This is a genomic window from Novosphingobium anseongense (assembly GCF_037482895.1).
Taxonomy (GTDB): Bacteria; Pseudomonadota; Alphaproteobacteria; order Sphingomonadales; family Sphingomonadaceae; genus Novosphingobium; species Novosphingobium anseongense.
The window spans coordinates 168858-224443 of sequence record NZ_JBBHJZ010000003.1 but is presented as its reverse complement, the minus strand read 5'-3'; the positions used below and the strand labels follow the sequence as shown (position 1 = coordinate 224443).

At 67.0% G+C, this 55586-nt stretch carries 54 protein-coding genes (2 of these 54 cut by a window edge); 22 read left to right on the top strand and 32 right to left on the bottom strand.

The window, feature by feature from the left end:
- Positions 1–37, bottom strand: partial view of an efflux transporter outer membrane subunit gene (locus tag WG901_RS15075; protein WP_339587918.1) — the start only. It extends 1457 nt beyond the left edge of the window; the window shows 37 of its 1494 coding nt (coding positions 1–37); it begins with the start codon at positions 35–37; its stop codon lies beyond the left edge, outside the window.
- A gap of 615 nt (positions 38–652) precedes the next feature.
- Here WG901_RS15075 and WG901_RS15070 point away from each other — a divergent pair.
- From WG901_RS15070 to WG901_RS15035, 8 genes are all read left to right on the top strand, one after another.
- Positions 653–1618, top strand: a complete 966-nt coding sequence (locus WG901_RS15070) for a TauD/TfdA dioxygenase family protein (protein ID WP_339587917.1) — start codon at positions 653–655, stop codon at positions 1616–1618.
- Between the two features lie 70 nt (positions 1619–1688).
- Positions 1689–3083 (top strand): MFS transporter, encoded by a 1395-nt coding sequence (locus WG901_RS15065; RefSeq protein ID WP_339587916.1) that lies wholly within the window; start codon positions 1689–1691, stop codon positions 3081–3083.
- 31 nt (positions 3084–3114) lie between these two features.
- Positions 3115–3987 (top strand): TauD/TfdA dioxygenase family protein, encoded by an 873-nt coding sequence (locus WG901_RS15060; RefSeq protein WP_339587915.1) that lies wholly within the window; start codon positions 3115–3117, stop codon positions 3985–3987.
- 14 nt (positions 3988–4001) lie between these two features.
- On the top strand, positions 4002–4643 hold the full coding sequence (locus WG901_RS15055) for a peroxiredoxin (RefSeq protein ID WP_339587914.1): 642 nt from the start codon (positions 4002–4004) through the stop codon (positions 4641–4643).
- Positions 4644–5049: 406 nt separating this feature from the next.
- Positions 5050–7464 (top strand): TonB-dependent receptor, encoded by a 2415-nt coding sequence (locus WG901_RS15050; protein ID WP_339587913.1) that lies wholly within the window; start codon positions 5050–5052, stop codon positions 7462–7464.
- A 126-nt stretch (positions 7465–7590) separates the two neighbouring features.
- The gene (locus tag WG901_RS15045; protein ID WP_339587912.1) at positions 7591–9255 is read left to right on the top strand and encodes an arylsulfatase; all 1665 of its coding nucleotides are present in this window, start codon (positions 7591–7593) and stop codon (positions 9253–9255) included.
- A 1-nt stretch (position 9256) separates the two neighbouring features.
- The gene (locus WG901_RS15040) at positions 9257–10930 is read left to right on the top strand and encodes an arylsulfatase (protein ID WP_339587911.1); all 1674 of its coding nucleotides are present in this window, start codon (positions 9257–9259) and stop codon (positions 10928–10930) included.
- A gap of 202 nt (positions 10931–11132) precedes the next feature.
- Positions 11133–11939 (top strand): sterol desaturase family protein, encoded by an 807-nt coding sequence (locus WG901_RS15035; protein ID WP_339587910.1) that lies wholly within the window; start codon positions 11133–11135, stop codon positions 11937–11939.
- A 44-nt stretch (positions 11940–11983) separates the two neighbouring features.
- Here the strand turns inward: WG901_RS15035 and WG901_RS15030 are convergent, their stop codons facing one another.
- The gene (locus tag WG901_RS15030) at positions 11984–13090 is read right to left on the bottom strand and encodes a helix-turn-helix transcriptional regulator (RefSeq protein WP_339587909.1); all 1107 of its coding nucleotides are present in this window, start codon (positions 13088–13090) and stop codon (positions 11984–11986) included.
- A gap of 113 nt (positions 13091–13203) precedes the next feature.
- On the opposite strand from WG901_RS15030, the gene WG901_RS15025 reads away from it, so the two are divergent.
- The 4 genes from WG901_RS15025 to WG901_RS15010 all read left to right on the top strand — a co-directional run bounded on the left by WG901_RS15025 (position 13204) and on the right by WG901_RS15010 (position 17687).
- Complete coding sequence (locus WG901_RS15025) at positions 13204–14328, top strand: LLM class flavin-dependent oxidoreductase (protein WP_339587908.1); 1125 nt, start codon at positions 13204–13206, stop codon at positions 14326–14328.
- Positions 14325–15491, top strand: coding sequence for a sulfotransferase family protein (locus WG901_RS15020; protein WP_339587907.1), 1167 nt, complete (start codon positions 14325–14327; stop codon positions 15489–15491). Before WG901_RS15025 ends, WG901_RS15020 begins: the two co-directional genes overlap by 4 nt.
- A 149-nt stretch (positions 15492–15640) precedes the next feature.
- Positions 15641–16450 (top strand): sugar phosphate isomerase/epimerase family protein, encoded by an 810-nt coding sequence (locus WG901_RS15015; RefSeq protein WP_339587906.1) that lies wholly within the window; start codon positions 15641–15643, stop codon positions 16448–16450.
- A 1-nt stretch (position 16451) separates the two neighbouring features.
- Positions 16452–17687 (top strand): hypothetical protein, encoded by a 1236-nt coding sequence (locus WG901_RS15010; protein ID WP_339587905.1) that lies wholly within the window; start codon positions 16452–16454, stop codon positions 17685–17687.
- Positions 17688–17822: 135 nt separating this feature from the next.
- Here the strand turns inward: WG901_RS15010 and WG901_RS15005 are convergent, their stop codons facing one another.
- Together WG901_RS15005 and WG901_RS15000 are read right to left on the bottom strand one after the other, a co-directional pair.
- Positions 17823–18314, bottom strand: coding sequence for a methylated-DNA--[protein]-cysteine S-methyltransferase (locus tag WG901_RS15005; protein WP_339587904.1), 492 nt, complete (start codon positions 18312–18314; stop codon positions 17823–17825).
- A gap of 159 nt (positions 18315–18473) precedes the next feature.
- Positions 18474–18794 carry a UrcA family protein gene (locus WG901_RS15000; RefSeq protein ID WP_339587903.1) on the bottom strand — a complete coding sequence of 107 codons (321 nt, stop codon included), beginning with the start codon at positions 18792–18794 and terminating at the stop codon, positions 18474–18476.
- A gap of 102 nt (positions 18795–18896) precedes the next feature.
- Between WG901_RS15000 and WG901_RS14995 the strand changes: the two genes are divergently transcribed.
- Positions 18897–19817: a LysR substrate-binding domain-containing protein gene (locus WG901_RS14995; protein ID WP_339587902.1), complete on the top strand. Its 921-nt coding sequence runs from the start codon at positions 18897–18899 to the stop codon at positions 19815–19817.
- Between the two features lie 3 nt (positions 19818–19820).
- On the opposite strand, the gene WG901_RS14990 is transcribed toward WG901_RS14995, so the two are convergent.
- The 6 genes from WG901_RS14990 to WG901_RS14965 form a co-directional block, all read right to left on the bottom strand.
- The gene (locus WG901_RS14990; protein ID WP_339587901.1) at positions 19821–20621 is read right to left on the bottom strand and encodes an enoyl-CoA hydratase/isomerase family protein; all 801 of its coding nucleotides are present in this window, start codon (positions 20619–20621) and stop codon (positions 19821–19823) included.
- A gap of 10 nt (positions 20622–20631) precedes the next feature.
- Complete coding sequence (locus WG901_RS14985; RefSeq protein WP_339587900.1) at positions 20632–21441, bottom strand: SDR family NAD(P)-dependent oxidoreductase; 810 nt, start codon at positions 21439–21441, stop codon at positions 20632–20634.
- Between the two features lie 4 nt (positions 21442–21445).
- On the bottom strand, positions 21446–21922 hold the full coding sequence (locus WG901_RS14980) for a nuclear transport factor 2 family protein (RefSeq protein WP_339587899.1): 477 nt from the start codon (positions 21920–21922) through the stop codon (positions 21446–21448).
- A gap of 4 nt (positions 21923–21926) precedes the next feature.
- The gene (locus WG901_RS14975; protein ID WP_339587898.1) at positions 21927–22565 is read right to left on the bottom strand and encodes a carboxymuconolactone decarboxylase family protein; all 639 of its coding nucleotides are present in this window, start codon (positions 22563–22565) and stop codon (positions 21927–21929) included.
- An 80-nt stretch (positions 22566–22645) separates the two neighbouring features.
- Positions 22646–23197, bottom strand: coding sequence for a DoxX family protein (locus WG901_RS14970; protein WP_339587897.1), 552 nt, complete (start codon positions 23195–23197; stop codon positions 22646–22648).
- Between the two features lie 60 nt (positions 23198–23257).
- Positions 23258–23662, bottom strand: a complete 405-nt coding sequence (locus WG901_RS14965; protein ID WP_339587896.1) for an RrF2 family transcriptional regulator — start codon at positions 23660–23662, stop codon at positions 23258–23260.
- Positions 23663–23747: 85 nt separating this feature from the next.
- On the opposite strand from WG901_RS14965, the gene WG901_RS14960 reads away from it, so the two are divergent.
- A complete protein-coding gene (locus WG901_RS14960) occupies positions 23748–24191 on the top strand; it encodes a globin domain-containing protein (RefSeq protein WP_339587895.1) in 444 nt (147 codons plus the stop codon).
- A gap of 49 nt (positions 24192–24240) precedes the next feature.
- Entirely contained in the window at positions 24241–25245 is a 1005-nt protein-coding gene (locus WG901_RS14955) for a pyridoxamine 5'-phosphate oxidase family protein (protein WP_339587894.1), read from the top strand.
- A gap of 10 nt (positions 25246–25255) precedes the next feature.
- Here the strand turns inward: WG901_RS14955 and WG901_RS14950 are convergent, their stop codons facing one another.
- The 7 genes from WG901_RS14950 to WG901_RS14920 all read right to left on the bottom strand — a co-directional run bounded on the left by WG901_RS14950 (position 25256) and on the right by WG901_RS14920 (position 36890).
- Positions 25256–27508, bottom strand: coding sequence for a TonB-dependent receptor (locus WG901_RS14950; protein WP_339587893.1), 2253 nt, complete (start codon positions 27506–27508; stop codon positions 25256–25258).
- Between the two features lie 99 nt (positions 27509–27607).
- On the bottom strand, positions 27608–27814 hold the full coding sequence (locus WG901_RS14945; RefSeq protein ID WP_339587892.1) for a hypervirulence associated TUDOR domain-containing protein: 207 nt from the start codon (positions 27812–27814) through the stop codon (positions 27608–27610).
- Positions 27815–27879: 65 nt separating this feature from the next.
- Positions 27880–28971 carry an aminoglycoside phosphotransferase/choline kinase family protein gene (locus WG901_RS14940; RefSeq protein ID WP_339587891.1) on the bottom strand — a complete coding sequence of 364 codons (1092 nt, stop codon included), beginning with the start codon at positions 28969–28971 and terminating at the stop codon, positions 27880–27882.
- Positions 28968–29981 carry a zinc-dependent alcohol dehydrogenase gene (locus WG901_RS14935; protein ID WP_339587890.1) on the bottom strand — a complete coding sequence of 338 codons (1014 nt, stop codon included), beginning with the start codon at positions 29979–29981 and terminating at the stop codon, positions 28968–28970. The genes WG901_RS14940 and WG901_RS14935 overlap by 4 nt, the downstream gene beginning before the upstream one ends.
- Positions 29982–30043: 62 nt before the next feature.
- Positions 30044–31003 carry a 2OG-Fe(II) oxygenase gene (locus tag WG901_RS14930; protein ID WP_339587889.1) on the bottom strand — a complete coding sequence of 320 codons (960 nt, stop codon included), beginning with the start codon at positions 31001–31003 and terminating at the stop codon, positions 30044–30046.
- A 101-nt stretch (positions 31004–31104) separates the two neighbouring features.
- On the bottom strand, positions 31105–34290 hold the full coding sequence (locus WG901_RS14925; protein WP_339587888.1) for a TonB-dependent receptor domain-containing protein: 3186 nt from the start codon (positions 34288–34290) through the stop codon (positions 31105–31107).
- Between the two features lie 404 nt (positions 34291–34694).
- A complete protein-coding gene (locus WG901_RS14920; RefSeq protein ID WP_339587887.1) occupies positions 34695–36890 on the bottom strand; it encodes a TonB-dependent receptor in 2196 nt (731 codons plus the stop codon).
- A gap of 160 nt (positions 36891–37050) precedes the next feature.
- Here WG901_RS14920 and WG901_RS14915 point away from each other — a divergent pair, with 160 nt between their 5' ends.
- Positions 37051–38856, top strand: coding sequence for a flavin-containing monooxygenase (locus WG901_RS14915; RefSeq protein ID WP_339587886.1), 1806 nt, complete (start codon positions 37051–37053; stop codon positions 38854–38856).
- Positions 38853–39596, top strand: coding sequence for a GntR family transcriptional regulator (locus WG901_RS14910; protein WP_339587885.1), 744 nt, complete (start codon positions 38853–38855; stop codon positions 39594–39596). The genes WG901_RS14915 and WG901_RS14910 overlap by 4 nt, the downstream gene beginning before the upstream one ends.
- On the opposite strand, the gene folK is transcribed toward WG901_RS14910, so the two are convergent.
- Genes folK through WG901_RS14895 form a run of 3 tightly spaced genes read right to left on the bottom strand, consistent with a single transcriptional unit; the run spans position 39593 to position 41806 of the window.
- On the bottom strand, positions 39593–40081 hold the full coding sequence (folK, locus tag WG901_RS14905; RefSeq protein WP_339587884.1) for a 2-amino-4-hydroxy-6-hydroxymethyldihydropteridine diphosphokinase: 489 nt from the start codon (positions 40079–40081) through the stop codon (positions 39593–39595). The genes WG901_RS14910 and folK overlap by 4 nt on opposite strands.
- Before the next feature lie 5 nt (positions 40082–40086).
- Positions 40087–40953, bottom strand: coding sequence for an N-carbamoylputrescine amidase (gene aguB / locus WG901_RS14900; protein WP_339587883.1), 867 nt, complete (start codon positions 40951–40953; stop codon positions 40087–40089).
- A 4-nt stretch (positions 40954–40957) separates the two neighbouring features.
- The gene (locus tag WG901_RS14895) at positions 40958–41806 is read right to left on the bottom strand and encodes a class I SAM-dependent methyltransferase (protein WP_339587882.1); all 849 of its coding nucleotides are present in this window, start codon (positions 41804–41806) and stop codon (positions 40958–40960) included.
- Positions 41807–41932: 126 nt separating this feature from the next.
- On the opposite strand from WG901_RS14895, the gene msrA reads away from it, so the two are divergent.
- On the top strand, positions 41933–42469 hold the full coding sequence (msrA, locus tag WG901_RS14890; protein ID WP_339587881.1) for a peptide-methionine (S)-S-oxide reductase MsrA: 537 nt from the start codon (positions 41933–41935) through the stop codon (positions 42467–42469).
- Here msrA and WG901_RS14885 read toward each other — a convergent pair.
- The 3 genes from WG901_RS14885 to WG901_RS14875 form a co-directional block, all read right to left on the bottom strand.
- Positions 42466–42891, bottom strand: coding sequence for a response regulator (locus tag WG901_RS14885; RefSeq protein ID WP_339587880.1), 426 nt, complete (start codon positions 42889–42891; stop codon positions 42466–42468). The two genes, msrA and WG901_RS14885, sit on opposite strands and share 4 nt — an antisense overlap.
- Positions 42892–43002: 111 nt before the next feature.
- Positions 43003–43311 (bottom strand): DUF1153 domain-containing protein, encoded by a 309-nt coding sequence (locus WG901_RS14880; protein ID WP_339587879.1) that lies wholly within the window; start codon positions 43309–43311, stop codon positions 43003–43005.
- Between the two features lie 124 nt (positions 43312–43435).
- A complete protein-coding gene (locus WG901_RS14875) occupies positions 43436–43963 on the bottom strand; it encodes a TetR/AcrR family transcriptional regulator (RefSeq protein ID WP_339587878.1) in 528 nt (175 codons plus the stop codon).
- A 175-nt stretch (positions 43964–44138) separates the two neighbouring features.
- Between WG901_RS14875 and WG901_RS14870 the strand changes: the two genes are divergently transcribed.
- Complete coding sequence (locus WG901_RS14870; protein ID WP_339587877.1) at positions 44139–45425, top strand: cytochrome P450; 1287 nt, start codon at positions 44139–44141, stop codon at positions 45423–45425.
- On the opposite strand, the gene WG901_RS14865 is transcribed toward WG901_RS14870, so the two are convergent.
- The 4 genes from WG901_RS14865 to WG901_RS14850 form a co-directional block, all read right to left on the bottom strand.
- Positions 45415–46395, bottom strand: a complete 981-nt coding sequence (locus WG901_RS14865; protein WP_339587876.1) for an alpha/beta hydrolase family protein — start codon at positions 46393–46395, stop codon at positions 45415–45417. The two genes, WG901_RS14870 and WG901_RS14865, sit on opposite strands and share 11 nt — an antisense overlap.
- The gene (locus WG901_RS14860) at positions 46392–47255 is read right to left on the bottom strand and encodes an AraC family transcriptional regulator (protein WP_339587875.1); all 864 of its coding nucleotides are present in this window, start codon (positions 47253–47255) and stop codon (positions 46392–46394) included. The genes WG901_RS14865 and WG901_RS14860 overlap by 4 nt, the downstream gene beginning before the upstream one ends.
- A gap of 70 nt (positions 47256–47325) precedes the next feature.
- A complete protein-coding gene (locus tag WG901_RS14855; RefSeq protein WP_339587874.1) occupies positions 47326–48177 on the bottom strand; it encodes an SDR family NAD(P)-dependent oxidoreductase in 852 nt (283 codons plus the stop codon).
- A gap of 43 nt (positions 48178–48220) precedes the next feature.
- The gene (locus tag WG901_RS14850; RefSeq protein WP_339587873.1) at positions 48221–49432 is read right to left on the bottom strand and encodes an RsmB/NOP family class I SAM-dependent RNA methyltransferase; all 1212 of its coding nucleotides are present in this window, start codon (positions 49430–49432) and stop codon (positions 48221–48223) included.
- A gap of 54 nt (positions 49433–49486) precedes the next feature.
- On the opposite strand from WG901_RS14850, the gene WG901_RS14845 reads away from it, so the two are divergent.
- A complete protein-coding gene (locus tag WG901_RS14845; RefSeq protein ID WP_339587872.1) occupies positions 49487–49654 on the top strand; it encodes a DUF1674 domain-containing protein in 168 nt (55 codons plus the stop codon).
- A gap of 200 nt (positions 49655–49854) precedes the next feature.
- Here the strand turns inward: WG901_RS14845 and WG901_RS14840 are convergent, their stop codons facing one another.
- Together WG901_RS14840 and WG901_RS14835 are read right to left on the bottom strand one after the other, a co-directional pair.
- Positions 49855–50364, bottom strand: a complete 510-nt coding sequence (locus tag WG901_RS14840) for a L,D-transpeptidase family protein (protein ID WP_339587871.1) — start codon at positions 50362–50364, stop codon at positions 49855–49857.
- Positions 50365–50368: 4 nt separating this feature from the next.
- Positions 50369–51658 (bottom strand): adenylosuccinate synthase, encoded by a 1290-nt coding sequence (locus WG901_RS14835; protein ID WP_339587870.1) that lies wholly within the window; start codon positions 51656–51658, stop codon positions 50369–50371.
- Positions 51659–51872: 214 nt separating this feature from the next.
- Between WG901_RS14835 and WG901_RS14830 the strand changes: the two genes are divergently transcribed.
- Positions 51873–52760 (top strand): alpha/beta hydrolase, encoded by an 888-nt coding sequence (locus WG901_RS14830; RefSeq protein WP_339587869.1) that lies wholly within the window; start codon positions 51873–51875, stop codon positions 52758–52760.
- Here the strand turns inward: WG901_RS14830 and WG901_RS14825 are convergent.
- The 3 genes from WG901_RS14825 to WG901_RS14815 all read right to left on the bottom strand — a co-directional run bounded on the left by WG901_RS14825 (position 52738) and on the right by WG901_RS14815 (position 54946).
- Positions 52738–53130, bottom strand: coding sequence for a nuclear transport factor 2 family protein (locus WG901_RS14825; RefSeq protein ID WP_339587868.1), 393 nt, complete (start codon positions 53128–53130; stop codon positions 52738–52740). The genes WG901_RS14830 and WG901_RS14825 overlap by 23 nt on opposite strands.
- The gene (locus WG901_RS14820; protein ID WP_339587867.1) at positions 53127–53723 is read right to left on the bottom strand and encodes a GNAT family N-acetyltransferase; all 597 of its coding nucleotides are present in this window, start codon (positions 53721–53723) and stop codon (positions 53127–53129) included. Before WG901_RS14820 ends, WG901_RS14825 begins: the two co-directional genes overlap by 4 nt.
- Before the next feature lie 98 nt (positions 53724–53821).
- The gene (locus WG901_RS14815) at positions 53822–54946 is read right to left on the bottom strand and encodes an ATP phosphoribosyltransferase regulatory subunit (RefSeq protein WP_339587866.1); all 1125 of its coding nucleotides are present in this window, start codon (positions 54944–54946) and stop codon (positions 53822–53824) included.
- Between the two features lie 233 nt (positions 54947–55179).
- Here WG901_RS14815 and WG901_RS14810 point away from each other — a divergent pair, with 233 nt between their 5' ends.
- A protein-coding gene (locus WG901_RS14810) for a TonB-dependent receptor (protein WP_339587865.1) crosses the window boundary here: on the top strand, positions 55180–55586 show its 5' end (the start). It continues 1945 nt past the right edge of the window; the window shows 407 of its 2352 coding nt (coding positions 1–407); its start codon is at positions 55180–55182; the stop codon falls past the right edge of the window.

The following is a 55586-nucleotide window of genomic DNA, read 5'->3' as shown; positions in this document are numbered from 1 at the left end:
CCGCAGTCGCGAGCAGGATATGTACAATACGCTTCACAGCGCTTTGGATGACTTTGGCATGTTCCCGCGTCCAGTCGCAATTTGTCGCTGTGTGCACCCGCGACGCTAAACTCACGGTCGCGCGATCGGTTGCGCCGTGAGGCCGCGTGTCGGTTCCGGATAGACGGTCGGCCGACAATCCCACCGTCGCAAAACCCGCCCTATCCGTCGCCATAGCAAAGCTTTGCATTGACTTTCGGCGAGTCAACCGAATAAGTAGACATTAATCCGCACGGCAATGGGCTGGTCAGGCTCGCAGTGCATCGAACGGATCCTGACCCGCGGCTTTTGATCGGGAAGCAGCTTGCTCCGCGTTACCAACGGCTAAAGCGCGCGATGCTCAGGCGACAGCGCCAGGCCTCGTGTTCCCCTCAACGATGAGGTGATGCGATGCGCATGTGTTCTACCAACAACTGATCCCCCTCTGACGGGGCGCAGGACGGCCGCAATGGCCAATCCTGGCGCCGGCTGATCCCCAGCCCCCGCGGGCGGACATGCGACGTCCTGCACCCTTTCGTCAGCTCTCGTGACCTCGTCACGCCCCGTGCGGCGCCCTGCGTCCGCCGGAACCTCTTCCCGTGCCCCCTTCCCAAGCCATGACAGGAGCCCCCCTATGGTCACCGCAATCGACCGTTATCCGAATTCCAAGGACCCCGCCTCGCCGCTCGACATCCGCCCCGTGACCGGCCGCATCGGCGCCGAGATCCGTGGCGTCCAGCTCTCGGGCGACCTCGATGGCGCCACGGTGCAGGCCATCGAAGCCGCGCTCGTCCGCCACAAGGTCATCTTTTTCCGCGGCCAGACCCATCTCGACGACGCCGAGCACGAAGCCTTCGCCGGCCTGTTCGGCGATCCCGTCGCGCACCCGACCGTGCCGGTAGCCGAAGGCTCGCGCTACCTGCTCGAACTGGACAGCAAGGAAGGCTACGCCGCCTCGTCCTGGCACACCGACGTGACCTTCGTCGACGCCTATCCCAAGGGCTCGATCCTGCGCTCGATCACCGCGCCCGAAGCCGGCGGCGACACGGTATGGGCCAACACCGAGACCGCCTATGAAGGCCTGCCCGAGCCGCTGCGCCAGCTCGCCAACAACCTCTGGGCCGTGCACACCAACGACTACGACTATGCCGCGCAGTTCGGCCTCAAGCGCGACACGTCGGACCCCGAAGCGGCACAGCAGAAGCGCGCCGAGTTCCAGAAGGCGGTGTTCGCCTCGACGGTCTACGAGACCGAACACCCCGTGGTCCGCGTCCACCCCGTCTCGGGCCAGCGCAGCCTGCTGCTCGGCCACTTCGTGCGCAACTTCGTCGGTCTGAACAAGGCCGACTCGGCGAAGCTCTACGACGTGCTGCAGGAGCACATCACCAAGCCCGAGAACGTCGTGCGCTGGCGCTGGGAGCCCGGCGACGTGGCCTTCTGGGACAACCGCGCCACCCAGCACCGCGCCGTCGCCGATTTCGCGCTCCAGCGCCGCACCTTGCGCCGCGCGACGGTCAACGGCGACGTTCCCGTGAGCATCGACGGCCGCACCAGCCGCACCACGAAGAAAGAAAAGGCGGCGGCCACCGAGGCTGCCTGACAACCGCCGCCTGGGCCGGCGGCGCTAGCGCTGCCGGCCCCTCCCCTGACTTCAAGCTTCGGATACCCCCATGGCCACGAGCTTCGCACCAACCTTCGCCGAAGCGCCACCGCGCGCCAGCAAGACCGCAGGTCTTCCCACCGCGCGGCTCGCCGCCTTCTCCACGCTCGCCGCGCCCGTCGCGGCCGCGCAGGTGCCGATCACCAATTTCCTGCCCGCTTTCTATGCGCAGACCTTCGGGATCTCGCTGGCGGCGCTCGGGATGATCTTCCTGGCCGAGCGGCTCTGGGGGGCCTTCGCCGATCCCTTCGTCGGCGTGCTGAGCGACCGGACGCGCAGCCGTTTCGGCCGGCGCCGTCCGTGGATCGCCGGCGGCGCCGCGATCTACGGCCTTGCCACCGCGGCCCTGTTCTTTCCACCCGCGGGAGTGACCCCGCTTTATCTCGGCCTGGCGCTCTTCGCCTTCTATCTGGGCTGGGCGATGATCCAGATCCCCTATCTCGCCTGGTCGGGCGAGATCTCGGGCGAGTACCACGAGCGCACGCGCATCGCGACTTTCGTGACCGTCGCCAGCTCTGTGTCACTGCTTCTCGTCATGCTGCTGCCGGCACTGATCGACCAGTTCCGCCCCGGCGACGACCGCTTGCGCATGGCGGGTATGGGCGCGGTCATCCTGGCAACGCTGATCCCCGCGGCTTTCCTGACCTTGCGCGCCTTTCCCGAAGCCCCCGCTCCTTCCGCGCTGCGCCAGAAGGGGCCCGGCCTCGTCACGACCTTGCGGCTGATCGCACGCGAAAAGCTGCTGCTGCGCGTGATCTTCTCCGACATGGCCGTCACCTTCGGCCAGGGCGTGCGCGGCGCGCTCTTCATCTTCGTCGTCACGTTCTACATGGAGCTGCCCAAGCTCGGCGCGGCGCTGATGCTCGCACAGTTCATCTTCGGCATTGCCGCCGGGCCGATCTGGATGACGATCGCCAAGCGCTTCGGCAAACACCATACGGCGATAGCCGGCGAACTCGTCCAGGTGGCGATCAATTTCGCTCTCTTGCTGCTCGCCCCAGGGAGCGTCGGCCTGCTGATCGCCCTGACCCTGGCCCAGGGCCTGGCCCAAGGCTCGGGCAACCTCATGCTCCGGGCGATGGTCGCAGACATTGCCGACCGGCACCGGCTCGAGACCGGCGAAGATCGCACCGCACTGTTCTATTCGGCCTTCAGCATCTCGATGAAGGCGGGCATGGCGCTCGCAGTCGGTGTCGCCCTGCCGCTGGTCGGTGCCGCCGGCTTCGATCCCGCCGCCGCGCATAACAGCCCCGCCGCCCTGCAGGTTCTGCTGATCGTCTTCGCGGTCGGTCCGGCACTCGCCCACCTCGCTTCCGCGGCTCTGCTGCGCGGTTTCACGCTCGACCAGGAAACGCACGAAAAGGTCCGCCGCGAACTCGACCGCCGCGCCGCCGCTACCGCCTGAACTTCCTCCCCAGCCCCTCAGGAGAACGCCGATGAACGCCGTCACCACCATCGAGATACCCCGCACGCAAGAGATCGGCGCGGTCGAAGTGATCCGGGTCGAAGCCAATCTTGGCGCCGAAGTGCGCGGGCTCGATCTGACCGCGCCGATCACGTCCGAAGTGACCGACCTTCTGCGTCGGCTGCTGTGGGAACATCAGGTCCTGTTCTTCCGCGACACCGGCATCGACAATGCCCAGCAGGCCGCGATCGGCCGCGTGTTCGGCCCGCCGGTCGCGGACTCGATCGCCAAGCGCCACGGGGTCAAGGACGAAGACATCCTGCCGATGAACACCGGGCCTTATTCGAACGCCTACTACGGCACGCCTTGGCACGCCGACGCGACCTATCTCGAACAGCCCTATCTCGTCTCGGTCCTGCGCAGCGTGATCGCCCCCGAACTCGGCGGCGACACGGTCTGGTCGAGCGGCATTTCCGCCTACGAGGCGCTGTCGCCCGAGGTGAAGGACAAGATCGACGGCCTGACCGCGATCCACCGCCCGAACTCCAAGGCCTACAAGCTGATCGACGACAAGTCCGAGCTCGACACCTATCTGCACCAGTACAGCGGCGTGCAGCACCCGGTGGTCATCACCCATCCGTTCAACGGCAGGAAGGTGCTCTACGTCAACGAGGGCTTCACCGAGGAACTGGTCGGCCTGCCCGAGGACGAAGGCCGCGAATTGCTGGCCCATCTCAAGCAACAGTTCTCGCGGCCCGAGAACCAGGTGCGGTTCAAGTGGCGCCCCGGCTCGCTGGCGATCTGGGACAACCGCGCGACCCAGCACAAGGGCGTCGCCGACTACGGCAACCAGCAGCGCCAGCTCGTGCGCGTCGTCGCCGCCGGCGAACGCCCCAGCCGCTGAAAGGAGATTCGACCATGTCCCTCAAGCTCGGCGACACCGTGCCCGACTTCGCGCAGGACTCCACCGAGGGTCCGCTCCACTTCCACGACTGGGCCGGCGACAGCTGGGTCGTGCTGTTCTCGCATCCCAAGGACTATACGCCGGTCTGCACGACCGAGCTCGGCACGGTCGCGCGGCTCAAGCCCGACTTCGACAAGCGCGGGGTAAAGGTGCTCGGCCTCTCGGTCGATCCCGTCGACAGCCACGAGGGTTGGGCCAGGGACATCGCGGAGACGCAAGGCACGGCGCTCAACTTCCCGCTGATCGCCGATCACGATCGCAAGGTCTCGAACCTGCTCGACCTGATCCATCCCAAGGCCTCGGACACGACCACGGTGCGCACCGTGCTGGTGATCGATCCGACGAAGAAGCTGCGCCTGACCCTGACCTATCCCGCCTCGACCGGACGCAACTTCGCCGAGATCCTGCGCACGATCGACAGCCTGCAACTGACCGACAACCACAAGGTGGCGACGCCGGCCGACTGGCGTCAGGGCGACGACGTGATCATCGTCCCCTCGCTCGACGACGAGGCCGCCGAAGCGCTGTTCCCGCAGGGCTGGACCGCGCAAAAACCCTATCTCCGCCTGGTCCGCCAGCCCGAAGCAGTCCGCTAAAGCTTCGCTTGCGCGTCGCGCAGGAAAGCTACGTTGCGACAATACTCAACCGATTTAGTGGTAATTCATCGGATGGTCCTCCGGCTGGCTTCCAGCGAACGGCCCGCGGCTTTTGACGAGATGCAGCTTGCTCCGCGTAATCAAAGGCTAAAGTGCGCGGTGCCCAGGCGACAACGCCAGGCATCGTGATCTCCCAGGGGACCAGGAGAAAACGATGCGCACTAAACCTTTCGGCCACTGACCGGAACCGCCCTCCGGCGGACCTCAAGGCCAACAGCCCAGCCGGCAACGGCAGGCACTTCACAGATCGAAAGCGGGGCCGGCCAGCGGCCCGCGACCCCATGCGCGCAACGTCCTTGCGAAAGCGACGACGCTTGCCCGCGCGGGAGGCTCAGGGAAAATACATATGAATTCTGCTCGTCTGCGCGCCGCCCGCGGCGCCATCGTCCTTCATTCGACCACGGCCGCGCTGGCGCTGGTCGCCGCCACTCCGGCCTTTGCCGACACGGCCGCCGAGACCGCCGACGTCGCAGCCGCCGAGGCTGCCGATGCCGCCTATGGCGAACCCATCCTGGTCACCGCGCGCCGCCGTGAAGAAAAGTCGCAGGACGTGCCCGTCGCGATCAGCGTCGTCGATGCCGGCACGCTTGACCGCACGGGCAACTTCACGATCAACCAGATCCAGCAGCTCGTGCCGAGCCTGCAGGTCACCTCGACCAATCCGCGCAATTCCAACATCAACATCCGCGGCCTCGGCGCCAATTCGGCGATCGCGGTCGACGGCCTCGAATACGGCGTCGGCTTCTACGTCGACGGCGTCTATTTCGCGCGGCCCGGCCAGTCGCAGTTTGATCTGGTCGACCTCGCCCAGGTCGAAGTCCTGCGCGGGCCGCAGGGCACCTTGTTCGGCAAGAACACCACAGCCGGCGCGCTCAACGTCACCACGCGCCTGCCCAGCTTCGATCCCGACCTGACCGTGGAGGGAACGCTCGGCAATTACGATTACCATCAGATCCGCCTCTCGGCCTCGGCACCGATCGTCGACGACAAGGTGGCGTTCCGCATCAGCGTGGCCGACACCCACCGCGGCGGCTTCCTGCTCAACCTCACCAACCTGACCAAGGCGCAGGACTACGACAACTTCACCGCGCGCGGCCAGCTGCTGATCAAGCCCAATACGGACGTCAGCATCCGCCTGATCGGCGACTATTCGAAGCAGACGCTGCATTCGAACCTGACCCTGATCGACGGCTATTTCACGACCTTCGCCAATGGCGCGCCGATCGCCAACAACATCTTCGACCGCGCCACGCGGTTCAACTACACGCTGCCGACGACCAACGCCTTCGCGCGCGTCGGCGATGCGGACTCGCCCTACCAGGCGAACATGGAGAGCTACGGCGTCTCGGGCGAGCTCAACTGGGACTTCGGCAAGGCGACGCTGACCTCGATCACCGCCTACCGCTGGTGGGACTGGTATCCGGCCAACGACATCGACGGCACCTCGCTGGCGATCAACACCCTGGCGCAGCAGCAGAACTTCCAGCGCCAGTTCACCCAGGAACTCCGCCTCGCCTCGAACGGCCGCAACACGGTCGATTACCAGGTCGGCCTGTTCTACCTCTACCAGATCATCCGCGGCTATGGCCGCACCGGCTACGGCAAGGACTTCGCCGCCTGGAACCTTCCGCCGACCACGCCCGCCGCGACGATCGCCGCGGTGTCGCAGGCGCTGACCGGCTTCGAGGCCGATTCCTACTCGGACCCGCGGACCAAGAGCTACGCGGCCTTCGGCCAGGCCGACTGGCACATCACCGACACGCTGACCCTGACCGCGGGCCTGCGCTTCACCCATGAGGACAAGGAAGGCTCGTTCACCCGCTTCCAGGTTCCCACCAGCGGGCTCAATCTCTCGACCCTGCCCGCGGCCCAGGCCGCCGCGCTTCAGGCCATCCGCGACAGCGCCGCCTATCAGCTCGGCAATCTGACATTCTCGGCCAAGACCAAGTCCGATGCGCTCTCGGGCCTGATCACGCTCGGCTACAAGATCACCCCCGACGTCCTGCTCTACGGCTCCTATTCGCACGGCAGCAAGTCGGGCGGGCTCAACGTCACGGCGGGCGGCGCCGCCCGGCCGGTGGTCGATCCCGAGAAGGTCGACTCGTTCGAGATCGGCCTCAAGTCGCAGTTCCTCGACAACCGCGTGACCTTCAACCTCGCGGCCTTCCTCACCGAGATCCGCGACTACCAGACCACGGTCTCGGAGCTGATCACGGGCACGGTCTATACCCAGTACATCGACAACATCCCCAAGGTGCGGTCGAAGGGCATCGAGGCCGACCTCGCCTATGCGCCGACCGACTGGCTGCGCTTCACCGCCTCGGGCGCCTATACCGACGCCAAGTTCGTCTCTTTCGCGAACTCGCCGCAGGCCCCCGACAAGAGCAACCAGGGCGGCATCCAGGATCTGTCGGGCCAGCGTCTGCCGGGCGTGTCGAAGTTCGCCTATTCGCTGGGCCTCGACGCCTCGCAGCCGCTGACCGAGAACTTCGAGGCCTATGTCCACGCGGACTACCTGCACCGCTCGTCGTTCAACTCGACCGCGACCCTGAGCCAGTACGGCGTGATCCCCGCCTATGGCCTGCTCAACGGCCGCATCGGCCTGCGCACCGCCGACGGCAAGTACGACTTCGCCTTCTGGGCCCGCAACCTGACCAACGAGGATTACTACATCACCCGTGCGCCGGGGACCTTCGGCCTGCTCACCGGATCGGTGGGCGAGCCGCGGACGGTCGGCGCGACGCTCCGTGTGAAATATTAAAGTCACCTCCCGATCGGGCTGCCGTGTGCACCTGATCCCCTAGGGCCGGGCCGCTCCGGCGGCCCGGCCACTTTTTCGCTGCCAGGATTGAAGGGGACGATCGATCCCCGCACCAGGAGAGAGCCAATGCGGAAACTTTTGCGGCCCTGCCTCGCCGTGCTGAGCTTGCTGGCAAGCGCCACGCCGGCTCTGGCAAAGGACGCCCCCAGGCGCCCGAACTTCCTGATCATCCTCGCCGACGATCTCGGCTTCTCGGACATCGGCGCCTTCGGCGGCGAGATCGCGACGCCCAACCTCGATGCCTTGGCCGCGCGCGGGCTCAAGCTGACCGGGCTGCATACCGCGGCGACCTGCTCGCCGACGCGGGCGATGCTGCTCACCGGGCTCGACAACCGCGAAGCCGGGCTGGGCTCGATGGCCGAGGCGCTGACCGCCAACCAGCGCGGCAAGCCCGGCTACGAAGGCCACCTGCGCCCCGACGCCGCCTCGCTGGCCGAACGCCTCGGCGCCTCCGGCTATCGCACGCTGTTCTCGGGCAAGTGGCACCTCGGCCTGACGCCCGCGCAGGATCCGCACGCACGCGGCTTCCAGCACAGCTTCGCGATGCTCCAGGGATCGCACAACCATTTCGGGCGCGACGTCTCGACCGATCCGAGCAAGATCGGCGGCTTCACCTATCGCGACAACGGGCAGACCCTGTCGAGCCTGCCCGCCGATTTCTATTCGTCGGATGCCTTCGCCACGCGGCTGATCGCCGACCTGCGCGCGAGCAAGGCGGGCGTCGACGCGAAGAAGCCGTTCTTCGCCTACCTCGCCTTCACCGCCCCGCACTTCCCGCTGCAGGCGCCGGCCGAGACGATCGCCAAGTACAAGGGGCGTTACGACGCCGGCTACGAAGCCCTGCGCACCGCGCGGCTGAAGCGTCAGGTCGAACTCGGCCTGCTCGACGCCAAGACCATACCGCACGACCTCGACCTCTCCGTCCCCTGGGCCTCGCTGACACGAGACCAGAAGGCACGCGCGGCACGGCGCATGGAAGTCTATGCGGCGATGGTCGACCGGCTCGACTGGAACGTCGGCCGTGTGGTCCAGGCGCTCAAGGACAGCGGCGAATACGATGACACGGTCATCCTGTTCCTCGCCGACAACGGCGCCGAAGGCTCGGCGCTCGACGACCGCTCGATCCCGCGCGTGATGGCGCGCTACGACGCGGCCGACAACCGGCTCGAGAATGTCGGCGCGGCCACGTCCTACGAGTCCATCGGCCCCGGCTGGGCCGAGGCCGCGACCGCGCCCTCGTGGCGGTTCAAGGCCTTCGAGACCGAAGGCGGCACCCGCGTCATATCCTTCCTGGCCGGCCCCGGCGTGAAGCCGGGCATCAGCCATGCCTATGCCAGCGTCGCCGACGTCGCGCCGACCTTCCTGGATCTGGCAAAGGTGCCGGCCACGACGCCGCTGCGCGGGCGAAGCTGGACCGGCCTGCTCGGCGGCAAGGCGCGCACCGTCTACCCGGCGAGCCAGCCGATCGGCGCCGAACTGTTCGGCGGCCGCTCGCTGCGCCAGGGCGACTGGAAGCTGCTCGACACCGGCGACGGCGTCTGGCGCCTGTTCGATCTCGCGCGCGATCCCGGCGAGACGCGCGATCTCGCCGGGCACGAGCCTGCGCGCAAGGCCGCATTGCTCGCCGCCTACCAGGCCTATGCCCGCGAGGTCGGAGTGGTCGAGCCCGACACGCGCCAGCCCTTTCTGAACCAGCCCTCACCCCGACAGCAGCCTCATCAGGGAGAATAACATGAAACGAAACTTCGTCCGCATGGCGACCGCGCTGGTCGCGCTCACCGCCGTGCCCGCCATGGCGCGCGACGCCGCGCCAGCGCCGCAACGCCCGAACTTCCTGATCATCGTCGCCGACGATCTCGGCTTCTCCGACATCGGCGCTTTCGGCGGCGAGATCGCCACACCCAATCTCGACGCCATCGCCGCGCGTGGCCTGAAGCTCGCCAACTTCCACACCGCGCCGACCTGCTCGCCGACGCGCTCGATGCTGCTGACCGGGCTCGACCACCACGAGGCCGGCCTCGGCAACATGTCCGAGATGCTGACCCCCAACCAGGTCGGCAAGCCGAACCACGAAGGCTATCTCAAGGCCAATACCGCCACCTTGGCAGAAATCCTTTCGGCCAGCGGCTATCGCACGCATCTTTCGGGCAAGTGGCACCTCGGCGTCACCGCCGATCAGGACCCCCACGCACGCGGCTTCCAGACCAGCTTTGCGATGCTCCAGGGCGGCCACAACCACTTCGGCCTCAACGTCGCGCAGAACCGCAGCCTCTATGGTGCGACCTATACGGTGAACGGGCAGCAGATCACGACCCTGCCCCAGGGGTTCTATTCGTCGGACGCCTTCGCCGACAAGCTCGTCGATCAGCTCAAGACGGCCAAGACCGGCGCCGACGGCGCCAAGCCGTTCTTTGCCTACCTTGCCTTTACCGCGCCGCACTTCCCGCTGCAGGCGCCGGCCGAGACGATCGCCAAGTACAAGGGCCGCTACGACGCCGGCTGGGACGCCTTGCGCGAAGCCCGGCTCAAGCGCCAGATCGACCTCGGCCTGCTCGACGCCAAGACCGTTGCCCACGACGCCGATCTCGCGCCGCTGTGGAACACCCTGACGCCCGAACAGAAGCTGCGTGAGACGCGCCGCATGGAAGTCTTCGCGGCGATGGTCGATCGCATGGATTCGGCGATCGGCCGGGTGGTCCAGACGCTCAAGGACACGGGCGAATACGACAACACCGTGATCCTGTTCCTCGCCGACAACGGCGCCGAGGGCTCGAACCTCTACGAGAAGTCGATGGGCATGCTCAACCAGGTCTATGCCAAGGCCGACAACCGTGTCGAGAACATCGGCGCGGCGAGTTCCTACGAAGCGATCGGCCCCGGCTGGGCCCTCGCCGCAACCGCGCCGTCGTGGCGGGTGAAGGCCTATTCGACCGAGGGCGGCACGCGCGCGGTCTCGTTCCTCTCGGGCCCCGGCGTGCGCCAGGGCGTGGGCAGCGCATATACCAACGTCGCCGACGTGGTGCCGACCTTCCTCGACCTCGCGCACGTCGCCAAGCCGGGAGCGCAGTTCGCCGGTCGCGCGGTCACGCCGATCCGCGGCAAGTCCTGGGCCGGCTGGCTCCAGGGCAAGGCGACGCAAGTCTACACCGCCCAGGACACGATCGGCGAGGAGCTGTTCGGCGGCCGCGGCCTGCGCCAGGGCGACTGGAAGATCGTCGATAACGGCGAGGGCCAGTGGCACCTGTTCAACGTCGCCGCCGATCCCGGCGAGATCCGCGACCTCTCGACCGCCGAGCCCGCGCGCAAGGCGGCGCTGGTCAAGGCCTGGGACGCCTATGCCCGGCAGGTCGGCGTCGTGCTGCCCGAAGGCCACCAGGCGATCATCGACCGCCCGATCCGCCGCTGACCTACTGAACCGCTCTGCCCGCTTGCGCCGTTACGAGCGCGAGCGGGCAATTCGCGATTGGTTAACGCCCCGCCGCTATGGCCTTTGTGCAACGTGTCCGCGATATAAGAAGAACGCTGTTCTCAAATCGCTTGCATAGTACATAATCTGAAGGAATACCGCTGCCCGTCCTACGCGACGTCCTGACGAAAGATCCTGCCGAATGAACTCCGCGCTGTCCTCGCTTGCCGAAAACTATCAGTGGCTGGCCACGCTCTATGCGATCGGCGGACTGATCTTCACCACGCTCGCGGGGAAGCTGATCACGCAGCTGGTGCCGACCTTGAAGGCGGCGAACAGGCTGAACAAGGACACGCTCGCCAAGAAGATGGAGCGGCCGAGCTACGCCGAGAACCAGGCATGGAACCGCAAGTGGGGCGCGATCTTCATCCTGCCGATCTTCGCGGTGATCGTGCCCTTCACGCTGACGCTGCAGGCGCAGCCGTGGTGGCAGATGCTCGTCGACATCGTCGTGATCCTGTTCTTCTACGACTTCTTCTACTACCTGATGCACCGCTTCCTGTTCCACGATAGCAGCTTCCTGGGCGGGCCGCTGATGTGGGTCCACGCCGTGCACCACCGCCAGCACAACCCCTGCCGCCAGGATTCGAGCTATATCCACCCGCTCGAAGTGGCGATGGGCCTGGGACTGTTCGTGGCGTCGATCTTCGTGCTGTCGCTGCTGATGGGTCCGTTCCATGTCGTGACCTTCGTCGTCACCTGGACCGCCTTCTCGCAGATCAACCTGCACAACCACACGCTGTGGACCAGCGACCGCTTCCCGTTCAAGTACATGAACTACCTGTCGCGGATGCATCACAACCACCACGCCAAGTTCACCGGCGGCAATTTCGCGACGATCACGCTGCTCTACGACTGGATGTTCGGCACGATCGACGACGGCAACGGCTGGCAGAAGCGCGCCGCCGCCCAGCGCAAGGCCGCGACCGAAGCCAACGCGCAGGGGTAATGGGAAGGCTCGGATCCTCCCCCAGAGGGGGAGGATCTGGGAAATCACGCAATCGCCAGAACGCTGCGGTGGATGAACCGCACGAGATCAGCCTGCCCGCGTGCGCCGGTCTTGGCGTAGATCCGCTTCGAATAGGTCCGCGCCGATTCCACCGTCAGCCCGAGTTCGCCCGCGGCCTCGGCGATCGACATGCCGCGGCTGAGCGCAAGCGCGAGCCGCGCCTCGCTGGGGATGAGGTCGAAAAGCTCGCCCAGCTGATCGCAGCGGTCGGCCGATGACCAGTCGTCAGCGTGAATATAGGCGACCACGGTCGGCGCCGGCCGCGTCGTGCCCGCGCCGATGCTCGACGGCACGAGGAGCATGTCGAGCCAGGGGTCCCGGCTGAGCACCACCGCGCGCGGGCGCGCCTGCGGGTCGCCGGCGAGCGCCTGGACCGCCTGGCGGATTTCGCGCGCGACCCCGGGATCGCGCGCGACGAGGTGCCCGTCGCGGCCCTTTCGCAGCATGTCGGAGGCCGCGAGCATGCCCGTGGCGTGGGCGTCGCCGTCGAGCACGCGCCCAGCCGCGTCGAGCGTCAGCCAGCCGAAGTTCAGCCGGCGGATCGCTTCCTCGGCGACCGAGGCGGTGACCCGCTCGCGCTCGAGCGCGACATAGCTGGTCAGCGCCGCGCGCCAGAACGGCGCGATCGCGGCGATCAGGCCGTCGTCCGTGGCGGCGAATTCGTGGTCGGCGCGCGCCACGGTCAGCCAGGCGCTAACACCGCCGGCTTCCTCGATGCGCATCATCCGCATGAAGCGCATGCCGCCCGGCGCGAGCAGTTGCAGGCGGTAGCGATCGTGCTCGGGATCGCCGAAGCGGAGCAACTCGTTGAGCGCATAGACCCGGTCCGCGGTGAGTTCGTGGTAGGACATCGGGTCATTTCCGCCCAGGCTTTCGCGGAAATGGCGGTTGACCTCGTCGGGCCAGGCCTGGCCGGCATAGAGATGGATCAGCCGATTGCGCGGTGCGCCGTCTGGGAGCGGCCGGAAAACGATGGAGACATAGTCGGCCCGCAGCCGCAGACGCAGCCGTGCCAGGAAGGCCGACCACAGCGGATCCTCGACGATCCCCTCGATCAGCGGCGGGATCAGTTCCGCCAGATCCGTATCCATGCCTTCTCCCGAGGCCATATCCCCAAATGGGAATTTATCTCGCCCCGCCTCTAACCGACTAATCCATCACAGACAACGCGCGGCCTGTCGGTACGCCGGGGGAGAGATATCCGATGAAAGTCCAGCCCGCAGCCTTCCTGCGCACGACCCTGCCGCTCGGCATCGACCTGGCCGAGCAGTACGATTCGGGGCGCTACCACTCGATCTGGCTGCCCGATCACATGGTTTCGTTCTGGCCCGATTCGATCTGGACGCCCGAGTTCACCGACCTCGCGCTGTCGTCGCCCAGCCCGCATCGGCACCTCGACGGCATGGCCGTATCGGCCGCGGCTGCGGTGCTGACCAAGAACGTGCCGCTCGCCACCTGCGTGATCGACACCGTGCGGCGCCACCCCTCGCTGCTGGCGCAATCGGCGCTGACGATCAGCCACCTGTCGAAAGGGCGCTTCATCCTCGGCCTCGGCTCGGGCGAGCTCGAGAACACGGTCCCCTACGGCTTCGATTTCGAGAAGCCCGTCAGCCGCTTCGAGGAATCGATCAAGGTCATCAAGCTGCTCTGGCACTCTGACGGCCCGGTCGACTTCGAAGGCCAGTTCTACCGGCTCGAGCACGCGCGGATGGACACCGAGTTCTACGAAGGCAAGGCGCCGCCGATCTGGACCGGCTGCGTCGGCCCGCGCATGCTCGGCATCACCGGGCGCGAGGCCGACGGCTGGTGGCCGGCCGGCGTCTACACCCCCGAGGACTATGCCGCCAAGCTCAAGGTGATCCTCGATCACGGCGATTCCGTCGGCCGCGACATGAGCCACTTCGTCCCCGCTCTGAACCAGATCTGCCTGATCGGCGACGAGGACGAAGTCGCCGAGATGCTGCAGCAGCCGATGGTCAAGTCGATCATCCTGATGCAGACGTCGAAGGACCTCGAACAGTTCGGCTACAAGCACCCGATGGGCGATAGCTGGCGCGGCATCCACGATTTCGATCCGGTGCGCCTCAGCCGCGAGAAGATCATCGAGTTCTGCGACGCGCTCGACACCCAGGCGATCCGCGACATCTTCCCCGTCGGCACGGCCAAGGAGGTCGCCGCCAAGTTCAAGGGCTTCGCGGAGGCCGGCATGCGCGTGTTCAAGGTGATGGACTACGGCGGCATGGCCGGCGCCAAGTTCGCCGCCCGGTCGGCGCAGAAAGTGCGCGAGGTCGAGGACGAAGTGCTGCGCCTCTGCGGCGACATCGCGTGACCGAGCCGCTCGATCCCCAGACGCTGCTCGCCCGAGCAAAGGCCGAGACCGGGCTCAACGACTGGGGCGATCCCAGCTTCGAGGAGCGGCTGGGCCTGGCCGTCGCGCACATCAACACGATCCCGATGGACGCGGCCGGTCGCCAGGCCGCAGCGGACAACATCGACTGGCTGCTGACCGATCGCCTGCGCTTCTTCGAGGACCGCAAGCGCTATCCGCTGGCCGACGAGGTGATCGAACGCCCGATGTTCGCCACGGGCGAGCCACGCTCGGGCACGACCCTGATGCACGCGCTGATGTCGGTCGATCCCGATGCGCGCGCGCTGCGCTTCTGGGAGGTCATGCACCCCTCGCCGCCGCCGGGCACGGTGGCCGGGGTCGATCCGCGGATCGCTCTGGCCGATGCCGAGTGGCAGGAGATCAATGCGAAGATGTGGAAGTGGCTGCACTGCCACCCCTACAACGACATGCTCGGCGATGGTCTGCCCGAGGACGAGCGCACCTGGGCCTTCGACTTCCGCGTGATGACGCCCACGGCCTGGTGGCGCGTGCCGATGCAGAACCTGTCGATGGGCCTGCCGACCGACAGCGCCGCCCAGAACCGGCTGCACAAGATGATGCTCCAGGCGCTGCAGTACCGCCGGCCGAAGAAGCATTGGGTGCTCAAGGGCTTCCACGGCCACCGGCTCAAGGAGTTCTTCGAGACCTACCCCGACGCGACCCTGGTCTGGCTGCATCGCGATCCGGTGCAGGTGGTGGTGTCGAGCGCGGCGATGATGCGCGACATCATGGAAGGCATCGTCGGCCCGATCGACATGATCGCCGAGGTCCAGCAACATCTGCTGCGCACGCGGATGAGCAACCGGAACACGATGGCGAACCCGCTGATCCACGATCCGCGGATCCATCACGTGCGTTACAAGGATTTCGTCGCCGATCCGATCGGCACGATCCGCGGCTACTATGCGTTCGCCGGGCGAGAAGTGACCCCACAGGCCGAGACGGCGATGCGCGACTACCTGGCGAACAACAAAGGCGATCGCCACGGCAAGTTCGAATATTCGACCCGGTCGCTGGTCGACGCCGGGCTCGACATCGACGCGCTGAACGAGGAATTCCGCCCCTTCCGCGAACGCTTCGGCGTCGAGATCGAGACGCGGTGATGGACGGGCTTTTCAGATCCTCCCCCCTAGGGGGAGGGGGACCGCCGCCACAGGCGGTGGTGGTGGGGTGTCCCGCTATCGAGAGGGTGACACCCCTCCGTCACGCGCTCCGCGCGCGCCACCTCCCCTTGCAGGGGAGGATCTAGGCGATGCACCCCCGCGTGAACCTCCATCAGGTCGCCTTCGTCCGCGAGAGCACCGCCAGCTTCATCGACCACTGCCGCGACATCGGCGTCGAGCACGTGACCCTGGTCACGCCGGTGCTGATGCAGCCCGGCGGGCTAGACGATGCCAAGGCCGCGCTCGCCACGGGCGGCGTCGCGGTCGAATGCGTCAACCACCCTTTCGCCACCTATCCCGACCTCGATGCGGACACCGGCCAGGCAACCGCCGGCCTGCTCCGTGCCATCGAAATCGCGGGCGAACTCGACGCGCGCTCGATCTACATGCTGACCGGCGCGCGCGGCACGCTCGATTGGGAACAGGCGGCGGCACGCTTCGCCGAACTGGTCGCGCCCTGCCAGGCCGCGGCCGACGCTGCCGGCGTGCAGCTGTTGGTCGAGAACGCCAATTCGCTCAATGCCGACCTGCACATCGCCCATACCCTTGCCGATGCCGCGACCCTCGCAGAGATCGCCGGGATCGGCCTCTGCCTCGAACTTCACGCCTGCTGGATGGAGGCCGGGCTGAGGCCTTTGTTCCGCCGGGTCATGCCGCTCGTGGGGCTCGTCCAGGTCAGCGACTACGTGCTCGGCGATCGTGCGACGCCATGCCGCGCGGTGCCCGGCGACGGCGCGATTCCGCTCGAACGGCTGCTTGGCGACATTCTCGCCGCGGGCTATACCGGCGTCTTCGACCTGGAGCTGGTGGGCCCGCGCATCGACGCCGAGGGTAACCGCGCAGCGACCCGGCGCGCCGCCGAGAACCTCTCGGAAATCCTCACCAAGTTGGGAGCCTGACATGGCCTTTGGCGACAGTCCCGCCGACGAACCGCTCCGCGAGGCCTGGCATGCCTTCTGCGACCAGCTCAAGGCCGCGGGCGACAAGGCGTTCAAGGAGGCGAATCCGGCGCAGTCGTTGCTGCGCGCCGACGCCTTCCGCTTCCTCACGCAAAACCTCGGCCAGGCCTTCCCGCTGGCGCTCGAAACGGCCGATCCCGCCTTTCCGCAGATCCACTATTTCACCCATCCCTACATGAAGCTCGGCGGCGACGTTTCGGACTTCACCTATCGCCAGGCCTGGATCTCGGGCGACCACGCCTACCGGATCACCGGCCGCAAGGGCACGGCGCGCTGGTTCAACCTTACCGTCCAGGGGCCCAAACCCGCGAAGATCCCCGGCACCCAGTTCGCGCCGCTGCACGAGCCCTTCGGCGACGTGCCCGAGAACAACCTGTTCGGCCACCAGATCGAGGCCGATCCCGACGGCTTCTTCGAGCTGTTCATCGGCGGCCCCGAACGCCCGAAGAACTGGCTGCCAACCACGCCGGGCAGCCGCAAGCTGTTCATCCGCGAAGCCTTCGACAAATGGTTCGAGACGCCGACCACCCTGTCGATCGAGCGGATCGGCATGGACGCACCGCGGCCGATGCCCACGCCCGAACGCATGATCGAGGCCTTCGAATGGGCAGGCCTCTTCGTCACAGGCGTGATGCGCGACTGGCCCGAGCATTCGTGGATGACCTCGGGCGGGGTCTGCGATCCCGAGCAGCCCAACGTCTTCCCCGCCGACAAGAACGCCAACGACGCCGCCGATGCCAAGCGCGGGCGCATGGCCGCGAACATGATCTGGCGGCTCGCGCCCGACGAGGCGCTGGTGGTCGAGATGGACAATCACGACGGCTTCTGGCTGTTCGGCATGAACGCGGTCTTCGTCGAGTCGATGGACTATCTCTACCGCTCGACCTCGTTCTCGCCTGCGCGAACCAAGATCGACAGCGACGACGTGGTTCGCTTCGTCATCGCCCATGACGATCCCGGCGTGCACAACTGGCTCGATACCCAGGGCTTTTCCGAGGGCAATCTCGGCTACCGCAACCTCATGAGCCAGAACCCGGCGACCTTCCGCACGCGGCTGGTCAAGCGCGCCGAGCTGCTGAGCGCGCTGCCGAAGGATACCGTCCTGGTTACCCCCGAAGAGCGCGCGCAGCAGTTGTTGGACCGCTATCGCAGCATCAAGCTCAGGTTCGGGATCTGAGGCTAGATCCTCCCCTGCAAGGGGAGGTGGCAGCCCGCAGGGCTGACGGAGGGGTGTAACCATCTCCGAGACGGGGACACCCCTCCACCACCGACTACGTCGGCGGTCCTCCTCCCCTTGCAGGGGAGGATCTGACTAGAGCGCCAGTTCGAGCCCTTCGAGCGCGAGCAACCGCTGCTTGGCCGCGAGCCCGCCGGCAAAGCCCGTCAGCGCGCCGTTGGTGCCGATCACGCGGTGGCACGGCGCGACGATCGAGATCGGGTTCTTGCCGTTGGCGGCGCCGACCGCACGGCTCGCGCTGGGCTGGCCGAGGGCTCGCGCGATCTCGCCGTAGCTCCGCGTCTCGCCGAAAGGGATCGCCAGGAGTTGGTCCCAGACGCGTTTCTGGAATTCGGTGCCGTGGAAATCGAGCGGCAGATCGAAGGCCCAGCGCTCGCCGGCGAAATACTGGCCGAGTTGCCGTTCGGCTTCGACGAGTACGGGATTGTCGCGATCCTCGGTCCGCGGCCCGAGCCGGACACGATCGGGATCGTCGTTCTCCCACAGGATCGCTGCCAGCCCTTGCGCGCTCGCAATCAGGGTGAGTTCGCCGACGGGCGACGGCATGGTCTTGAAAGCATAGGTCATGGAAACCTCCTTATCGGCTCCCGACCTATCGCCCAATCGCCGCGATCGCTTCCCGGGGATTGCGATCAATGCAGTCGTCACAAGATACTATTCCGCCATCAGCCGGGCTTGTATGTCGCTTCCCGGCGCAACCCCGGCTGACGGCGGCCGGCGCGAGGGTCAGCGCGCCGAAGCCAGACTGTTCTTGGCGGTCGTAGCCGCGGCCAGTGCCGACTGGCGCAGCGCCGCGACCGAGGCCTGCTTGGCCGTGCGGCAGGATGCGATTTCGCGCAGGCGCGTCACCTCGCGCAGGCCCGCATCGCTGGGGCAGGAAGCCTCCACGGCACTAGCCAGACGACGGTCGAACGTGCGGACTGCGGCGGGGTCGGCCAGATCGAGGTCGCCGTAGTAGACGCGGACATCGGGCAGGTTGTCCTGCGCGAGAACCGGAGCCGGAAGCGCGGCTGCGAGAAAGGCAGCCGAAAGAGCGATCTTCAACATGATGGGTCCCTTCCCTTTGGATGCCCCGCATGTGACTCAGACCGCCTGCCAACTCCAACAAAAGCATGGACGCAATAGACAAGCCCAGCTTATGATAATGACATGTCGCTCCCACCGCTCGCCGCCGTCCGCGTTTTCGAAGCCGCCGCGCGGCACGAAAACTACAGCCGCGCCGCCGAGGAACTGGCGCTGACCCAGGCCGGCGTCTCCTATCAGATCAAATTGCTCGAAGAGCGGATCGGCGCGCAGCTGTTTACCCGCAAGGGCCGTGGCGTGGCGCTGACGAGCCTCGGCAAGCGCATCGCCCCGCGCGTGAGCGAGGCCTTTTCGCTGCTGGGGGAGGCCTTCTCCGCCGCCCAGGCCGAGAACGAGGCCGTGCTCTCGATCACCTGCTCGCGCACCTTCGCGACCAACTGGCTGGCCGAGCGGATCGGCGCGTTCAATCTGACCAAGCCCGGCCTCGCCGTGCGGCTGCACGTCTCCGACGAGGTCGTCGATCTGGCCGCAGGAGAAATCGACGTGGCGATCCGCGGCGTGATCGATCCCGGCCCCGGGGTCGTGACGCATTTCCTGGTGCGGCAGATCATCACGCCCATGGCGAGTCCGGAATTCCTGGCCCGCAACCCGATCTCCACGCCCGCCGATCTGCGCAAGGTTACGCGCCTCTCGCCCAACGACGAGTGGTGGGACACGTGGTTCGCTTCACTCAGCGATGGCTACGACGGCGCGCACGATCCCGGACTGCGCTTCGATTCCCAGGTGCTCGATGGCCAGGCAGCGATTGCCGGGCACGGCGTGGCGATGATCTTTCCGCCGATGTTCCCCGATGCGATCGCCGCAGGCCGGCTCGTCGCGCCGTTCGATCACTACGCCGTGGAAGCCCGCACGATGTGGCTCGTCTATCCCGAGCACAAGCGCAACCTCGCCAAGGTCCGCGCCTTCCGCGACTGGCTGCTGCCCGCGATCCGCGAGTCGCTCGGCGACGATCCGCTGGGCGCTCTCGTCCATCCGAAAGACGCGTGAAGCTCAGTCCGGCAGATCTTCCGGAATCCAGCGCGGCGGCCGCTTCTCCATGAAAGCACGCATGCCCTCGCGCGCTTCGCTGGTCTCGCTCATCAGCGAGACGAACATCGTCTCGTAGTCGATCGGCGGGTACTGCTGGTTGAGCATGCGCTTGACGTGGGCCCGCGCCTCGGGCGCGGTCTGGAGCACTTCGATCGCAGCCTTGCGCGCCTCTGCCTCGAGCTCTTCGTGCGCGCAGATGCGTGAGACCAGGCCGATGCGATAAGCCTCGGCCGCATCGATCTTGCGCGCGGTCAGCAGCAGGTCGCGCGCCTGGGCCATGCCGACATGCACGGGCAGGACCGAGGCATAGGTCGCGTCGATGATGCCGCGCAGCAGTTCGGGCACGCGGAAGCTCGCGCGCGCGCTGACCACGGCAACGTCGGCCATCATCGCGATCAGCAGCCCGCCCGCCTGGCAGATGCCGTTGACCGCCGCGATCACCGGCGCCTGGCTCTCGCGGATCGTGACGAAAGGCAGGGTTTCCTGGGCCAGACCCTCAGGGACCGGCGCATCGCCCGTCTCGCTGCGCCCGCCGAGATCGCCGCCAGGCGCGAAGACGTCGCCGCTGCCCGTGATGATCAGCGCGCGGACCTGCTTGTCGGCATTGACCCGACGCACGGCCTTCTTGATGCCGAAATACATCGCCGGGGTGAAGGCGTTGCGCGCCTGCGGGCGGTCGATCGTCAGCCAAACGAGCGGCCCCTCGCGCTCCACGCGCAGGTTGTTAGTGCCCAGATCCCAGTCGAGCGGTTCGCGGTTCATCGTCATCCTCTCAGCGTGCTTTCGTACTGCCGCCGTCGATACGCAGCAGCGCCCCCGTGGTGAAGTCCGACCGCGGGCTGGCGAGGAAGGCCGCGGCGGCGGCGATTTCCTCGGGCCGGCCGAGGCGCGGGACCGGCTGCGGGCTGAAATCCTGCGTATAGAGCCGCTCGCGTGTCGCGAAATCCGGGGGCCAGCCGTTCTGCTCGGCCAGGGTGTCGATCCAGCGTTCGGCCTGCGGCGTCAGCACGGTCCCCGGCACGATCGCGTTCACGGTGATGCCCTGCCCCGCCACCGCACGAGACAGGTTGGCGGTCAGGTGATCGAGCGCCGCCTTGGCCGCGCCGTAATCGAGCAGGCGTCCCGAAAGCTGCGTGCCGCCGACGGAGGAAATGTTGATGATCCGGCCCCAGCCGCGCTCGGCCATGCCCGGGGTCAAACGCCTGGCCAGCCGGATCACCGAGATAACATTGAGGCTGAAGCTCTGCAGCCATTCGTCGGAAGTTACCTCGGTCCAGTCCGGATTGTCGCCGCGGACCGTGCCGCCGGCGGAATTCACCAGGATATCGATCCCGCCGAATGCCGCGAGCGCCTGGTCGGCGACGCGATCGGCTTCGGCATCGTCGGTGATCGCGCCGAGCGCGACCGCGGCAGACGCGCCCAGCGCCTCGCATTCGCGCGCGACGGCCTCGGCGCGCGCCCGGTCGCGGCCGTGGACGACGACTGCGCAACCTTCGCGCGCCAGCTCGCATGCGATTGCCGCGCCGATGCCCGAGGAGCTTCCGGTGACGAGCGCGCGCTTGCCGGCGAGTTGCAGGTCCATCGCGTCAGCTGCGCGACTTGCTGACGGCCGTGCCGAACAGGCTGTCGGGCGAACGCCAGTCCTCGCGGACCAGCCGATGCGCGATCAACCAGTCGCCGCCGACCTTGCGGAAGGTGTCGAGGTAATAGCCCGCGTGGTCGGGGCCGATATCGGTCCAGGCGACCCAATAGGTACGCGCCCTGGCGCTGTCCGGCCCGGTCAGGTCGATCTTCGAGGTCGACAGGTGGTGCCGCGCGAAGCTCGCGTCGTGCACCTTCTCCCCGGCCAGGGTGCGTTCGAGCCAGCGCGCCTGCCAGGCGCGGATCGCCTCTCGGCCTTCATAGCGGAAGCGCCGGTCGGCCTGCTCGTGTTCGGCCTCCATCACCCCGTCCTCGGTGAAGCAGTCCGCGTAGTCGTCCACCTTCAGCCGGTCGCCGGCGGTGGTGTATTGGGCCATCGTATCGCGGATCGCCTCGCGCGCGAGCAGGTCTTCGAGCGTCATGAGGTCAGCCGGCTTCCAGCGGCCGGCTCTTCTCGCCCGGCGCCGCGCCCGAACGCGTCTTGAGATCGAAGCCGATCGGATCGACGCCGTCCTCGACCGGAACCCCGAAGGTCGCGATCGCCCAGCCGAGCATGACGTAGTTGCCGACGGTGAAGACGAAATCCATGAGCTGCTCCTTGCCGAAATGGGCGGCGAGCGCGGCATAGGTCTCATCCGACATGCGCGAGGTCTGGATCAGTTCGTCGACCGCGCGCAGCACGGCGCGATCCTCGTCCTTGCCGTCCCAGACCGGCGACTGCCAGCCGTCGCGCACCGCTGCGATCTCGTCCATCGTCAGCCCGGCCTTGAGTCCGTAACCGACGTGGTAATGCCACTCGTAGGCCGACTTCTGCAGCCAGGCCGCGCGCAGCACGATCAGTTCGCGCGGCCGCACCGCGATCGTCGAGGCGAGCAGCAGATGCTTGCCGAAGGTATGATAGGCGTTGGCGAGCGGTGGGTGATTGGCGAGGACCATCGACATGTTGGTCTTCGAGCCGTTCTCCCAGGCGTCTGGCTCACCCCAGAAAGCGAAGACCTCGCGCGCGGCGTCGGTCCATTCCTCGCGCGGCAGATTGCCGATCCGCCGCTTCAGTTCCTCACCCATGACCTCTCCCGATTCTTATGCTGAACCATAGTTCAGCCCCCATAGTTTAGATGGGCTCGGGAGAGGTCAAGCGGCGAGTGTCAGAGCCAGCGGCGCTTGCGCACCAGGGTGCCGCCGTCGGCAACGACCGTATCGCCATGAACCGTCTCGACCGGCACCGCATGCGCGGCTTCGGCGGCACCTTCGGCGCGGGCCGCGCGGACCTCGGCATCGTGCGCCTTGGCCTCGGCGCGCAGTTCGGCCACTTCCGCGCGGCGGCGTGCGCGCATCGCGTCATAGGACCAGCGCACGTTGTCGAGCGCGGTGAGCGCGAACAGGCCACCGGCGATCGCGAGGTTCTTGAGCAGCATCGCCGCCTGCATCGGATCAGTGAAGTTGTTGTGGAAGAAGAAGGCCGTAACCAGGCAGAACCCGGCGAGGATCACCGCGGTCAACCGCGTCGCCACGCCGAACACCAGCGCCAGGCCGGCGGCGACCTCGAACAGGCCGACGAGCAGCGCCAGGCCGCCGGGCAGACCGGCCGCGCGGATCATGGTGTCGGTACCCGAGATGTCCATCAGCTTGTTCGCTCCGGACACGATGAACAGCAGGGCGATCAGCAACCGACCGATGAAGGCAAGCAGAGTAGTCATGGCGCTCTCCCATGATGGGCGCATTGTGACTGCAAAGCGCGCGAGCGCGGGCTTGGTTCCCTAACCCGCAACCACCGGCAGGCGCCGCCTGGCCGCCTTGGCCAAGCTGGTGCGGTCGAGCACGGCGAGGAAGGCTGCCAGCGCCTCGGCCAGCAGCGGGCTGGTGTTGCAATCGCCTTGCAGCGCGCAGCCCGCGCAATCGGCCAATTGCATGCCGCGCTCGAGCACGCGCACGACCTCGCCGACGCTGATGTCCGCGGGGTCGCGCGCCAATTCCACCCCGCCGCTGCGACCGCGCCGGCTCTTGATGAAGCCCTCGCGCACCAGCGCCTGCGCGACCTTGGCGACATGGTGGTACGACAGCCGCTGTTCTGCGGCGAATTCGGGCAGCGCGATCGGGCCACCCAGGCGCGTCAGGACGATCAGCAGGCGCAGGCCATAGTCGGTGTGCTGGGTGAGTTGCATGCAACCCTCCATGTGCGAAAGGCACTTGCGAGAATCAAGTAAAACAAATACCGGTATTTTATCTACCGGATTTAGGAGACATCATATGCGCACCGCTTCCGCCCAGGCCCGCGAGATCGTCAAGGCTACGGCCCCCGCCCTCGAGAAGTACGGCGTGGAGATCACCACGGCCATGTACGCGCGGCTGTTCCAGAACCCCGAGGTGAAGGCGATGTTCGATCAGGCCGCGCAGGAAAGCGGCGAGCAGCCCAAGCGCCTGGCCGGGGCGATCCTCGCCTATGCCAAGAACATCGACAAGCTCGAGAACCTCGGCGCAGCGGTGCAGCGCATGGTCGCGCGCCACGTCGACACCGGCGTAAAGGCCGAGCATTATCCGCTCGTCGCCGAGGCCCTGCTGCCCGCGATCCGCGACGTGCTCGGCGCCGAGGTCGCGACCGACGAAGTGCTCGGCGCCTGGGGCGAAGCATACTGGATGCTCGCCGACATCCTCATCGCCGCAGAAGCCGAGGAATACGCCAAGGCCGCCTGATGTTGCACCGCCACCCGCGAGGACCTAGTCCTTGCGGGTGGAGGACTGCATGAACGAACAGATCGACAGCGTCGACAAGCTCGAAGCGGTGATCGGCAAGCGGCCGCCGGTCGTCGACCTCAAGGTCATCGATCACCTCGACGAGACGGCCTTGCGCTGGCTCGCAGCCTCACCGCTCGCCTTCGTCACCACCGGCGATGCGCGCGAGATCGCGATAACCCTGGCCGGCGGCGCGCCGGGCTTCGCCACGGGCGACCGCGAGACACTGCGCCTGCCGCTGGCAACGATCGACGACCCGGCCCTGCTCCGCCCCGGCGCCGCCTTCGCGTCGCTGTTTCTCGCGCCCGGCATCGGCGAAACGCTTCGGATCAACGGGACGGTCACCGCGATCGACGCCGACACGGCGCTGGTTAGGGTCGAGGAATGCTACGGACACTGCGCCAAGGCGCTGATCCGGTCGGACTTCTGGTCGGCCGGCCGGCTGGATGACGCACCGGCAACCGCCACCGGCTTCGTCGATGCCGGGCGTTTCCTCGCGCTGGCAACGATCGACGACAACGGCCATGCCGATCTCAGCCCCAAGGGCGATCCGGCCGGTTGCATGACACGGATGGACGGCGCCGCGCTGTGGTTCGCCGATCGCCCGGGCAATCGCCGCACCGACAGCTTCCGCAACCTCATCGCGCAGCCGCGGATGGCGGGCGCGCTGCTGATCCCAGGATCGATGCAGATCGTGATCCTGCGCGGTGAAGCGCTGCTGACCAGCGACGCCGCCGCGCGCGAGCGTTTCACCGTGCGCGACAAGGCGCCGCTGCTCGCGGTCCGCATCGCCGAACCGGGCCTCGAACTGCGCGCCAGCCCGGCGCTGGAGCGTGCGGCGCTCTGGCCCGCGGGCGAGAAGGCCGAAGGCATCGATCCGGCCCGGATGTTCACCGCCCACGTCAAGCTCAACAAGGACAAGGGCCTGACCGCACGGCTCGGCGGCCTGGTCATGTCGATCCCCGGCCTGATGCAGAAGGGCCTCGACAGCGACTACAAGAACAACCTCTACTGAAGACCGCCCCTCAGAACTTGAACTCGGCCCGCAGGCCATAGGTGCGCGGCTCGGCATAGGAACCGCCGAGCACGAACTGGCTGCCGAGGAAGCTCGCCAGATAGTCCTTGTTGGTCAGGTTCTTGCCCCAGACCACCAGCCGCAGCCCCTCGACTCCCGCGGGCGAGAACGAGAGCTGGCCGTCGAGCAGGGCATAAGCGGATTGCCGCACGTTGGCGGCAACGTCGTAGTTGAGCCCCGAATTGTAGTTGCCCGCCAGATAGAGCCCGAAAGTGCCCGCCTGCCAGGTCGTCTCGTAGCTGATCGCGGCATTGGCGGTGAACTTGGGCGCGCGCTGCATGCGCCGGCCGCTGGCATCGAGCCCCACCGTGTCATAGCCGAAACCGAAGGCGTTCGGCTGGTAGACCACGGCATCGGGGAAGCTGCGGTACTTGCCGTCGACATAGGAGGCGCCGGCGGTGAGCGTCAGCCCCGGCGCGGCCTGGATCGTGACGTCGCCATCGATACCCTTGATCCGCGCCGCCGCGGCATTGCGATAGAACTGGTTGGGCGGCGAGTAGACGTAGACCTGAAGGTCTTTGTAATCGTACCAGAAGGCCGAGAGGTTCAGGCTGATTCCAGGCGCCAGCCGACCTTTGTAGCCGACTTCGTAGGCGAAGACCTTTTCCGGCTGGACGGGTTCTACCAGCGGGCTGGCCGCGGGATTGTCGCCCGAGTTGACGTAGCCGCTCTTGAAGCCCTGCGAATAGGTCGCATAGACGTTCGAGCCATCGTCGATCGCATAGCGGATCGTCGCGCGCGGCGTGAAGCGCTTGAACGAAACCTTGCCGCGCGGATCGGCGCTCAAGGTCGGCCCCTGCGCTCCCGTGAGCGACGAGTAATTGTCCGCGGTCTGCTGCGTTTCGTAGGAGTAGCGGCCCGCGAGCGAGACGGTCAGCCGATCGGTCAGGTCATAGCCGAACTCGGCATAGGCGGCGTAGGAGCGCTTGCGGTTGTAGGCGTACTGGTTGATCCGAAACAGCGGGTTGGGCTTGGTCGGATAGGCCGTGACCGGGCTGGCCAGGCTGGTGAAATAGCCCGAGAAGGTGTTGGGCGCGTAGCTCTCCTCGAGCGCCATGTAGAACAAACCGGCCGAGAAGGTCGCCCGGCCCCATTTGGTCGAAGCGAAGTTCAGTTCCTGGATGAAATGGTCGTTGAAGATGTTGAGATCGACGTCGCCGAGATTGACCGCGGTATAGTCGGCATCGGCGACGTCGCGGACCTTGACGTTGCCATAGGCGGTGACCGTGCTGAACGTGCCGAAATCGGTGTCCAACTTGCCGAGCAGATTGAAGCCGTAAGAGCGGATCAAGGTCAGCGGGTCGACGTTCAACGCATAGGACTGCGGATCGTTCGCGCGCGGTACGTTGAGCCCGACGAGCCCCGCCAGCGCGTAGCCGAGCGGCGTGCCCGGGCCGACCGGCTGGCCGGCATATTGCCCGCCATCAGAGCGCCGCGAATAGTAGCCGCCGACGGTGAACGAGACCCGGTCCGAGGCCTGGAACAGCAGGCGCGCGCGGATCAGCTCGGACTGCAGACCCGAATCCCGTCCCCCGGTCAGGACGTTGCGGCGAAAGCCGTTACGATCCTCGAAGCTGCCGGCGACCGAGATCGCGACCCGGTCCTCGACCAAAGGCCCGCTGACATAACCGCGCACCTGCCAGTGATCGTAATTGCCATAAGAAGCGCTGAAACGGCCGGTGAGATCGAAGCTCGGCGCGACCGAGGTGAGGATGATCGCGCCGCCCGCGGCGTTCTGGCCGTAAAGCGTGCCCTGCGGCCCCTTGAGCACCTCGACCTGCTGGATATCGGGCAGGTCGACGAGCTGGCCCGACTGCGAGGGCTGGTAGATCCCGTCGACGTAGATCGCGACGTTCGAACTGTCGCCGAGCCCCGCGCTGGCCGAGGAGATGCCGCGGATCGACGGCTGGAGGAAGCCGCCGTAGAGCGGCAGTTGCACGCCCGGCGTGACGCGCGCGATGTCGAGCGTGTTGTTGATCCCCGACTGCACGAGCGTCTCGGCGGTGAGCGCGGTGATCGAGATCGGCACGTCGCGCAGGCGTTCGGATCGGCGCTGCGCGGTGACGATGATCTCGGAAGGCTCGGCGCTGGCCGCGTCGTCGTGAACGGCCGGAACGCGATCCTGCCCCCAGGCCACCGTACCCACCGAAGCCGCGCCCGCCAGCGCGCCAGCGATGATCGAAATCCGCACCCGTCCGGTCATGCCATTACCTCCCCAATTCCTTATCGGCGGAGGTCTAACCAACGCTTGATAAAACGCAACAGCACAAGTGCATTTTATTGATCCGCATCGGCGGCGCGATCAGTCCCGCGTCAGAGCGCCCGGCCTGTGTGCGGCACGCTTGCCCTCGTCGGTCTCGACGACGAATTCGGGATTGTCCGGCGAGGCCGCGACCTTGTGCCCCTTTATCTGCATGGGCCTCGTGATCTTGCGCACGACCTTGCCGTGCGCCTCGCCGCCGTGGCTCTTCCAACTGACGCGATCGCCGCGCTTCAATGTCTTGGTCATCGCCGATCTCCTTCCAACCAAGGAGAAAAGCCCCGCCGCAGGCCAAGCGTTCCCGCTTCCCGCGCTCATTCGAGCGCCGCGAGCACGCCGATCGTGTCGTTGTCGACCATCGCCGCGCTGAACCGCGCGGTATAGGCGGTGTTGATCGCCTCGGGCTGGAATGCCGAGGCGTTCACCAGGAAGATGCAATAGCCGAAGGCGAGGAAGGCCGCGTAGTGCCGCATGGACTCCTCGAGCGAAGGCGGGGTGACGCCGCTGGCGGCCAGTTCGTCGAGATAGAGCGCGACCAGTTCGCGCTCCGCCTGCCGCCGCTCGATCGGATCAAGTGCGCCCGCGACGTGATAGGCCACCTCCTGGATGCCCGGCCAGCGGTGCGGCAGCGAGTCGAAGAAACCAGGCGTGCCATCGGCCTCGCGATAGAGATTGCCGAGATGGGTGTCGCCGTGGAGCAACGCATGCGGCAGCCGCTTGGCGAGCCGGTGGAGCTTGTCGAGCGCCTCTGCCATCCAGCGCGGATCGTGGAAATGGACCGATGCGGCGCGGCCGCGCGACAGGTCGACGAAGCTCTGCCAGACGACGGGATCGAGGAACTGACGCATGTGCCCGCCGGTCTCGGGAATGCAGACGCCGAGGAAGCCCCATCGGCCACCGGGATCGAGTTCGGGGCTGCCCCAGGTCTTGGCATGGAACCGCGCGAGTTCGATCAACCGGCGCGACACCTGCTCGACGCCGTTCGGCACGAGCGGATGGCAGAACTCGACCCCGCGCAAGGTCAGGTCCTCCAGGATGACGATGCCCTGCTGCCGCGCTTCGTCGAAGCCCGCGAAATAGGCGGCCGGGGACGGCAGCTTGAGCACGGGCAGCACGTCGGCATAGGCGTGGACCTCGAAGCCGTGCATGTAGTGCATCTGCCGGCTGTGCGGCTCGAACCCGCCCTTGAGGATCACGCGCTCGGCGATCCCGGCCGCGCGCGCCGCATCGTCGAGATCGAGCGCGATGCGGATCTTGGTGCAGGTGCCGTGATCGACCTCGACGATCTCGAAGCCGCGCAGCCCCGCCTCCGGCGCGTGCGTGCGCAAGGCGCGGGTAAGCCAGGCCAGATCGATCTCGTCGATCGTCACGGGCAGCGGCAAGGCGGGGCTCGGGTCGATCGTCATGCCGCGATCCTCGGGTCGATGTGAACCTTGCGCAAGGCCGCGCCCGCGCGCAGCCGTGCGATGACCTCGCCCACCGCCTCGAGCGGGAACACGTCGCTGACCATCTGCTCGGGCCGGAACCCCGCCTGATCGAAAGCACGCGCGGTCTCCTCGAACTCGGCCTCGGAATAGCCGAGCGGGAAGATCAGCCGCGCCTCCTTGAAGGTCAGGCCGATCGGCAGGATCGGCTCGGGCGCCATGCACATGCCGAGCGACAGGATCGTGCCGCCGGGCCGGACCTGTTCGACGGCCTTGGCGATCATGCCCGGCTTGCCGACGCATTCGGCCACGACATGCGGCGCGCCGCCCAATGACGCCGCGATCACATCGGGATCGTCGTCGCTCAGGCTGACGAAAGCGTCGGCGCCGAAATCGTGGCAGATGTCGCGACGATGGTCCGATCGCGCCGCGACGACGACCTTGGCGGCGCCGAGCCGGCGCGCCCACCAGATCGCCGAAAGCGCCAGCGCCCCCGCGCCCAGCACGAGCACGCGATCGCCCGGTCGCAGCGCCGCGGCGCGGAAGGCGCGCAACCCGCAAGCCATCGGCTCGATCAAGGCGCCGTCGGCGAGGCTGAGGCTCTGCGGCAGGCGCACCGCGGCCTCGACAGGCACCGCGACGAACTGCGCGAAGCCCTTGCTGAGATGGGCGCCGCCCGGACAGAGCAGGAGATGCCCCTCGCGGCAGAGGTCGCAGGCACCGCAGGCGGTCTTGGGCCGACAGGCGACGCGCTCGCCGAGCCGCCAGCCCGAGACGCCCGCGCCGATCTCAACCACCGTGCCCGCATACTCGTGCCCGAAGCATCGGCCCGCGGGATAGTCGAACGCGCTGCCCGAGGTCATGGCCACATCGCTGCCGCAGACCCCGCAGAAGCCGACTTCGATCAGCAATTCGCCCGGCTGCGCATACGGATCGGCCAGATGCTCGATCGCGATGCCCCGCTCGCCCCCGTGATAGACCGCCGCGCGCAAATGCCCTCTCCCGACCTGTTATCCGGCCAGTCTGGCAAAAAGCGCGGCGCCTCGCCAGCGTCCTAGAGCGGGCGCCCCGGCGGGCCGGAAATATCGAGCGGCGCCTGCCGGATCCACTTAGAGAGGATCGTCTTGGTTCCCGCCACCACGGGCTTGCCGGCGTGGCGTGCGGTCGGCGCGGGATGGCCGCGCTCGTCGACATTGGCGAAGACCAGCGCCTCGCCCACCTGCCCGCGCCAACGGATGCCGAGATCCGGAAATTCTGTCTCTCCTCCGGTGAAATCGTCGGTCAGCGTGACGAGCACCGTGAGGACGCGCTGGTTGACCGGGCCTGGCAGGACGTCGCTGTGAAGCTTGTACTGCTCGCCCGCGCGATAGCTCAGCACCTGCAGCGGTTCGCCCTGCTCGTAGCGCGTTTGCGTCAGGGCGGCGATGCGCCGGTTGAGCGCATGCAGGACGGGATTTTCGAGCACGAAGGGAAAGCCGGCCGATCGGGCGAGGCGCACGGGGTCAGTGATGAAGCGCTGGCTGACCGGATCGACCACGACCGAAGGCTGCAGGTAGGGCTGCGCGAGTTCGGTCAGATAGCGGCACTCCTCGGCAGCCAGGAAACCCGGTGCGCGGGCGACGAAAGGCCGTTCGTTCAAGGGCTCCAGCCTGGGCAGGCCTGCGGGATCGCCGGCCTCGGTGAGCGTCATCCCGTCGAGCAGCGCCGCCTGCCGCGCCGCCTGCGGATCGGAGGACGCCGACTTCGCGAGAAGTTCGCGCGCCATTGCCCAGTCGCGCCCCTTCCCGCCGGCCCCGCTGGCGAGGAGCGCGACGTGCATCGGCAGCGCCTCGCGCAGGCCGAGTTCGGCCGCGCGGCCGAACAGATCGCGCGCCAGGCCAATGTCGCGGCGGACGAGATGCCCCGCCATGCGCCACTCGGCCAGGGTCCCGGCGGCGAGGCCGTCGCCCGCTGTCATGGCCTGCTCGAGCAGGCGATAGGCGGGAACCACGGAACCTTGGGCGGCCAGAGCCATGGCGCGATCAAGGGGATCGGGTGAAGTCATGGGCATCAGGCTAGCACAAAAAAAGGGGGCGGAACAAAGTCCCGCCCCCGGTATTCGGCCGATCGCCGGTGTCAGAAGTTGGCCTTGAAGCCCACGTAGAACTGACGCCCACGGATCGAGTAGATGTTGCCGCCGTCGCCGCCGGAAGCAACGCGTTCGCCGGTCGCGGTCTGACCGAGCGGCGGGATTTCGTTGAACAGGTTGTCAACGCCGCCGAAGAAGCTGAACCGGTTGCCGCGGCTGTCCTCGTCGAGCTTATACTCGAAGCGGACGTCGTGGTACCAGACCGCCGGATACATCGGGATCTCCGAGTAGTCGGCATCCTGCGGCGCACGATCCTGCAGCGGCACGTAGTTTTCGGCGAAGTTCACGTACATCGGGCTGATGTACTGGACCTGGTAGCCCAGGGTGAACCGGCGGAAGGTCACGTCCGCGTTGATGCGGAACTCATCCTTCGGATCGCCCAGTTCGCTCAGGATCCGGTTTTCGAAGTTCGGGATCGCCGGGTTCTGGTAGTTGCTGTTCTGGAAGTTGTGCGTGTAGATCGCACTCGCGCTGACCTTCCAGTCGCCGCCCAGATCGGTCGTGTAGTTGACCTGGGTATCGATGCCGCGGCGGACGCGCTTGGCGAAGTTGAGCGGCGCGCTGATCAGGGTATTGCCCAGAACTTCGCCCGGAACTTCGGTGAACGGCCCCGCACCCGGTCCCTGGAAGCGCTGGAACAGGCCACAGAACACGTTGTCGAGCGTCGGCTGATCATAGCAGCTGTTGACGATCTGCTGCGCGGTGAGCGCGACGATCACACCGTCCACCTTGATGCTGTAGTAGTCGACCGCGACCGACAGACCCGGCACGAAGCGCGGACGGAAGACCGCACCCAGAGTCAGCGACTTCGAAGTTTCCGCCTTCAGGTCGGGGTTCACGCCGCTGAGGATCGGCAGCGAGTAGGCACCCTTGCTGGCGATGTTCGCGAGGTTCGCGCCCAGCGCCTGACGGCAGTTTGCGCCACGGAACTGCGTACCCGCGCCGATGTTGGCGGTGGTGCAGGGATCGGTGAACGCCGGAGCGAAGTTCGGGATCAGCTCGCCGAAGGTCTCCGTCTGGTTCGGTGCACGGACCGCGCGGCTGTAGTTGGCGCGGAAGCGGATGTCGGGGATCGGAGCCCAGTCGACGCCGCCGTTGTAGGCCCAGACAGTGCCGACCGCACCCTGATACTTGGCGACGCGCGCGGCACCCGAGAGCGTCAGTTCGTGGAAGAACGGACGATCCTCGAAGATCGGGATCTGGACTTCGGCGAAGGCCTCGCTGACCTTGAAGGTCGGCGGATCGAAGCTGCCGAAAGCGACGGCGGTCGAGTTGCCGGCAGCCGCGAAGTCGTCCTGCGCGTAGTGCGCGTCTTCCTCGCGGTGCTCGACACCCAGAGCGAAGCGGACCGGACCGCCCCACAGCTTCAGGTTCTGACCGAGGTCGCCCGAAACGAAGGCCGAGAAGACCATCTGCTCGGCCCAGGACTCATTCGTATAGTCGCGCTGGAAATAGGCAGCCGAAGCCGCGTTGTTCGACGCGCCGAACGGATTGTAGGGAACGCAAGCCGCGATGTCGGCGGCCAGACGCGCGCGGTTGAACGCGTTGTTCGGACCGGCGACAGCGGAAGCAGGATCGAACTGCGAACGGCACTGGATCGCGCCGGTAACCGGGTTGCGGCCAGCATCCATCGCCAGGTTGAAGCGCTGCTTGTCGATGTAGCCCTTGGCGAGCGTGTTCTCTTCGGTCCGGCCATAGTTTGCCGAAACCTCGTAGCGCCAGTTATCCCAGAACGAACCACGCGCACCGAGCACGGCACGATAGGTCTGGCGCTTGAAGAACTCGTCGCGGTTGCCGATGTCGGCCAGGTTGCGCGAGACCACGAAGCGATAGGTGCCAGCGGCGATCGCCGCGATCTGCTGCGGGGTGAGCACGCCGAACGACGGATTGGTGTTCGTCAGATCGGTGTTGACCGTCGAGCAGGCCGAAGCAACGCTCGGGTTACAACCCGAAGCGAGCAGCGCATTGGTGATCGTCGCACGTGCCGAGGGGCTCAGGAACGGGTTGTCCAGACGCACGCGCTCGCGCGAGTCGAACTGCGTGAACTGGCCCTGGATGCCCGTCGGACCGGCGTTGCCGCCAACCGTGTTGATCCGCGAGTACTTGCCCTCGAAGAACAGGTCGAACGCCGGCGAGAACTCGTAATGCGCGAGGATGTTGGCGTTGTAGCGCTGCTGCTTCGGCAGGACGGAGATCAACTGGTCTTCACGGCCGGTCTGGCCGTTACCACCGACGATGCTGCCGATCACGCCGGAACCGTAGCGGGTGCCGGTCTGCGCGACGAGCGTGCCGTCCGGCTGGAAAAGATAGGTGCAGTTGTAAGGAACGCCGTTGACGCCGGTGCCGCAGGCTGCCGAACCGACGCGCTGATTGATCGGCACGAGGCCGAAACGATTGATGTTCGCCTGACGGATGTCGCGAACGAAGATTCGGTCCGGGTTGCCGTCGCTGCCGTTGGGCGTGCCGGCCGGATCGATGTCGTTGACGACAAGGCCGTCGACGCGCTTCAGGAACGAAATGTCCGAGCCATAGACGCGCTCCTGGTTCGAATATTCGAAGGCCAGGGTGACGTTACCGCGGCCGTCGGCGAAGTTCTTGCCGGCGATGGCCGAGAGCTGCTGGTTCGCGCCATAAGCGCCCGGGGTCGAGATGCCCGCCTTGCCGGTTAGCTGCAGGCCGTCGTAGTCCTTCTTGAGGATGAAGTTGACGACGCCCGCGATGGCGTCCGAACCGTAGATCGCCGAATTGCCGCCGGTGACGATGTCGACGCGCTCGATCAGGTCCGAGGGGATCGTGTTGACGTCGACCGAGACGCCGTTGTTGAGGATGTCGGCGGCGACGTGGCGGCGACCGTTGACCAGCACCAGCGTGCGCTGGGTGCCGAGGCCGCGAAGGTCGAGCAGGTTGAGGCCGGCGATGCCGACGCCCAGACCGGGGTTCTGCTGGCTGAACGACGAGCGCAGCTGCGGCAGGTCGTTGAGCGTGTCGCCGAGGTTGTTGTTGCCCTGCTTGAGGATCGCATCGTTGCTGACGATCGAGATCGGAACCGTCGATTCCAGATCAGGGCGCGCGATGCGCGAACCGGTGACGACGATGGCTTCCGCGTCCGCGGCATCATCCGATGCCGGAACGTCCTGGGCCATGGCGGTGGTCGAGGTAACGAGCGCGATCAAAGACGCGCAGGTGGCTGCCCGAAAGCGAGCCTTGCCGAGTGGGGACATCAAATGTGGACTCCTTCAAATGGGACGAATCGCCGGTTGCGGCCGATGAGGCGCGTGGCCTCGCTCGTCCCGATCCCATGGTCCGAATGCTAACCAAGTAGATGTTCATCTGCCATACAGATTTTGCTTACACCAAAGTGAGTTGGCTAACGTGATAAAAATGTCACGGAACTTTCATTCAGCAATGCCATGGGCATGCGTTTTTTCCCGAGCACGGGCACGGCAGAAACGGCGGTTTTCCGGCCTTTCCAACCCTTCACCCTGAACGCAGAGCGACCCCGGTCACGAATGACCGAGGTCGCCCGCTCGAGCCGAGCGCATTGCCGCTATCGCGGGTGCTTCAGCGGCGGATCGGCTCAGAATGCAAAGCTGACGCCGACGCCGAACTCCTCGCGCTGGACGAACTTGACGCTGTCGCCGCGGGCATTGGGCACATAGTCCGTGCGATAGCCGGCGTCGGTCACGTTGTTGCCGAAGACCGAATAGGTCACGCGGTTCTTGGTCCAGGACAGGCGAAAATTGACGATCGCATAGGGATCTTCCCGCGAGAGGTTCCCCGGCTGCCAGTAGAACGCGCCGGTATAGGCCGTGTTGACCGAGCCGTTGAACTCGCCGCCCCAGAGATCGGCCTCGTAGCTCAGCCGCAGGTTGCCCGTGACTTCGGGCGTGCGCACGGTGCGGCTGCCCGAAGCGTCGAAGGGCACGACGGTCTTCTGGATGATGCCCGGCGCCGCGACCGCCAGTTCGGCGGCGGTCAGCGGCACGGTGACCTGCGCGGCGGTGAAGGCCTCGTACTCGGCCTTGGGCTCCCAGCTCAGACCGGCGGCGAACGAGAAGCCGCCGCCCAGCTTGCCGTCGGCGGTGAATTCGAGACCGCGCATCTTGGCGCGCGCGGCATTGCTCAGGGTCAGTTGCAAGGTCGGCGGGTTGCCGACCTGGGTGTAGGAGCTGACCTGGATGTCCTTGTACTTGTAGGCATAGCCCGCGAGCGTCAGGTTGATCCCGCTGACCCGCGCCTTTGCGCCGAGTTCGAAGGCGGTGATCTTCTCGGGGTTCACCGGGATGCCCAGCGAAGAATAGGCGTTGTAGACGCCGCTCTTGAAGCCCGTGCTGGCCGAGAAATAGACGTTGGCGTCTTCGGCCAGGTCGTAGCGCACGACACCGCGCCAGGTGGCACTGTTCCAGGTGCGCTCGCGATCGACCTGCGCCGCCGCGAGGTTGACCAGGTTCTGCCAGTGGAAGGTCTTCTTCTCCGAATTGTAGCGCACGCCCCCGGTGACGTGCAGGCTTTCGCCGAGGTTCAGCGTCGCTTCGCCGAAGCCCGCGAAGACCTCGCTCCTCATCCGGTTGGTGAAGTTGGCGGCGATCGTGCCGCCGCGGACGGCGTCGCCCGAATAGGTGCGGAAATAGGGATTGCCGGCCTTCGAGTTGTAGTAGTAGCCGCCGACCAGCCAGGTGAGCATGCCGTCCGCCGGGCTCGACACGGTCAGTTCCTCGCTGAAGCTCTTCTGGTACTGCGAGATCTGGTTCGAGCCCGAGACGGCGTTGCCCGTGCCGATGCTCGTGCGGTCGGTATCCGACTGCGAGTTCACCGCGACGTGGCGGTAGGCGGTCAGCGAGCGTACCGAGATCCCGCTCGCGCTATCCCAGTTCAGGTCGAGGCTACCGCCGAAGCCCCGCAGGCGCGCCAGCGGATCGGTCGAGCCGGCGTTCTCGTAGGGGCGGTTCGGCACGGTACCCGGCACGTTCGGATAGGGATTGATGCCGTCCTTGATGTGGCTGATGAACACCGAATTGTTCTGCTGGCGCCAGACGTCGCCCGAGAGCACGGCCGAGAAGCTCTCGGATGGCTGCCACAGCAGCTTGCCACGCAGCACGTAGTTGTCGGCGCCGCCGAAATCGCGGCCGACGTTCGGACCGGTGCCCTTGATGAAGCCGTCGCTGGTCCGGTACGAACCGCTGAGCGAGCCGGCGAGCTGGTCGGTGATGCCGCCGGTGACGAAGCCCGTCACCTTGAGCTCGTTGTAGTGGAAGCCATAGTCCGCGGCGACCGAGCCCGAGGTCTCGAACGAGGGCTTCTTGGTGACGATCTTGATCGCGCCGCCCGTGGCGTTGCGGCCGTAAAGCGTACCCTGCGGCCCCTTGAGCACCTCGATCCGCTCGATGTCGGCCAGGTCGAAGAAGCCGGCGATCGGGGTGCCGATCGACACGTCGTCGAGATAGATCGCGACGTTGGTCTCGTCGCCCGGCGAGGTGCCGGTCGACTGGATGCCGCGGACGACGGGCAGGAAGCCGAAGCCGTTGTTGACCGTGACGATGCCGGGCGCGGCCTGCGACAGGTTGACGGTCGAGTTGATGCCGTTCTGCACCATGTCTTCGCCCGACATCACCGAGATCGAGATCGGCACTTCGAGCAGGCGCTCCTCGCGCTTCTGCGCAGTGACGACGATCTCGCCCGAATTGTCGGCCTCGGCCGCGCCGCCCGCTTGGGCCGCTGCGATCGTGGCGTGGCTTGAGCAAGCCAGAGCCAATACGAGAGCCAACTTACGCATGATCCAATCCTCCACCCTGTAGGAACGCCGGCGTCGCAGCGCCGCTTTTCTGGCCTCCGTGTGATCCGACTTTATCATATTGTCCATACAAAATGACCGATCGCGAATTATTGTACGGACTCAGTTGCATTCGCCCTCAAAGCGTGCAGGGCTCTGCGCGATGACCACCCCCATTCCCCCCCTCGACCACCTCGATACCGGCGCACTGCGAGAGAAGTACCGCCTCGAGCGCGACAAGCGGCTGCGCGCCGATGGCAACGATCAATATGTCGAGATGGCCGGCCAGTTCGCCGCCTTCCTCGACGACCCCTACACCTCGGCCACCAAGCGCGAGCCGCTGTTCGACGATACCGAGGTGATCCTGATCGGCGGTGGCTTCGGCGGCCTGCTCGCCGGCGCGCGGCTGCACCAGGCCGGCTTCCGCGACGTACGCGTGATCGAGAAGGGCGGCAATTTCGGCGGCACCTGGTACTGGAACCGCTATCCGGGCGCGGCCTGTGACGTCGAGAGCTACATCTACCTGCCGCTGCTCGAAGAGATGGGCTTCATGCCGCGGCGCAAATATACGCCCGCGCCCGAAATCCTCGACTATTCGCACCGCGTCGCCGAGCGCTTCGACCTCTACCGCAAGGCCTGTCTGCATACCGAAGTGACCGAACTGCGCTGGGACGAAGAAGCGCTGCGCTGGATCGTCTCGACCAACCGCGGTGATCGGATGCGAGCGAAGTTCGTGGTCATGGCCAACGGCCCCGCACACAAGCCGCGGCTGCCCGGCATTCCCGGCATCGAGAAATTCGAGGGCCGTATCTTCCACACCGCGCGCTGGGACTACGACTATACCGGCGGCGGTCCCGAGGGCGGGCTCGATCGCCTGGCCGACAAGCGCGTCGGCGTGATCGGCACGGGGGCGACCGCGGTCCAGTGCATCCCGCATCTCGCCCAGGGCACCATGCGCCTCTTCGTGTTCCAGCGCACGCCCTCGGCGATCGACGTGCGCAACGACTATGCGACCGATGCCGACTGGTGGCACGCGCAGCAACCCGGCTGGCAGAAGCGGCGGATGGAGAATTTCACCGCACTCACATCAGCGGCGCAGGTCGACGAGGATCTGATCCAGGACGGCTGGACCCAGGTCATGAGCAAGTTCCTGCGGGTCAACACGCTGGGGACCAACGGCACGCTCTCGCCCGAGGCGGTCGAGGAGGCCGACTTCGTCAAGATGGAAGCGATCCGCGCGCGCGTCGAGAATGCGGTCGAGGATCGCGACACGGCCGCGGCGCTCAAGCCCTGGTACCGCCAGTTCTGCAAGCGCCCCTGCTTCCACGACGAGTACCTTCCCGCCTTCAACCGCTCCAACGTCACGTTGGTCGACACCGGCGGCCAGGGCGTCGAGGCGATCACCGAGACCGGCGTGGTGGTCGCGGGGGAACACTATCCGCTCGATTGCCTGGTCCTCGCCACGGGTTTCGAGATCGGCACGGCCTATACGCGCCGCTCGGGCTACGACGTGATCGGCATCGGCGGCGAGCGGCTGTCGGAGAAATGGTCGCGCGGCTTCGCCACCCTGCACGGCATGCACGTCCACGGCTTTCCCAACCTCTTCGTGTTCAACCGCGACCAGTCGGCGCACACGGTCAACTTCACCCACTCGCTCGACGAGTTGTCGCGCCACATGACCCATATCCTCGCCGCAGCCAGGGATCGCGGCGCCACGCGGATCGAGGCGACGGCCGAAGCCGAGCAGGCCTGGGTCGACACGATCGTCGAACTCTCGACGATCAACCGCGACTTTCTCGAAAGCTGCACGCCCGGCTACTACAACGGCGAAGGGCGGATGAACGTCGAGGCCGCGCGCCGCGGCGCCGGCTATGGTCGCGGGCCGCTGGCATTTTTCGAGGTTCTGGCTGATTGGCGCGAACAAGGCGACCTGTCCGGCCTACGCCTCACGGCCGAGGGAGAGGCATGACGCAAGCCGGCGACGACGAGGCGAACGACACGGGCCTGCCGCTCTACCTGCAGGTCGCCTCGACCCTGCGCACCGCGATCCTGCGCGAAATCTATCCCGTCGGCACGCGGCTGCCGACCGAGGAGGCGCTCTGCGAGCGCTTCGCGGTCAGCCGCCACACGATCCGCGAAGCCCTGCGCCAGCTGCGCAGCGACGGGCTGATCACGTCGCGGCCGGGCAGCCGCCCGATCGTCGCCTCGCCCTTGGTGCGCGCGCCCGAAGTCCTGGCGCGCGATATCGGCGCGGACTTCTTCGACTATACGATCGGCACCCGCCTCGACATCGCGACCATGGATACAGCGCGGATCGCACCTTCGCTGGCCCAGGAACTCGGCCTGCCCAGCGACGAGGAATGGCTCTGCGTCAAAGGCTATCGCGTGAATGTCGAAGACGGGCACGCGACCTGCTGGAACGAGTATTTCATCCGCCCCGACTACGCGCTGATCGGCCGTCTGCTCAAACGCCACGTCGGCCCGGTCATCCCGCTGCTCGAAGATCTGTTCGAGACCCGGATCGCGCGCATAACCCGCTCGATCAGCGCGGTGGCCATGCCGTCCGGAGCCTGCGAACGCCTCGATGCCCAGGTCGGCGCGCCGGCGCTCCGCATCGTCGTGCGCAGCGAGACGTCCGACGGTACGGTGGCCTTCGTCAACCGCTCGCTGCACCCGCGCGGCGTGCTGACCTACGCGATCCAGCGCTAGCGCAGACGTCGACGCTCAAGGCGGGCCAGCAGATGGCGCAGGGTCAGCCCGGTCAGCGGATCGCGCCAGGTGGGCGCGATCTTCACGGCCGGCGCCAGCACGAAGCGGCGCGCGCGCAGCGACACGTGCGGGATCGTAAGACCGGGCGAGGCCCAGGCGCCGCCGCTCCACAGCGCGATGTCGAGATCGAGCACGCGCGCCGACCAGGCCTGGCCACCGCCCCGCCGGCCGAAGCGGCGCTCGATTGCCTTGAGCCGCTCGAGCAGCGCATCGGGCGCGAGATCGGTCTTCACCAGCGCCGCGGCATTGGCATAGCGGCGACGCGACGGCCCGAGCGGCGCCGAAGCGACGACCGGCGACGCGGCCTTGAGCTTGAGCCCCTTGCGATCGAGCGCCGCGAAGGCCGCGCGGACCACGCCGCGCGGATCGCCGTGCCGGTGATGCCGCCGATTGGAGCCGAGCGCGATCAGGTAGCGCTGCTTCACTCCGCTCAGACGTCCTGGCAGATGCGCGTGTAGAGCTCGGGCCGGCGGTCGCGGAAGAAGCCCATGCCGGCGCGGTGCTTGGCGGCGCGGGCGAGATCGATCGTGGCGGTGAGCACGCCGGTTTCCTCAGCGCCGAACTCCGCGGTGAAATCGCCCCATTCGTCGGTGATGAAGCTGTGCCCGTAGAAGCGCTGGCCCTCTCCACCATTTTCGGCCTCGGTGCCGATCCGGTTGGATGCGATCACCGGCATGCAGTTCGACACGGCATGGCCGAGCATCGCCCGGCGCCACATGCGGCTCGTGTCGAGGCTGACGTCGTAAGGCTCCGACCCGATCGCCGTGGGATAGAACAGCAGTTCTGCCCCCATCAGCGCCATCACCCGCGCGGCTTCGGGATACCACTGGTCCCAGCAGATGCCGACGCCGATCTTCGTGCCGGCGACCTGCCAGATCTTGAAACCGTCGTTGCCGGGACGGAAGTAATACTTCTCCTCATAGCCCGGGCCGTCGGGAATGTGGCTCTTGCGGTAGGTGCCGATGATTTCGCCCTCGGCGTCGATCATCGCCAGCGTATTGTAGTAGTGATGCCCGTCACGCTCGAAGAAGCTCGTCGGGATGGCGATCTTGAGCTTCTTGGCCAGCGCCTGCATCGCGATCACCGAGGGGTGCTCGGTGGTCGGCCGCGCCAGCGCGAAGAGCTCCTCCTCCTCGACCTTGCAGAAGTAGGGGCCCGAGAACAGCTCGGGCGGCAGCACGATCTGCGCGCCGCGACCCGCAGCCTCTTCGACCAGCGCGGAGACTGCGGCGATGTTTTCGGCTTCGTCGGTGGAACCCAGCGCGAGCTGGAGCGCGGCAACGGTGACTTCGGTCATGATCTCAGGGGCGCTTGCGGAACAGGAGGGTCATGCGGTCGCTTTCGCCGATCGCGGCGTAGCGGTCACGGTCTTTTTCGCCGAGCCGGAAATTGGGCGGCAGCGTCCAGACCCCGGCATCGTGGTTGGCGGGATCGCGCGGGTTGGCGTTGATCTCGCTCTTGCCGACGAGCTGGAACCCCTGCGCCTCGACCGATGCGATCACGTCCTTCTCGCGCAGGTAGCCCTTGCTCCCATCGGCATAGGCGTCGGGCGCGTCGGCCTTGGCGCGGTGCTGCTCGATGCCGAGCAGGCCGTCGGGCTTGAGCAGCGCGCGCGCCGTGTTCAGTTCGCGCGCCAGCCAGCCCTCGCTCTTGAGGTTGTGCAGTTCGCGGAAGATCAGCACGCGGTCGACCGTACCGTTGAGCGCAGGCGGCAGGCCGTCGGTGTTGTAGGCGCCGATCCGCGCGGCGGGCACGCCGGTCCAGCCAGCGGCTTTCTCCGGCAGCGTGCCGGCAAGGTTGGCGTAGCTCTTCCAACCCTCGCTGGCCGCGGTGACGTCGGGATTGAGCCCGATATAGCTCCCGGTCTCGCCCAGATAGGGTACGAGCACGCGCGTCCACCAGCCGCCCGAGGGCATGTAGTCGACCACGGTCATGCCCGGACGCACGCGGAAGAACGACAGCGTCTCCTGCGGATGACGCCAGGTGTCGCGCGCCCGATCGCCCTCGCGGCGCGGATTGGCCAGCGCAAGGTCGAGCACCGCCTCGCAGGCTGCGCAATTCTCGACCTCGTCGGCCACGGCCGCGTCGGCGGGCAGGCTGGTGACGGCAAAGCCCAGGGTGGCGGCCAGTGCGAGCAGGTATCGGCGCATTGATCTCACTCCCGTGACCTCGTCCCCGACATCGGGCGACGAAGCTATTCTAGGGTGCGGTCCGCCCATGACAAGCGCGCCGCGCCACCCTATCTTGTCGCGGTAACGCGTGATGAAGGCAGACAGATGAACGGTACGGAAACGGCAATCGTGGCGGGCGGGTGCTTCTGGTGCACCGAAGCGGTGTTCCGCGACGTGATCGGGGTGAGTGCGGTCGAGAGCGGCTATATCGGCGGCTCGGTTCCCAATCCCACCTACAAGGCGGTGTGCAGCGGCTCGACCGGCCATGCCGAGGCGATCAAGGTCCACTACGATCCCGCGACGATCTCTTACGCGGAAATCCTCGACGTGTTCCTGGGCACGCACGATCCGACGCAGCTCAACCGCCAGGGCAACGACGTCGGCACGCAGTATCGCTCGGCGATCTTCCCGCTCGACGACGCCCAGCGCGCCGAGGCCGAAGCGGCGATCGCGCGCGCAAACCAGGACCACGACGGCAAGGTCGTGACGACGATCGAGGGTCCGGCCGAATGGTATCCGGCCGAAGACTACCACCAGGAATACTGGGACGGCGAAGGCCAGCGGAACCCTTACTGCCTGGCCGTGATCCCGCCCAAGCTCCTGAAGCTGCGCAAGAGCTTCGCCAACCGGGTCAAGACCTAGTCGGGTCTCGACCTCGGTGCGAAGCGCGGCCCCGTCGCCTCGGCGCGGGCCAACAGGCGCGCCGTCAGGGCCAGCAACGCCGAGACCGGGAACGGCTTGATCAGCACGTCGACGTGCGAGAACTGCGGGACGATGAAGCTAGGCGCATGCGCCGTGGTGATCGCCCAAGGGATCTTCAGCTCGTCGAGCTTGCGACCGACGTCGAACGAGACGTGCTCGTCGATCTGAAGATCGAGGATGGCCGCGTCGATCTCGCGATCGTCGAGGATCGCCAGGGCTTGCGTGATCGTCTTCGCGGGCCCGACCACCTCGTGCCCCGCGAACTGCAGCGTATCTTCGATGAACAGCGCGTTGAGCATGTCGTCCTCGAGGACGAATATTCGGGCCGGGCGGGGAACCGCCGCGGCGTCTTGGGCAAGCATGGGGACCTCCGCAGGGTCTATGGACCGCCCTTGCCGACACGAGACGGCTGAGCAGCGCGACGAGGTCAGCGCTGGACGGCACCGCCGGCCGCCGAAGCGGCCGGCACGCGTTTACGAATGGGCGTGGGCAGTCTGTCGCGCGGCCATCCGCCGCGTCTGCTGCGAACAGGTCACGCGCAGTCCGGCAACCCCGTCGCGCTCGGTCGCGCGACGCCATTCGTCGAGTTCCTCGGCGCTCAGGCCGTACCAGTTGCAGGCGTCCTCGGCCGTCACCAGTTGCGCCTCGACGGCGGCGATGATCTCTGCCTTGCGGCGCGCGGTCCAGCGCACGGTATCGCACGGCGGCAGGCCGATCAGCGCCAACAGCTCCCCGACGGGAACTTCGTTACCCGCCGCTATGATGTTCGGGCTGTAGTGCATCGTATGGCTCCTTCCATCCCCCTGTGCACGAGGAGAAGGGCGCCCGGCCTACCTTCCGAGACCTAAACGAAATTGGTTAACGTCGGCGGGTCGAGGTGGAACCGCGATGGAATACCCTGAGCGTTCAACGCTGCGCGAAGGTCGAGGCCGATATCAGGCGATGCAGGATGTTCGAGACCTCGCTTGCGGAATAGGCCTCTTCGGGCTGGGTCAGCCACCAGGCGATCGTCTCGACGATCAGGCTGGTCGAGCAGATCGTGCCCAGTTCCTTGGGCAGCCAGGTCGTTACCGAATCCCGCGATTCCGAAACCATGCGCGCATGGCGCAGCCATTCGCCGCGCATCGTCGTGCCCGCGCCGCCGTTGAGCAGGACCGCCCAGAGCTGCCGATGCTCGGCGACGTAGGCGCACAGGGCGTCGAGCGAGCCGCGGTCGTCGCCCGCGTCCTTGATCGGCAGGGTCAGCTCGACCGAGGTCGCGATCTGCTCGGCGGCTATATGATCGAGGAGCGCTTCCTTGCCCGGATGATGCCGGAAGAAGGTGGCGTAGTGGACGCCCGCCTCGGCACAGATGTCGCGCACCGTGATCTGATCGAACGACTTGCGCTCGAGCAGATACAACAGCGCATCGCGCAACGCGGCGCCCGATCGCACGGCGCGCGCATCCTTGGCAGTTGACCCGCGGGGGGCTTTGCGATTATGCGCCACTGTAGCGCACAAATCGAGATTCGGATCGTTTCGCTCGCTCATGCCACTGTCGAAAGCAGCAGGAGCCTGTCCGAAGCAAGCCATTTCGCGGGAATGCGAGCAAACCCTGGGAGCCGAGAAAATGCAGGCCTTGGTCGAACGCGACTATTTCACCGACTACGAGATCCTCAAGGAACCCTATGCCTTCTTCGACGCGCTGCGCGAATATGGGCCGGTCTATCAGCCGCCGGGCAAGGACTACTACATCGTCACCGGTTTCGAAGAAGCGCTCGAAGTCCTGCGCAACCACGATGCCTTCTCGGCGATCATCGCGCTGCAGGGCGCCGGCGCACCGCTGCCCTTCGTACCGCACGGCGCTGACATCAACGCCCAGATCGACGAGCACCGCCAGGCGTTTCCGGGCTGGGACCAGGTCGTCAACATGGACGACGATCGCCACACCAAGCTGCGCGCGCTGATCAACACGCTGTTCGTGCCTTCGCGCCTCAAGGCCAGCGAGGCCTTCATCGAGGACTATTCGGACGACATCGTCCGCAAGGCCGTGGGCGAGGGCAAGGTCGAGCTGATCGGCGAGATCGCCACGCCCTTCGTCACCGTGGTCGTCGCCGACCTGCTCGGCGTGCCGGTCGAGGATCGGCAGATCTTCATGGACGCCATCGCCAAGGCGCCGCCTCCCGGAAGCCTCGACGGCGGCAATCCGATGGAAGGCGAGGAGCATCCTTTCGCGGTCATGGGCAAGTACTTCTTCGGCTATATCGCCGATCGCAAGGCCAACCCGCGCGAGGACATCCTCAGCGAGCTGACCCACGCCAAGTACAACGACGGGACCACGCCCGAGGTCTACGACATCGTCCAGCTCGGCATGTTCATGTTCGGCGCGGGTCAGGACACGTCGGCCAAGCTGCTCGGCAATTCGATGAAGTACCTGGTCGAGCAGCCCGAACTGCAGGACCGGCTGCGCGCCGATCCCAAGCTGATCCCCGCCTTCCTCGAGGAAGTGCTGCGCATCGAGGGCTCGACCAAGCAGACCGCCCGCCTCGCGCGCAAGGACACGAAGATCGGCGACGTCGAGATCCCGGCGGGCAGCCGTATCCTCGTCGCGCTGTCGGCCGCCAACCGCGATCCCAAGCGCTGGGAGAACCCCAACGAGCTCGAGATCGGCCGCAAGAAGGTGATCGAGCACGTCGGCTTCGGCCGCGGCAAGCACGTCTGCGCCGGCGCCCCGCTCGCCCGCGTCGAAGTCCGCGTGATCTACGAGAAGCTGCTCGAATATACCTCGAAGATCGAGCTCGACCTCGACAAGCACCCCAACGGCGTGGCCGACCTGTCTTACGAGCCGAGCTTCATCATTCGCGGCCTCGCGACGATGAATCTCAAGCTTACGCCCTCGGACAAGTTCAAGGCCTGATCGGCGGTAGCGTCCGCTGGAAGAAGCGCACCACGTCGGCGTTGAACGCGGCGTGGAAGCGCGCACGATCGAACTGGCCGGGATCGGAGCAGATCGCTTCGGTCCCGAACCAGTGCAGGACCGTGATCATCACGCGCATCTGCCCATTGCACGGTTCGAGGAACGCGAAGTGCCCGGCGCCCGCCACGGCGTGGAACTCGGGCGCGAGCGGCAGATCGCGGCGGATCGTAACGCCGCTGTCGTCAACCACCTCATCGTGCTCGGCCGCCCAGAGCTGGATCGGGATGCGCACCGCCGCCAGGTTCGCGCGATCGAACCCGTAGCCGATCGCCGGCGCGGCGACGACCGCCGCCTTCACGCGCGCATCATGTAGCCATCTCGTCGGGGGCCGCCGCGCCAGGTCGGCGATGCTGTAGCCGCGGCCCCGCAGATAGCGGCAGGTCCAAGCCTGCGGCCGCGCGGTGCAGAAGGCGCCCCCGCGCGAAAGATCGGGCTCGGCACCGCCAAGGACCAAGGCCGTGAAACCACCCGCCGAAAAGCCGAACATGCCGATCCGCTCCGGATCGATCGTCGTCCGTTGCGACCAGCGGCCGAGCATGTAATCGAGCGTGCGCATGACATGGCGCGGGCGCTGGTCGAGATGGACACCGCGCCCCACGGCGCCAAGATCGCGGAAGTTGTCGCCGGTGTGGGTCAGCGCGACGACGACGAAGCCAGCCTGCGCCAGTGCCACGGCCGTATCGGCGTGCCCCGTCTTGCCACCGCCGGTGCCATGCGAAATGACCACGAGCGGCCGCGTCGCACGCGGCGGAGCCGCCGGATACCAGATCCGCAGATCGAGCGGCGCGGAACCGGGATCGGAGGCCTCGGCATCCTCGACGACGACACCCGCAGGTGCCGAAGCCGGCCAGAGCGCAGCGGCTGCCAGTCCGACGAGCACGAGCGCGAAAGCGAGCAGCGCGCGCCTCATCGATCGGCCACCGGAATCCAGATCTCCAGTTCCTCCCCTGCTGGCGGCGAACGCGTGAAGCTCGGCGTCGTGCGCAAGACATGGCGCGAACCGGGCATCCAGGTGCCGAAGATGTAGTCGTAGGCCTGGGCGATTTCAGTGGGAGCACCCTCGAAGTCGAAGACGAGATAGGCGCCGCCCGGAACCGCACGGCTTGCAAGGCCTGGACAGAGGCTCTCGCCCGGTGCCTGCCGCAAGGCCGCGATATATTCGAGCAGACCTTCGAGGACGGCGCCGTCGCCCTCCGAAATGCCGATACGATCGCTCGCCGCGAAGCGCTCCAGGCCGACATGCTCGGCCAGTTGATGCCAGAGCTTCGGAATGTGTCCGCGCCCTTTCCCCTCGAGCGTCGCGCCAAGCCCCATGACGGAAAAGCCGTCGATCGTCTCGCAGCGCGGCTGGCTCTTTCCCAGACCGGGCAGCAGCGCGAGCACGGCTTCGCTGATCGGTGCGGCCGACAGCCAGGGCACGTCACGGCTGCGCGCGCGATAGGCGGCGGGCGAGGTGCGGTAGACCCGGCGAAAGGCGCGCGTGAACGCTGCCTGCGATTCGAAACCCGCGGCGAGCGCGACATGGAGGATCGGCTCGCGCGTGGTCAGCAGCAAGGTAGCCGCGCGGGCGATCCGCCGGCGGCGGACGTAGTCCATCACGGGCATGCCGAAGCGGCTGCGGAACAGCCGATGGAAATGATAGTCCGACAGCGCCGCCGACGCCGCGACATCGGACAGCGAGAGATCCTCCACAATCGGACTTTCGACATGGCGCTCGATATGCGCCACCCCGCGCATCAGGCGCTTCGTGGTCCGGTCGTGATCCCCCATGGGCGCAAGGCATAGCATGCCGCCGGCCTAGCGCGGCAAGGCCCCGCGCGTTTGACCGCGCTTGCTGAAATCAGACCTTGCCGATCGAACGCAGGTAATCGTCGCGAACCTGGCCGAACAGCTCGTTCTGCTTGAGCGTCTCGCCCGCGGTGACGCCGCCGTCGACCGCGATGATCTGGCCGGTGACATGCGCAGCGCGATCGCTGGCCAGGAACATGGCCATGTTGCCGATGTCGCGCGGATCGCCCGTGTGCTTGAGCGGCTGCGTCACCAGCCGCGCCGGCTCGATCGCCGCGATCAGGCCTTTCATCTCGTCGTCGCTGAGCCCGGGGATCGGCAGCGAGTTCATCCGGGTCGGGATGCCGCCCGGCGCGATCGCGTTCACGCGGATACCGTATTCGCCGAGGTCGACCGCGGCGCAACGCGTGAATACGTTGATCCCCGCCTTCGAGGCGCGATAGGTCGGGATCGCATAGCTCGGCTCGAGCGCGGCGATCGAGCTGGTGTTGATGATCGAACCCCGGCCCTTGGTCCGCATGTGCAGCCCGGCGAAGCGCGTAGCGTGCATGACGCTGGCAAGGTTGGTGTTCATCACCGCGTCGAAATCGTCGAAGCCGTCATCGAGCAGTCGCTGGTGAAAGGCACCGGGCATGCCGGCATTGTTGAACAGCACGTCGAGGTCGCCGAATTCGGTGATCGCGAACCGGATCAGCGCCAGCAGATCATCCTTGCGCGCGACGTCGGTCCGCAGGAACCGCGCGTTGCCGCCGAGCGACCGGGCCAGCGCCTCGCCCGCCTCGACGTCGAGATCGGCGATGACGACGCGCGCGCCCTCCTCGGCGAAGACCTCGACCGCGCCGCGACCGATGCCGTGAGCGCCGCCGGTGACGATCGCCACCTTGCCGTCGAGTTCCTGCGCCATCCGTCTCTCCCGTCTTGTGCGGAAGGACTATGGCGGCCGGTGGTCAGGCGCGCCAAGACCCCACGAAGAAGCCGTCCATGCCCCCTGCAGCCATGCCGGGATCGGTGCGCAGCCAGCCTTCGGGCGTGCTCGCGAAGCCGGGCAGGTCGATCGGCTCCGGCGCGAGCGTTACCTTCGCGGCCTGATCTTCGCCTTCCTCGCGCTCGAGCGAGCAGACCGCATAGACCAGCCGCCCGCCGGGCTTGAGCCAGCCGGCCGCGCGTTCGAGCAAGGCGGCCTGGAGCTCGGCCATCTCGGCGATCTGGCGCGGGCCTATGCGGTGGAGCACGTCGGGATGGCGGCGGCAGGTGCCGGTCGCGGTACAGGGCGCATCGAGCAGCACGGCGTCGAACATTTCGGCCGGTTCCCACTTGAGCGCATCGGCGACCACGACCTCGGCCTTCAGCCCGGTACGGTCGAGGTTCTGGCGCAGCCGCTCGAGCCGCTTGTCGCTGATGTCGAGCGCCGTGACCTGCCAGCCCGCCGCGGCGAGTTGCAGCGTCTTGCCGCCCGGCGCGGCGCAGAGGTCGAGAACGCGGCGTCCCTCGCCCGCGCCCAGAATGCGCGCCGGCAGGCCGGCGGCGAGGTCCTGCACCCACCAGGCGCCATCCGCGAAACCGTCGATATTCTCGATCGCCTCGCCGCGCGGCAGCCGGACATGGCCGGGCGTTAGCGAGACGCCGCCGAGCCGTTCCGCCCATTGCCCGGTCTCGGCCGGATCGCGCAGCGTCAGATCGAGCGGCGGCGGCTCAGCCAGCGCCGCGGCGATCGCCGGGCCGCGCTCGCCCCAGCGCGCAGCGACCCGCTCGGGCAGGGTCGGCGCATCGGGCAGGCGCGCTTCGCGCTTGTTCAAGGTCGAGAACACGCCGTGCGCCAACCGCTTCGGGCCGCCCGTCAGCAAGGGGAGCGCCGTGGCGATGATGGCGTGGGGCGGCGTATCCAGCCGCAACCATTGCGCCAGCATCAGCCGCAGCACCGCGCGCGGCTTGGCGTCTTCGGGCAGGACCTGCTGCGTGGCGCTGTCTATCAGCGCATCGAGATCGATCAGCCAGCGCAGCGTCTCGGCGGTGATTGCGCGCGCCAGGGCGCGATCGGCATCGCCACGCACGTTCTGCAAGGCGTTGTGCGTCGCCTGGTCGAGCGTCTCGCCGCGGCGCAGGACGGCATCGAGCAGACGGAGCGCGGCGGCGCGCGCCGGTAATCCGGGAATATCCATCGCCGGCCCCTAATGCAGATTGCATCGGGGGACCAGCCGTCCCACATGAGCCTGATGACCGAGCGAGCGACCAAACGACCCGAAGGCTTCGAGAAGCCCGCGAATTGGACCAACGAACCGGCTCCCGAACCCGAAAAGCCGAAGACCGACGACGATCCCGACGGTCTCGCCCCCACGCGCTATGGCGACTGGGTGCGGAACGGCATCGCCGTCGATTTCTGACGCCCGGCGGAAGGCGAAATGCGCCTGTCCTACAGCTCGCGTTTCCGCCAAGGTCACCGGTACCTTGGCGTTGCCGCGCGGGGGGCGCTGAGGTTCGATTTTTCGATAAGGTGACAGAAAGCGGCGCAAGGGACCCCAAAACGGCGTCACTTTCGTCACCTTTGTCACCTTGAGCGAGCCCTCGGCCGATCTTCCCATGATCAGGGCAGGATATCGATCACGGTTCCATCCGGCACCGCGCTCCACAGCACTTCGATCTCGTCGTCGCTGAGCGCGATGCAGCCGTCGGTCCAGTCGCCGGGCACCCGGGCGCCGTTTTCCCCACCCACCCAGTCGTTGGGCTGGCCGTGGATGAAGATCAGCCCGCCGGGGCTGCGCCCCCGCGCCCGCGCATAGGCGACGTCGGCCGCGTTCGGATAGGATATGTGCAGCGACAGGTAGTAGCTGCTGTTCCGGTTGCCATAGTCGATCGTGTAGCGCCCCTCGGGCGTGCGTTCATCGCCCTGGAAGCGCTTGTGGCCCTGCGGCGCATCGCCGAGCTGGATGCCGGTGATCGTGTGGACCAGCCGGCCGCCGGCATAGAGCTCGATCACCCGCTCTGCCTTGCGCACGACGACCTGCTCGATCGTCGGTAGCCGGAGCGGCACCTCCGCCCCCGCCGCGCCGGCCAGCAAGCTGAGACCGATCGCAGCGAGGCGGAGCGCCTTCATCGCATCAATCCACGAAGGGATCGCGCACGAGGATCGTATCCTCGCGCTCGGGGCTGGTCGAGACCAGCGCCACCGGGGTCTGGATCAGCTCCTGCACGCGCTGGATGTACTTGATCGCCTGCGCGGGCAGGTCGGCCCACGAACGCGCGCCTGCGGTCGTGCCTTCCCAGCCGTCCATTTCCTCGTAGATCGGCTCGACGTTGGCCTGGCCGGCGGCATGGCTCGGGAAGAAGTCCAGAACCTTGCCGTTGAGGCGATAGCCCGTGCAGATCTTCACGGTCTCGAAGCCGTCGAGCACGTCGAGCTTGGTCAGGGCGATGCCGGTCACGCCCGAGATCGCGCAGGACTGGCGCACGAGCACGGCATCGAACCAGCCGCAGCGACGCTTGCGGCCGGTGACCGTGCCGAATTCATGGCCGCGCTCGCCCAGGCGCTGACCGGTCTCGTCCTCGAGCTCGGTCGGGAACGGGCCCGAGCCGACGCGCGTCGTATAGGCCTTGACGATGCCGAGCACGAAGCCGGTCGCGCTGGGTCCGAGACCCGAGCCAGAAGCGGCGGTGCCGCTGACCGTGTTCGAGCTGGTGACGAAGGGATAGGTGCCGTGGTCGACGTCGAGCAGCACGCCCTGCGCGCCCTCGAACAGGATGCGCGCGCCGGCCTTGCGGACGGTGTTGAGGCGGCTCCACACCGGCTCGGCGAACTGCAGCACCGACGGCGCGATCTCGCGCAGCGACGCCAGCAGCGCCTCGCGATCGACCGGCGGCTGGCCGAAGCCGGCGCGCAGCGCGTCGTGGTGCGCGCAAAGCCGGTCCAGCTGCGAATCGAGCGCGTCGAGGTGCGCCAGGTCGCAGACGCGGATCGCGCGGCGGCCGACCTTGTCCTCGTAGGCCGGGCCGATGCCGCGGCCGGTCGTGCCGATCTTGCCGGCGCCGGCGGCATTCTCGCGCATGACGTCGAGCTCGCCGTGGATCGGCAGGATCAGCGGGCAATTGTCGGCGATCGCGAAGTTCTCGCGGCTGATCTTGACGCCCTGCCCCTCGAGCTTGGCGATCTCGCTCTTGAGGTGCCAGGGATCGAGCACCACGCCGTTGCCGATGATCGACAGCGTGCCGCGCACGATGCCCGAGGGCAGCAGGCTGAGCTTGTAGACCTGCTCGCCGACGACGAGCGTGTGGCCGGCATTGTGGCCGCCCTGGAAACGGACGACGGCGTCGGCGCGGCTGGCCAGCCAGTCGACGATCTTGCCTTTGCCCTCGTCGCCCCACTGGGCGCCGATCACGGTTACGTTAGCCATGGATAGAGTCCTCCACCCTGCCAGGAAGATCCGCAAGCGCCCTTCGACAGGACTCGACGCCGGGATGGGACAGGTGGGCCAGAGGCCCAATGCGGGGCGCGGCCTACTTGTGACGGTTCGAGGCGTCAAGGTCCAAAGCCATGGCGGCCCGGACAGTTCATCGCCGGTTAGGACAGACTGTGTGCAATAGGGCGCGCAAGCGGGGAGCGAACGCATGAACAAGACCTTGGCCGTAGCCCTATTCGCACTGGTGGCGGCCTCCGTCCCAGCAGACGCGCAGCGCCTGCGCGATCGACTCGCGCGCGGCGAGGCACCCGCGGCCGATCGCACGATCGCCTATGGCAGCGACCCACAGCAGAAGCTCGACCTCTGGCGCGCGAAGGGCGTCACCGGGCCCGCCCCGCTGGTCCTGTTCGTCCACGGCGGCGGCTGGCAGCGCGGCAGCAAGGACAACGCCACCGGTCGCGCCAAGGCGACCCACTATCCGCACTCCGGCTATGCCTTCGCCTCGATCGACTATCGCCTCGTGCCCGAGGCCACGGTCGAACAGCAGGCGCAGGACGTCGCCCAGGCGCTGAAGGCCGTGCTCGACCAGGCCGCAGCGCTCGGCGTCGACCGTCGGCGCGTCGTGGTGATGGGCCACAGCGCGGGCGCCCACCTCGTCGCCCTGGTCGGCACCGACGAGCGCTATCTGCGCGCGGCCGGCCTGTCCTTCGCCGACCTTGCGGGCGTGATCCCGATCGACGGCGCCGCCTACGACGTCGCCGCGCAGATGGCCGATGCCGGCCGCTTCATGCAGGCCACCTACGAGCAGGCCTTCGGCACCGAGACCGAGCGTCAGCGCCGGCTCTCGCCCACGCTCCACGCCGGAACGCCCAACGCGCCGCGGTTCCTGCTCCTGCATGTCGAGCGCGACGACGGGACAAGGCAGGCGCAGGGCCTCGCCACCGCCCTGCGCACGGCCGGGACCGAGGTGGAGGTCCAGGCCTTCCCCGGCACCGGCCTGAGGGGGCACATGGAGATCAACCGCCGGCTCGGCGACCCCGCCTATGCCGCGACGCCGGTGGTCGACGCCTGGCTCAAGCGGGTGTTTGCGCGCTGACGGGCTCTGGAAGGTTGTAGAACCCGCGCACCGAGACGATCCGGCCCTCGGCGTCGAAGCGGAACTGGTCGACGATCGGAGACAGACCTCGGCGTCGATCGGGCGGTCCCATCTCGCAGGCGAGGATCGCCAGAGCCTCGCTGCCGCAGACGATCACCGTATCGGTCAGCCATATCCTGACTGCGTTGCGGACGATGTCGTTCCAGATCGGCCCGACGACCTGATCCTTGCCGCGGACCTCGCGGATGCCGACGGGGTCCTCGTAGACCACGTCCTCGGCATAGAGCGCGGCCCAGGCCTCGGCATCCTGCTCGGACTGCGCGCGGCAATAGGCCTCGATCGCGGTGACGATCTCCGCGCGACCGGTCATGGCTGCCCCCAGAGCATGCCCCAGACGTGCGGCCCGCCGTCGGGAATGTCGAACTCGTCGATGACCTGGAAACCGACATGCCGGTAATAGCCGAAATTGTCGGGATTCATGACCTCGACGTAGACCGGCATGCCCGCCGCCTGAGCAAGTGCCAGGCCCGAGCGGACGATGGCCCCGCCGAGCCCCGTTCCCTGCGCCGCGGGACGGACTCCGATGAACTGCAGATACCACCAGTCGAAATCGGCCGGCTGGTGCGCCCTGAGCGTCGCGCCCATGAGCTGCGAGCGCTCGGCGCCGGCGCTGAAGGCTCGTGCCATGGCCGTGTGCCAGGGCGCCATCTCGTGAGGCTCGGGATGAATCCGCCCCGGTTGCCGCCACAGCGAGACCGCATCGCTCGCTTCGGAGCGCAATGCCAAGCCTTGCAGCATCGTGCCACCGACGATCGGCTCGAAGAAAAAGGGCAACCGCGCGATCCGGTCCGCGCGATCGGGCCATATCCAGGCCAGGCCGGGATCGTCGGCGAAGGCCTCGCAAAACGATCGCACCATGGCATCCGCATCGCGCGCTTCCGCGCGGGACATCGTCGTTTGCATCAAGCCTCTCCCAAAGCCCGTTCGAGAACAATGTTCTCAATTCGGTCTAACCGAGCCGGCGCGGGAGGTAAAGCGGTGTAATCGGGATTTTGCCGCGCTTAGAGCGCGATGGCCTCGCTACCGCCCAGGCGATGCGTGCAGCCGAGCGCGCGGGCATCGTCGCCCTCGCCCAGCGCCGCGACCGTGCGCCAGCCGATCGCGCGCAGGCGCGCCGCGGCCTCGACGTCGTGGCCGAGCGGCAGGAACAGCGTGTCGCGCCTTGGCTCGATTGCGGCAAGCGCATCGATCAGCGGATCGGGGTAGAGCGAGAAGCCCGTCGCGGACTCGTCCTGGCCCGCATGCTTGGTCAGGATGCGATAGGTGCCGCCGCGGCCCAGCACGCCCGAGACGCCCTCAGCATAGATCGTGAAACCGAACCACGACTGATACTCGAAACCATGACGCTCCGAGGGATCGAGCGTGACGCGCGCCAGGCCCGAAACCCGAGCGGCGATCTCCCGCAGACCCAGGATGCGGCTGGCAAGCGCGCCGCCGGCATCGATCGCCGCCAAGCGCTCTATCGCGGTGTCGAACGGCCCGATAGCGGTCAGCAACGGCAGATAGGCCTCGCCGCCGGCCGCGACGAGGCCGCCGGCGTCCTTGGCGTCGAGCTCACGGCGGACCGCTTCGATCCGGTCGGCCGGCAGGGGCAGCGCCTTCTCGGCCAGGGTGTCGACGAGATCGGGCAAGGTAAAGTCGACCGATACGCCCTGGGCACCTGCGGCAACCAGAGTCTCGATCGCCATGGCGACGAGTTCGGCAGCAGCGGCCACCGAATCGCTGCCGATCAGTTCGGCGCCGAGTTGCAGGCGCTCGCGCGTAGGATCGAGTCCATCGCCCTTGATCGTGACGACCTGACCCGCATAGCAGAGCCGCAGCGGCCGCGCGGCGCCGGCCAGGCTGGTGGCCGCGATCCGACCGACCTGTGGCGTGATGTCCGAACGCAGCGCCAAAGTCCGCAGGCTCGCCGGATCGACGAAGCGGAACATGCGGCGTGGCTGGACACCCTCCATGCGGCTCGCCAGCGACTTCTCGAACTCGATCGAAGGCGGCTGCACCCGGTCGTAGCCGTGGCTCTCGAGCACGTCGATCGCTGCGCGCGTCGCGCGTGCTGCCACCGCGGCACTGCGCGGCAGCCGGTCCTCGAGCCCTTCGGGCAGCAGATCGCGGTCGGTGTCTTCCATAGCGCTCGCCGGTTGGCGGGCATCGCCGCCGAAGTCAATGATATCGGCGCGCGCCCGAACGGACCGATCGCGCCTTCGCAAATAGATCGCGAACGATACCTTATAATATAAATCCTGACGATAAGCGGGTCGCTCAAATGAAATTACCAAGGCATCTGCGATCTTATAAATGATCCCCCGCCGTGGGGGCGGCCTGACGAATATTGCGTGCTCCCCATGCGAAGGGGAAATTCATGTTCATCAAGTCGATCCGATCGAAAGCGGCCCGCTGGGCACTGTATGCCGGCATTGCACAGATCCTGACCACGCCGACATTCGCCGCGACTGTAACCGGCAGCCTTGACGACACGGGAAGCGAAGCCGATTCCGCGTCGCGCCCGGATCAAGAGATCGTCATCACCGGTCGACGCGACGAGCGTCAGTCCGAAGTGCAGCGGACACCGCTGGCGATCTCGTCGCTCGAAGGCGCCCGGCTCGAACAGTCGGGCATCACCGCGGTGCGCGAGCTCGACAACATCGTACCCAACCTGATCCAGGCGCGCACGGTGGTCTCCTACGTCAACGCACGCTTCTTCCTGCGCGGCGTCGGCGAGCCCGACGAGCAGGGCGAGCCTTCGGTGCCGATCTACGTCGACGGGAT

Excerpts from the sequence above, each read along its gene's own strand:
- WG901_RS14870 (WP_339587877.1), top strand. The coding sequence starts at position 44,139 with ATGCAGGCCTTGGTCGAACGCGACTATTTCACCGACTACGAGATCCTC.
- WG901_RS14865 (WP_339587876.1), bottom strand. The coding sequence starts at position 46,395 with ATGAGGCGCGCGCTGCTCGCTTTCGCGCTCGTGCTCGTCGGACTGGCA.
- WG901_RS14910 (WP_339587885.1), top strand. The coding sequence starts at position 38,853 with ATGACGCAAGCCGGCGACGACGAGGCGAACGACACGGGCCTGCCGCTC.
- WG901_RS14955 (WP_339587894.1), top strand. The coding sequence starts at position 24,241 with ATGAACGAACAGATCGACAGCGTCGACAAGCTCGAAGCGGTGATCGGC.
- WG901_RS15055 (WP_339587914.1), top strand. The coding sequence starts at position 4,002 with ATGTCCCTCAAGCTCGGCGACACCGTGCCCGACTTCGCGCAGGACTCC.
- WG901_RS15000 (WP_339587903.1), bottom strand. The coding sequence starts at position 18,794 with ATGTTGAAGATCGCTCTTTCGGCTGCCTTTCTCGCAGCCGCGCTTCCG.
- WG901_RS14825 (WP_339587868.1), bottom strand. The coding sequence starts at position 53,130 with ATGACCGGTCGCGCGGAGATCGTCACCGCGATCGAGGCCTATTGCCGC.
- WG901_RS14860 (WP_339587875.1), bottom strand. The coding sequence starts at position 47,255 with ATGGGGGATCACGACCGGACCACGAAGCGCCTGATGCGCGGGGTGGCG.
- WG901_RS14895 (WP_339587882.1), bottom strand. The coding sequence starts at position 41,806 with ATGCGCCGATACCTGCTCGCACTGGCCGCCACCCTGGGCTTTGCCGTC.
- WG901_RS14950 (WP_339587893.1), bottom strand. The coding sequence starts at position 27,508 with ATGACCGGACGGGTGCGGATTTCGATCATCGCTGGCGCGCTGGCGGGC.
- WG901_RS14920 (WP_339587887.1), bottom strand. The coding sequence starts at position 36,890 with ATGCGTAAGTTGGCTCTCGTATTGGCTCTGGCTTGCTCAAGCCACGCC.
- WG901_RS15065 (WP_339587916.1), top strand. The coding sequence starts at position 1,689 with ATGGCCACGAGCTTCGCACCAACCTTCGCCGAAGCGCCACCGCGCGCC.
- WG901_RS15070 (WP_339587917.1), top strand. The coding sequence starts at position 653 with ATGGTCACCGCAATCGACCGTTATCCGAATTCCAAGGACCCCGCCTCG.
- WG901_RS14965 (WP_339587896.1), bottom strand. The coding sequence starts at position 23,662 with ATGCAACTCACCCAGCACACCGACTATGGCCTGCGCCTGCTGATCGTC.
- WG901_RS14995 (WP_339587902.1), top strand. The coding sequence starts at position 18,897 with ATGTCGCTCCCACCGCTCGCCGCCGTCCGCGTTTTCGAAGCCGCCGCG.
- WG901_RS14945 (WP_339587892.1), bottom strand. The coding sequence starts at position 27,814 with ATGACCAAGACATTGAAGCGCGGCGATCGCGTCAGTTGGAAGAGCCAC.
- WG901_RS14820 (WP_339587867.1), bottom strand. The coding sequence starts at position 53,723 with ATGCAAACGACGATGTCCCGCGCGGAAGCGCGCGATGCGGATGCCATG.
- WG901_RS14840 (WP_339587871.1), bottom strand. The coding sequence starts at position 50,364 with ATGAAGGCGCTCCGCCTCGCTGCGATCGGTCTCAGCTTGCTGGCCGGC.
- WG901_RS15035 (WP_339587910.1), top strand. The coding sequence starts at position 11,133 with ATGAACTCCGCGCTGTCCTCGCTTGCCGAAAACTATCAGTGGCTGGCC.
- WG901_RS14960 (WP_339587895.1), top strand. The coding sequence starts at position 23,748 with ATGCGCACCGCTTCCGCCCAGGCCCGCGAGATCGTCAAGGCTACGGCC.
- WG901_RS15060 (WP_339587915.1), top strand. The coding sequence starts at position 3,115 with ATGAACGCCGTCACCACCATCGAGATACCCCGCACGCAAGAGATCGGC.
- WG901_RS14850 (WP_339587873.1), bottom strand. The coding sequence starts at position 49,432 with ATGGATATTCCCGGATTACCGGCGCGCGCCGCCGCGCTCCGTCTGCTC.
- WG901_RS14855 (WP_339587874.1), bottom strand. The coding sequence starts at position 48,177 with ATGGCGCAGGAACTCGACGGCAAGGTGGCGATCGTCACCGGCGGCGCT.
- WG901_RS14975 (WP_339587898.1), bottom strand. The coding sequence starts at position 22,565 with ATGGGTGAGGAACTGAAGCGGCGGATCGGCAATCTGCCGCGCGAGGAA.
- WG901_RS15040 (WP_339587911.1), top strand. The coding sequence starts at position 9,257 with ATGAAACGAAACTTCGTCCGCATGGCGACCGCGCTGGTCGCGCTCACC.
- WG901_RS15025 (WP_339587908.1), top strand. The coding sequence starts at position 13,204 with ATGAAAGTCCAGCCCGCAGCCTTCCTGCGCACGACCCTGCCGCTCGGC.
- WG901_RS15005 (WP_339587904.1), bottom strand. The coding sequence starts at position 18,314 with ATGACCTATGCTTTCAAGACCATGCCGTCGCCCGTCGGCGAACTCACC.
- WG901_RS14970 (WP_339587897.1), bottom strand. The coding sequence starts at position 23,197 with ATGACTACTCTGCTTGCCTTCATCGGTCGGTTGCTGATCGCCCTGCTG.
- aguB (WP_339587883.1), bottom strand. The coding sequence starts at position 40,953 with ATGACCGAAGTCACCGTTGCCGCGCTCCAGCTCGCGCTGGGTTCCACC.
- msrA (WP_339587881.1), top strand. The coding sequence starts at position 41,933 with ATGAACGGTACGGAAACGGCAATCGTGGCGGGCGGGTGCTTCTGGTGC.
- WG901_RS14930 (WP_339587889.1), bottom strand. The coding sequence starts at position 31,003 with ATGGCTCTGGCCGCCCAAGGTTCCGTGGTTCCCGCCTATCGCCTGCTC.
- WG901_RS14845 (WP_339587872.1), top strand. The coding sequence starts at position 49,487 with ATGACCGAGCGAGCGACCAAACGACCCGAAGGCTTCGAGAAGCCCGCG.
- WG901_RS14980 (WP_339587899.1), bottom strand. The coding sequence starts at position 21,922 with ATGACGCTCGAAGACCTGCTCGCGCGCGAGGCGATCCGCGATACGATG.
- WG901_RS14985 (WP_339587900.1), bottom strand. The coding sequence starts at position 21,441 with ATGGACCTGCAACTCGCCGGCAAGCGCGCGCTCGTCACCGGAAGCTCC.
- WG901_RS14885 (WP_339587880.1), bottom strand. The coding sequence starts at position 42,891 with ATGCTTGCCCAAGACGCCGCGGCGGTTCCCCGCCCGGCCCGAATATTC.
- WG901_RS14830 (WP_339587869.1), top strand. The coding sequence starts at position 51,873 with ATGAACAAGACCTTGGCCGTAGCCCTATTCGCACTGGTGGCGGCCTCC.
- WG901_RS14880 (WP_339587879.1), bottom strand. The coding sequence starts at position 43,311 with ATGCACTACAGCCCGAACATCATAGCGGCGGGTAACGAAGTTCCCGTC.
- WG901_RS15010 (WP_339587905.1), top strand. The coding sequence starts at position 16,452 with ATGGCCTTTGGCGACAGTCCCGCCGACGAACCGCTCCGCGAGGCCTGG.
- WG901_RS14940 (WP_339587891.1), bottom strand. The coding sequence starts at position 28,971 with ATGACGATCGACCCGAGCCCCGCCTTGCCGCTGCCCGTGACGATCGAC.
- WG901_RS15050 (WP_339587913.1), top strand. The coding sequence starts at position 5,050 with ATGAATTCTGCTCGTCTGCGCGCCGCCCGCGGCGCCATCGTCCTTCAT.
- WG901_RS14835 (WP_339587870.1), bottom strand. The coding sequence starts at position 51,658 with ATGGCTAACGTAACCGTGATCGGCGCCCAGTGGGGCGACGAGGGCAAA.
- WG901_RS15015 (WP_339587906.1), top strand. The coding sequence starts at position 15,641 with ATGCACCCCCGCGTGAACCTCCATCAGGTCGCCTTCGTCCGCGAGAGC.
- WG901_RS15045 (WP_339587912.1), top strand. The coding sequence starts at position 7,591 with ATGCGGAAACTTTTGCGGCCCTGCCTCGCCGTGCTGAGCTTGCTGGCA.
- WG901_RS14990 (WP_339587901.1), bottom strand. The coding sequence starts at position 20,621 with ATGAACCGCGAACCGCTCGACTGGGATCTGGGCACTAACAACCTGCGC.
- WG901_RS14915 (WP_339587886.1), top strand. The coding sequence starts at position 37,051 with ATGACCACCCCCATTCCCCCCCTCGACCACCTCGATACCGGCGCACTG.
- WG901_RS15030 (WP_339587909.1), bottom strand. The coding sequence starts at position 13,090 with ATGGATACGGATCTGGCGGAACTGATCCCGCCGCTGATCGAGGGGATC.
- WG901_RS14815 (WP_339587866.1), bottom strand. The coding sequence starts at position 54,946 with ATGGAAGACACCGACCGCGATCTGCTGCCCGAAGGGCTCGAGGACCGG.